At 47.3% G+C, this 57,487-nt stretch carries 55 protein-coding genes (2 of these 55 cut by a window edge); 34 read left to right on the forward strand and 21 right to left on the reverse strand.

Annotated elements, in window-relative coordinates:
- Both dtd and ONE56_RS00530 read left to right on the forward strand, forming a co-directional pair.
- Positions 1-197, forward strand: partial view of a D-aminoacyl-tRNA deacylase gene (gene dtd / locus ONE56_RS00525; protein ID WP_041155761.1) — the end only. 238 nt of this gene lie to the left of the window's left edge; the window shows 197 of its 435 coding nt (coding positions 239-435); the start codon falls outside the window, past its left edge; it ends in the stop codon at positions 195-197.
- A gap of 144 nt (positions 198-341) precedes the next feature.
- Positions 342-1,259 carry a bifunctional GNAT family N-acetyltransferase/hotdog fold thioesterase gene (locus tag ONE56_RS00530; protein WP_041155762.1) on the forward strand — a complete coding sequence of 306 codons (918 nt, stop codon included), beginning with the start codon at positions 342-344 and terminating at the stop codon, positions 1,257-1,259.
- Here the strand turns inward: ONE56_RS00530 and ONE56_RS00535 are convergent.
- The 4 genes from ONE56_RS00535 to hslR all read right to left on the reverse strand — a co-directional run bounded on the left by ONE56_RS00535 (position 1,245) and on the right by hslR (position 6,758).
- Entirely contained in the window at positions 1,245-3,359 is a 2,115-nt protein-coding gene (locus tag ONE56_RS00535) for an AsmA family protein (RefSeq protein WP_423840053.1), read from the reverse strand. The two genes, ONE56_RS00530 and ONE56_RS00535, sit on opposite strands and share 15 nt — an antisense overlap.
- Before the next feature lie 139 nt (positions 3,360-3,498).
- Positions 3,499-5,127, reverse strand: coding sequence for a phosphoenolpyruvate carboxykinase (ATP) (gene pckA, locus ONE56_RS00540; RefSeq protein WP_331437273.1), 1,629 nt, complete (start codon positions 5,125-5,127; stop codon positions 3,499-3,501).
- 336 nt (positions 5,128-5,463) lie between these two features.
- A complete protein-coding gene (hslO, locus tag ONE56_RS00545) occupies positions 5,464-6,339 on the reverse strand; it encodes an Hsp33 family molecular chaperone HslO (protein WP_331437272.1) in 876 nt (291 codons plus the stop codon).
- Between the two features lie 32 nt (positions 6,340-6,371).
- Complete coding sequence (gene hslR, locus ONE56_RS00550; RefSeq protein ID WP_331437271.1) at positions 6,372-6,758, reverse strand: ribosome-associated heat shock protein Hsp15; 387 nt, start codon at positions 6,756-6,758, stop codon at positions 6,372-6,374.
- 259 nt (positions 6,759-7,017) lie between these two features.
- On the opposite strand from hslR, the gene gspC reads away from it, so the two are divergent.
- Genes gspC through ONE56_RS00610 form a run of 12 tightly spaced genes read left to right on the forward strand, consistent with a single transcriptional unit; the run spans position 7,018 to position 18,321 of the window.
- The gene (gspC, locus tag ONE56_RS00555; RefSeq protein WP_331437270.1) at positions 7,018-7,935 is read left to right on the forward strand and encodes a type II secretion system protein GspC; all 918 of its coding nucleotides are present in this window, start codon (positions 7,018-7,020) and stop codon (positions 7,933-7,935) included.
- 40 nt (positions 7,936-7,975) lie between these two features.
- Complete coding sequence (gspD, locus tag ONE56_RS00560; RefSeq protein ID WP_331437269.1) at positions 7,976-9,997, forward strand: type II secretion system secretin GspD; 2,022 nt, start codon at positions 7,976-7,978, stop codon at positions 9,995-9,997.
- Positions 9,997-11,499 (forward strand): type II secretion system ATPase GspE, encoded by a 1,503-nt coding sequence (gene gspE / locus ONE56_RS00565; RefSeq protein ID WP_423840054.1) that lies wholly within the window; start codon positions 9,997-9,999, stop codon positions 11,497-11,499. The genes gspD and gspE overlap by 1 nt, the downstream gene beginning before the upstream one ends.
- Complete coding sequence (gene gspF / locus ONE56_RS00570; protein WP_423840055.1) at positions 11,499-12,719, forward strand: type II secretion system inner membrane protein GspF; 1,221 nt, start codon at positions 11,499-11,501, stop codon at positions 12,717-12,719. The genes gspE and gspF overlap by 1 nt, the downstream gene beginning before the upstream one ends.
- A gap of 57 nt (positions 12,720-12,776) precedes the next feature.
- Positions 12,777-13,220 carry a type II secretion system major pseudopilin GspG gene (gspG, locus tag ONE56_RS00575; RefSeq protein WP_041156266.1) on the forward strand — a complete coding sequence of 148 codons (444 nt, stop codon included), beginning with the start codon at positions 12,777-12,779 and terminating at the stop codon, positions 13,218-13,220.
- 30 nt (positions 13,221-13,250) lie between these two features.
- The gene (locus ONE56_RS00580) at positions 13,251-13,847 is read left to right on the forward strand and encodes a GspH/FimT family pseudopilin (protein ID WP_423840056.1); all 597 of its coding nucleotides are present in this window, start codon (positions 13,251-13,253) and stop codon (positions 13,845-13,847) included.
- Positions 13,834-14,223: a type II secretion system minor pseudopilin GspI gene (gene gspI, locus ONE56_RS00585; RefSeq protein WP_423840057.1), complete on the forward strand. Its 390-nt coding sequence runs from the start codon at positions 13,834-13,836 to the stop codon at positions 14,221-14,223. Before ONE56_RS00580 ends, gspI begins: the two co-directional genes overlap by 14 nt.
- Positions 14,210-14,875 carry a type II secretion system minor pseudopilin GspJ gene (gspJ, locus tag ONE56_RS00590; RefSeq protein WP_331437265.1) on the forward strand — a complete coding sequence of 222 codons (666 nt, stop codon included), beginning with the start codon at positions 14,210-14,212 and terminating at the stop codon, positions 14,873-14,875. The genes gspI and gspJ overlap by 14 nt, the downstream gene beginning before the upstream one ends.
- Positions 14,875-15,885, forward strand: a complete 1,011-nt coding sequence (gene gspK / locus ONE56_RS00595; protein WP_041156262.1) for a type II secretion system minor pseudopilin GspK — start codon at positions 14,875-14,877, stop codon at positions 15,883-15,885. Before gspJ ends, gspK begins: the two co-directional genes overlap by 1 nt.
- Positions 15,854-17,053: a type II secretion system protein GspL gene (gene gspL, locus ONE56_RS00600; protein ID WP_041156261.1), complete on the forward strand. Its 1,200-nt coding sequence runs from the start codon at positions 15,854-15,856 to the stop codon at positions 17,051-17,053. Before gspK ends, gspL begins: the two co-directional genes overlap by 32 nt.
- Before the next feature lie 13 nt (positions 17,054-17,066).
- Positions 17,067-17,558 (forward strand): type II secretion system protein M, encoded by a 492-nt coding sequence (locus tag ONE56_RS00605; RefSeq protein ID WP_331437263.1) that lies wholly within the window; start codon positions 17,067-17,069, stop codon positions 17,556-17,558.
- 1 nt (position 17,559) lies between these two features.
- Positions 17,560-18,321 (forward strand): type II secretion system protein N, encoded by a 762-nt coding sequence (locus ONE56_RS00610; protein WP_331437262.1) that lies wholly within the window; start codon positions 17,560-17,562, stop codon positions 18,319-18,321.
- Positions 18,322-18,464: 143 nt separating this feature from the next.
- Here the strand turns inward: ONE56_RS00610 and cysQ are convergent, their stop codons facing one another.
- The 4 genes from cysQ to ONE56_RS00630 all read right to left on the reverse strand — a co-directional run bounded on the left by cysQ (position 18,465) and on the right by ONE56_RS00630 (position 21,481).
- On the reverse strand, positions 18,465-19,298 hold the full coding sequence (gene cysQ / locus ONE56_RS00615; protein ID WP_041156260.1) for a 3'(2'),5'-bisphosphate nucleotidase CysQ: 834 nt from the start codon (positions 19,296-19,298) through the stop codon (positions 18,465-18,467).
- A 43-nt stretch (positions 19,299-19,341) separates the two neighbouring features.
- Positions 19,342-19,905: an ADP compounds hydrolase NudE gene (nudE, locus tag ONE56_RS00620; RefSeq protein ID WP_041156259.1), complete on the reverse strand. Its 564-nt coding sequence runs from the start codon at positions 19,903-19,905 to the stop codon at positions 19,342-19,344.
- Positions 19,906-20,067: 162 nt separating this feature from the next.
- Positions 20,068-20,652 (reverse strand): Fe-S biogenesis protein NfuA, encoded by a 585-nt coding sequence (nfuA, locus tag ONE56_RS00625; RefSeq protein ID WP_041156258.1) that lies wholly within the window; start codon positions 20,650-20,652, stop codon positions 20,068-20,070.
- A 97-nt stretch (positions 20,653-20,749) separates the two neighbouring features.
- Positions 20,750-21,481 (reverse strand): ComF family protein, encoded by a 732-nt coding sequence (locus ONE56_RS00630; RefSeq protein ID WP_423840058.1) that lies wholly within the window; start codon positions 21,479-21,481, stop codon positions 20,750-20,752.
- An 84-nt stretch (positions 21,482-21,565) separates the two neighbouring features.
- Here ONE56_RS00630 and bioH point away from each other — a divergent pair, with 84 nt between their 5' ends.
- Together bioH and ONE56_RS00640 are read left to right on the forward strand one after the other, a co-directional pair.
- Positions 21,566-22,366 carry a pimeloyl-ACP methyl ester esterase BioH gene (gene bioH / locus ONE56_RS00635; RefSeq protein WP_331437260.1) on the forward strand — a complete coding sequence of 267 codons (801 nt, stop codon included), beginning with the start codon at positions 21,566-21,568 and terminating at the stop codon, positions 22,364-22,366.
- A 93-nt stretch (positions 22,367-22,459) separates the two neighbouring features.
- A complete protein-coding gene (locus ONE56_RS00640) occupies positions 22,460-22,924 on the forward strand; it encodes an ATP-dependent Lon protease (RefSeq protein ID WP_331437259.1) in 465 nt (154 codons plus the stop codon).
- A 91-nt stretch (positions 22,925-23,015) separates the two neighbouring features.
- Here the strand turns inward: ONE56_RS00640 and ONE56_RS00645 are convergent, their stop codons facing one another.
- Positions 23,016-25,331 (reverse strand): Tex family protein, encoded by a 2,316-nt coding sequence (locus ONE56_RS00645; RefSeq protein WP_423840059.1) that lies wholly within the window; start codon positions 25,329-25,331, stop codon positions 23,016-23,018.
- 199 nt (positions 25,332-25,530) lie between these two features.
- Here ONE56_RS00645 and ONE56_RS00650 point away from each other — a divergent pair, with 199 nt between their 5' ends.
- The 6 genes from ONE56_RS00650 (at position 25,531) to ONE56_RS00675 (ending at position 31,768) form a co-directional block, all read left to right on the forward strand.
- Entirely contained in the window at positions 25,531-27,441 is a 1,911-nt protein-coding gene (locus ONE56_RS00650) for a RimK/LysX family protein (RefSeq protein WP_423840481.1), read from the forward strand.
- A gap of 9 nt (positions 27,442-27,450) precedes the next feature.
- Positions 27,451-27,933: a transcription elongation factor GreB gene (gene greB, locus ONE56_RS00655; RefSeq protein ID WP_423840060.1), complete on the forward strand. Its 483-nt coding sequence runs from the start codon at positions 27,451-27,453 to the stop codon at positions 27,931-27,933.
- Positions 27,934-28,041: 108 nt separating this feature from the next.
- Positions 28,042-28,761, forward strand: coding sequence for a two-component system response regulator OmpR (gene ompR / locus ONE56_RS00660; protein ID WP_041156253.1), 720 nt, complete (start codon positions 28,042-28,044; stop codon positions 28,759-28,761).
- A gap of 141 nt (positions 28,762-28,902) precedes the next feature.
- Positions 28,903-30,195, forward strand: a complete 1,293-nt coding sequence (envZ, locus tag ONE56_RS00665; RefSeq protein WP_423840061.1) for a two-component system sensor histidine kinase EnvZ — start codon at positions 28,903-28,905, stop codon at positions 30,193-30,195.
- 315 nt (positions 30,196-30,510) lie between these two features.
- Positions 30,511-30,843: a hypothetical protein gene (locus ONE56_RS00670; RefSeq protein WP_423840062.1), complete on the forward strand. Its 333-nt coding sequence runs from the start codon at positions 30,511-30,513 to the stop codon at positions 30,841-30,843.
- Between the two features lie 10 nt (positions 30,844-30,853).
- On the forward strand, positions 30,854-31,768 hold the full coding sequence (locus ONE56_RS00675; protein WP_423840063.1) for a hypothetical protein: 915 nt from the start codon (positions 30,854-30,856) through the stop codon (positions 31,766-31,768).
- Positions 31,769-31,836: 68 nt separating this feature from the next.
- On the opposite strand, the gene ONE56_RS00680 is transcribed toward ONE56_RS00675, so the two are convergent.
- The 7 genes from ONE56_RS00680 to gmk all read right to left on the reverse strand — a co-directional run bounded on the left by ONE56_RS00680 (position 31,837) and on the right by gmk (position 39,976).
- Positions 31,837-33,225 carry a nucleobase:cation symporter-2 family protein gene (locus ONE56_RS00680; RefSeq protein ID WP_331437254.1) on the reverse strand — a complete coding sequence of 463 codons (1,389 nt, stop codon included), beginning with the start codon at positions 33,223-33,225 and terminating at the stop codon, positions 31,837-31,839.
- 274 nt (positions 33,226-33,499) lie between these two features.
- Positions 33,500-35,581, reverse strand: a complete 2,082-nt coding sequence (gene recG, locus ONE56_RS00685) for an ATP-dependent DNA helicase RecG (RefSeq protein WP_423840064.1) — start codon at positions 35,579-35,581, stop codon at positions 33,500-33,502.
- 170 nt (positions 35,582-35,751) lie between these two features.
- The gene (locus tag ONE56_RS00690) at positions 35,752-35,907 is read right to left on the reverse strand and encodes a hypothetical protein (protein ID WP_423840065.1); all 156 of its coding nucleotides are present in this window, start codon (positions 35,905-35,907) and stop codon (positions 35,752-35,754) included.
- Between the two features lie 56 nt (positions 35,908-35,963).
- Positions 35,964-36,647, reverse strand: coding sequence for a tRNA (guanosine(18)-2'-O)-methyltransferase TrmH (gene trmH, locus ONE56_RS00695; protein WP_331437252.1), 684 nt, complete (start codon positions 36,645-36,647; stop codon positions 35,964-35,966).
- Between the two features lie 62 nt (positions 36,648-36,709).
- Positions 36,710-38,830, reverse strand: coding sequence for a bifunctional GTP diphosphokinase/guanosine-3',5'-bis pyrophosphate 3'-pyrophosphohydrolase (gene spoT, locus ONE56_RS00700; RefSeq protein ID WP_041156247.1), 2,121 nt, complete (start codon positions 38,828-38,830; stop codon positions 36,710-36,712).
- A gap of 39 nt (positions 38,831-38,869) precedes the next feature.
- Positions 38,870-39,142, reverse strand: a complete 273-nt coding sequence (gene rpoZ, locus ONE56_RS00705) for a DNA-directed RNA polymerase subunit omega (protein WP_005379346.1) — start codon at positions 39,140-39,142, stop codon at positions 38,870-38,872.
- A gap of 210 nt (positions 39,143-39,352) precedes the next feature.
- On the reverse strand, positions 39,353-39,976 hold the full coding sequence (gmk, locus tag ONE56_RS00710) for a guanylate kinase (protein WP_041156246.1): 624 nt from the start codon (positions 39,974-39,976) through the stop codon (positions 39,353-39,355).
- 667 nt (positions 39,977-40,643) lie between these two features.
- Here gmk and ONE56_RS00715 point away from each other — a divergent pair.
- The 6 genes from ONE56_RS00715 to ONE56_RS00740 all read left to right on the forward strand — a co-directional run bounded on the left by ONE56_RS00715 (position 40,644) and on the right by ONE56_RS00740 (position 46,913).
- Positions 40,644-41,669: an ABC transporter permease subunit gene (locus ONE56_RS00715; RefSeq protein WP_041156240.1), complete on the forward strand. Its 1,026-nt coding sequence runs from the start codon at positions 40,644-40,646 to the stop codon at positions 41,667-41,669.
- A 1-nt stretch (position 41,670) separates the two neighbouring features.
- Positions 41,671-42,714, forward strand: coding sequence for an ABC transporter permease (locus ONE56_RS00720; RefSeq protein WP_331437245.1), 1,044 nt, complete (start codon positions 41,671-41,673; stop codon positions 42,712-42,714).
- A gap of 37 nt (positions 42,715-42,751) precedes the next feature.
- A complete protein-coding gene (locus tag ONE56_RS00725) occupies positions 42,752-44,578 on the forward strand; it encodes an extracellular solute-binding protein (RefSeq protein ID WP_423840066.1) in 1,827 nt (608 codons plus the stop codon).
- 37 nt (positions 44,579-44,615) lie between these two features.
- The gene (locus ONE56_RS00730) at positions 44,616-45,473 is read left to right on the forward strand and encodes an ABC transporter ATP-binding protein (protein WP_423840067.1); all 858 of its coding nucleotides are present in this window, start codon (positions 44,616-44,618) and stop codon (positions 45,471-45,473) included.
- A gap of 46 nt (positions 45,474-45,519) precedes the next feature.
- The gene (locus ONE56_RS00735; protein WP_084735882.1) at positions 45,520-46,359 is read left to right on the forward strand and encodes an ABC transporter ATP-binding protein; all 840 of its coding nucleotides are present in this window, start codon (positions 45,520-45,522) and stop codon (positions 46,357-46,359) included.
- Positions 46,360-46,487: 128 nt separating this feature from the next.
- Positions 46,488-46,913, forward strand: coding sequence for a phosphate-starvation-inducible protein PsiE (locus tag ONE56_RS00740; RefSeq protein ID WP_331437242.1), 426 nt, complete (start codon positions 46,488-46,490; stop codon positions 46,911-46,913).
- 120 nt (positions 46,914-47,033) lie between these two features.
- Here the strand turns inward: ONE56_RS00740 and ONE56_RS00745 are convergent, their stop codons facing one another.
- Positions 47,034-47,816 (reverse strand): AraC family transcriptional regulator, encoded by a 783-nt coding sequence (locus ONE56_RS00745; protein ID WP_423840068.1) that lies wholly within the window; start codon positions 47,814-47,816, stop codon positions 47,034-47,036.
- A gap of 168 nt (positions 47,817-47,984) precedes the next feature.
- On the opposite strand from ONE56_RS00745, the gene ONE56_RS00750 reads away from it, so the two are divergent.
- From ONE56_RS00750 to ONE56_RS00760, 3 genes are all read left to right on the forward strand, one after another.
- Positions 47,985-48,944, forward strand: coding sequence for an ornithine cyclodeaminase family protein (locus tag ONE56_RS00750; RefSeq protein WP_423840069.1), 960 nt, complete (start codon positions 47,985-47,987; stop codon positions 48,942-48,944).
- A gap of 134 nt (positions 48,945-49,078) precedes the next feature.
- Complete coding sequence (gene nhaC, locus ONE56_RS00755; protein ID WP_331437239.1) at positions 49,079-50,563, forward strand: Na+/H+ antiporter NhaC; 1,485 nt, start codon at positions 49,079-49,081, stop codon at positions 50,561-50,563.
- A 42-nt stretch (positions 50,564-50,605) separates the two neighbouring features.
- The gene (locus ONE56_RS00760; protein WP_423840070.1) at positions 50,606-51,886 is read left to right on the forward strand and encodes an NAD(P)/FAD-dependent oxidoreductase; all 1,281 of its coding nucleotides are present in this window, start codon (positions 50,606-50,608) and stop codon (positions 51,884-51,886) included.
- Between the two features lie 237 nt (positions 51,887-52,123).
- On the opposite strand, the gene ONE56_RS00765 is transcribed toward ONE56_RS00760, so the two are convergent.
- Positions 52,124-52,990 carry a YicC/YloC family endoribonuclease gene (locus ONE56_RS00765; RefSeq protein WP_423840071.1) on the reverse strand — a complete coding sequence of 289 codons (867 nt, stop codon included), beginning with the start codon at positions 52,988-52,990 and terminating at the stop codon, positions 52,124-52,126.
- Between the two features lie 188 nt (positions 52,991-53,178).
- Between ONE56_RS00765 and rph the strand changes: the two genes are divergently transcribed.
- From rph to ONE56_RS00780, 3 genes are all read left to right on the forward strand, one after another.
- Positions 53,179-53,895 carry a ribonuclease PH gene (gene rph / locus ONE56_RS00770; protein ID WP_331437231.1) on the forward strand — a complete coding sequence of 239 codons (717 nt, stop codon included), beginning with the start codon at positions 53,179-53,181 and terminating at the stop codon, positions 53,893-53,895.
- Positions 53,896-54,019: 124 nt separating this feature from the next.
- Positions 54,020-54,661, forward strand: coding sequence for an orotate phosphoribosyltransferase (gene pyrE, locus ONE56_RS00775; protein WP_423840072.1), 642 nt, complete (start codon positions 54,020-54,022; stop codon positions 54,659-54,661).
- Between the two features lie 96 nt (positions 54,662-54,757).
- Positions 54,758-54,934, forward strand: coding sequence for a hypothetical protein (locus ONE56_RS00780; protein WP_164833049.1), 177 nt, complete (start codon positions 54,758-54,760; stop codon positions 54,932-54,934).
- A gap of 97 nt (positions 54,935-55,031) precedes the next feature.
- On the opposite strand, the gene ONE56_RS00785 is transcribed toward ONE56_RS00780, so the two are convergent.
- The 3 genes from ONE56_RS00785 to coaBC all read right to left on the reverse strand — a co-directional run.
- On the reverse strand, positions 55,032-55,982 hold the full coding sequence (locus ONE56_RS00785; protein WP_423840073.1) for a Kdo(2)-lipid IV(A) acyltransferase: 951 nt from the start codon (positions 55,980-55,982) through the stop codon (positions 55,032-55,034).
- Between the two features lie 5 nt (positions 55,983-55,987).
- Positions 55,988-56,578: a nucleoid occlusion factor SlmA gene (slmA, locus tag ONE56_RS00790; protein WP_041156232.1), complete on the reverse strand. Its 591-nt coding sequence runs from the start codon at positions 56,576-56,578 to the stop codon at positions 55,988-55,990.
- A 160-nt stretch (positions 56,579-56,738) separates the two neighbouring features.
- A protein-coding gene (gene coaBC, locus ONE56_RS00795; protein ID WP_423840074.1) for a bifunctional phosphopantothenoylcysteine decarboxylase/phosphopantothenate--cysteine ligase CoaBC crosses the window boundary here: on the reverse strand, positions 56,739-57,487 show its 3' portion. 451 nt of this gene lie beyond the right edge of the window; the window shows 749 of its 1,200 coding nt (coding positions 452-1,200); its start codon lies off the right edge, out of view; the stop codon is at positions 56,739-56,741.

A 57,487-nucleotide genomic window follows, 5' to 3' on the forward strand; every position in this document is an offset into this window, starting at 1 on the left:
CGTTACCTGCGGATACCAAAAAAGGTACTCGAGCTGGTTTTTCTCGCGGTGCGCACCCAGTGGATGCTGAGCGGTTATACGACCACTTTTCTGACTTGTGTGAGCAAGTGCTTCCGACAGAGCGAGGTCGCTTCGCCAAGGATATGAAAGTGTCTCTTGTCAACGATGGTCCTGTGACTTTTTGGCTACAGGTCTAATCTAGACTGTAAAGCTCTACGTGTCTTTATTTAATAGGCTAAGCTAAATATCCCACCAGGATATAACGCCTTATCGTTGGCGCAAGTAATCTGTGTCTGTGTGGTGTTTAGCTTCAGTTTGTTTTGTACTTTCAAAGGATTGATATGTTCAAACTCATTACCCCGAAAACCGATAACCAGTTAAAAAAATACTATCAATTCCGATGGCAAATGTTGCGTGAACCCTGGCAAATGCCGCTTGGTTCGGAGCGTGACGAGTACGATGAAATGAGTCATCACCGAATGATCGTTGATGGTCGAGGTCGACCGATGGCGATTGGGCGCTTGTACATTACGCCAGACAATGATGGTCAGATTCGCTACATGGCGGTAAAGAACAATCGTCGCAGCAAAGGTATGGGATCGCTTGTGCTGGTTGCATTGGAATCTTTAGCACGTCAGGAAGGCGCAAAACGTTTGGTGTGTAATTCTCGAGAAGATGCCATTGCGTTTTATGAAAAAAGTGGCTTTGAACGTCGCGGTGAAATCACCGATGAAAGAGGACCGGTTCGTCACCAGCAAATGGTCAAGCCGTTGGATCCCATGGCGAATGTTTTACGCCGTCCGGATTGGTGCACAGAGCTCCAACAGCGTTGGGAGGCGCAGATTCCAATCAGTGATAAAATGGGAATTAAGATCAACGAGTACACTGGTTACCAATTCGAGTGCAGTGCTCAGCTTAATCCTAATTTAAATCCTCACAACACCATGTTTGCCGGTTCCGCTTTTACCTTAGCGACACTAACAGGGTGGGGGATGACTTGGTTGCTGTTAAAAGAGCGTGGGTTGCATGGCGATATTGTATTGGCAGACAGTTCGATTCGTTATCGTCGGCCAGTGGAGCAAAATCCAGTCGCTAGCACCTCGTTAGATGGCATCAGTGGCGATTTGGACCGTTTGGCATCCGGACGTAAAGCGCGCATCGTCATTCATGTTGTCATATATAGTGGTGACACGCCCGCGGTGGATTTTGTCGGGACATACATGTTGTTGCCGAATTACTCTGAGCTACTCAGTTGCTAAAGGTTGTTCCGTTGCGAAAGGTTGCTCGGGCGTCTCTTCGTTTATCGTTGGTTCTGCTTCTTCAATAATCTCTTCTTCCCGTTCTTCTTCCTGCTGCTCGATTTTGATAGTGTTCATCGGAGTGGGAGGAAGAATATTTTCTTGCCCTTGCTTTTGAGAGTCGGGGGCAGGTTGCAAGTCCGTTGGGGCTACGTTTGGTTCTTCCAATGAGCCGGATGTTTGATTGGTTTTTTCTGCTATGCAGTCATTACGGGTCGGCGCGTTTGTGAAGAGATCTCCCTTAATTTGCCCGCAGTGTTGTATCAGTTGATACGTTAGCCCACTCAGTGGATTGTTGGCCATATCAAATGCGCCGGTGATTTTGCCACGGATGGTCTTGCCCGAAATGGTGACTGGCTGACTCGATACCGCGCCACGCTGAGCCTGAAGGCGGATCGGAGAAAACGTCACCGCGTTGAGAGTACTATCTGGTTGTGAAGGCAATGAGGTGTCGCGTAAATTAGCTTCAACGTCACCGGTTAAACTGTAAGCCAGCATGTTGTAGTCTCCCGCTAAACCTTGCAAATTCACACTGAGATCGGACAAACCCTCGACTTTTAGAGTATCGGGCAAGTATGGATGAACAAGCTTCAATGGCACACCGTCGGCATTTAAGTTTAAAGACCAAGGTTTGCTGGGGAGACTCAGGTCGATTTGGCCAAAGCCTTCAATGTAACCTTGGTCTAACGGAGCGAATAGACGCGTTAACTCCCAAAGCCCGTTATCACTTTGGCTGGTAAATGCGGCATGTGATGAGAGCACTTGATCGTAACTGGCGTTCACGACACTGGCTTCTAGATTGCCGTCCCAGATGCTCCAGTATTGACCAGGGCGTTTGAGATTCAATTGGCTACCTTCTAGGTTCAAACCAGAAAGTTGCCAGTATGGCTCTGTTGAAAGTTGTATGATTTGGCTGCGCTCGATATCGAGATCATTCACCGTAATCTGATTTAACGTATGAGTGATGGCATGCCACCAACCTGCCCCGTCTTCTGGTTTCATCGCCCACTTTAATCCTTGGACGGAGACAGTATCTAACTGCCATTGCCTTGGTTGAAACAAGCCTGACAGTTGAACGCGGCCTTGATGCCAATCTAAGCTGAGTTCTTTGAGTTGTACTTGCCCTGGTGACAATACTGCGCTTAAACGTGGTTCTATTGCGGTTTGTTGCTGAAAACGCACGCTGTCCGCTTGCAACGATACCTGGGCACGAGTCTGCCATAGTGAGACGGGTAAATCCGCATCTTCTATCGATAACGCGAGATTTTGCCAATGCCAGTCCCCCCAAGCGATATCGGCATTGAGTAAATCCAAACTGTTAAGATGATTGATCTTTATCGGCAGTGTTTGCCAAGATTTTGCCAGTAAGGATTGCAGCTGTTCATTGCTTAACTTGAGCTTATCTAGCGTAACATTGACCAAAGACCAACCTTGTGGGTATTGCTCAGCTTGACCCGAAACTTGGCTGTTGCGCCATCTAAATGAGGCTCCATAAAGCGTACTGTCTTGTGGCTGATAGTTAAGATCGATGAGTGCTTGGTTGAAGGTTTCACCATTCCAGTAGATTTGCTTTGCAGACAACTGGATTTCACCATAAGGCAGAATGGATGGGGTAGTTGACCAGTTAGGAGACTGGATCTGGAGGTTAAGCCCATGAACAGAAAAATCTCGACTAGCAACATCGATGTTTTTCAACGCGATTTGATGGAATTGAATGCCATCGACGTTCATTTGAGCAAGAGTCTCGTACTGAATATTGACGCCATCGATCAGCAAGCTATCCACTATCCACTTTCCATCATGGCGTATATCAGGGTTGAGCCATACGTCGACTTTTTCCACATAAGGTATCTGTTGTTGCTTGATGCTAACGCCTTCTAATGTGACGTGATATGGGAAGTCATAGCTCACTTGTTCTGCCTGGAATGGCAAATTGATGTGCTCAGATAGGATCTTCCAAGTCGGATTCGCATACGAAGTGGTGAGTAGCGTAATGAATGTTGCTGGAATGACAACCAATAACACCAGTAACAGAATTAGAATGCGCAGCGCTGTTTTCATCCTTGCGAGAGCCTACTTAGAGTATCTAGGCTTTAGCTTGTATCAATCTGGCTTGGGATTCAATAAAAAGCCCCTCAAAAGAGGGGCTTGTCAGATATTTTGGTAACCAAGTCACCTTCGACGTGGTCTTTATTAGGCTTTAGTCCAGTTGAGGACCTGCAGCCACGAGTGATTGACCTTCGGCATTGTCAGTATATTTATCAAAGTTTTTGATAAAGCGTTCTGCCAAATCCTTCGCTTTGCTTTCCCATTGTAATGGATCAACGTAAGTGTCACGAGGGTCAAGAATGCTTGTCTCTACACCAGGTAGTGATGTCGGGACTTCAAGGTTGAAGATCGGAATATGTTTGGTCGGTGCATCTTCGATTGATCCGTCTAGGATCGCGTCAATGATGCCGCGGGTGTCTTGAATTGAGATACGCTTACCGCTGCCGTTCCAGCCAGTGTTGACTAGATACGCTTCCGCGCCAGACGCTTCCATACGTTTTACTAACACTTCCGCATACTTAGTTGGGTGAAGTGTTAGGAACGCAGCACCAAAACAGGCCGAGAAGGTCGGCGTTGGCTCAGTAATACCACGCTCGGTTCCGGCCAATTTCGCGGTAAAGCCCGACAGGAAGTGGTACTTGGTTTGCTCAGGAGTCAATTTCGATACCGGTGGCAGTACCCCAAACGCGTCAGCAGAAAGGAAAATGACTTTGTTGGCATGACCGCCTTTCGAAACTGGCTTCACAATGTTTTCGATATGATGGATCGGGTAAGAAACACGCGTGTTTTCTGTTTTTGAACCATCATCGAAGTCGATAGAACCATCATTGCGCACCGTCACATTCTCGAGTAATGCATCGCGACGGATAGCGTTATAGATGTCAGGCTCTGCTTCTTTAGATAGCTTAATGGTTTTCGCGTAACAGCCGCCTTCGAAGTTGAAGACACCATCATCGTCCCAGCCGTGTTCATCATCGCCGATTAAAGCGCGTTTTGGATCGGTAGACAGTGTGGTTTTACCCGTACCAGACAGGCCAAAGAAGACCGCGACGTCACCGTCTTTGCCCATATTCGCGCTGCAGTGCATAGATGCAATGTCTTTGAGAGGAAGGAAGTAGTTCATCATGGCGAACATGCCTTTCTTCATTTCACCGCCGTACCAAGTGCCGCCAATCAGCTGCATGCGCTCCGTTAAGTTAAAGACAGTAAAGTTTTCAGAGTTTAGACCTTGTTTTTCCCAGTTTGGATTGGTGCATTTCGCACCGTTCATGACCACAAAGTCGGGTTCAAATGTGGCGAGTTCTTCTTCTGTTGGGCGAATGAACATGTTTTTCACAAAGTGAGCTTGCCAAGCCACTTCAGTAATCACACGAATGTTCAGGCGTGTGTCTGGGTTAGCACCACAGTAACCATCAATAACAAATAAACGCTTACCTGATAGCTGATTGGTCACGAGATCTTTCAGCTCTGACCATACTTTTTGATCAATGGGTTTGTTGTCGTTTTTTACTTGCTCAGAGGTCCACCACATGTTTTCTTCGGTCGTGGCGTCTTTAACGATGTATTTATCTTTCGGTGAGCGGCCAGTGAAGATACCTGTATCGACGGCAACGGCACCTAATTCAGTAACCACACCGCGCTCATAACCCGTTAAGTCGTCGCGCGTTTCTTCCTCAAACAACACTTCGTAGCTTGGGTTACGAACAACCTCTGTTACGTCGTGCAGTCCATGTTTGGTTAGATCAAGTGTTGCAGCCTTAGTATGTTCCATAACGGTCATAGGTGCTCCTTATAAGGATTTTTGTAGGGATTTTGTAAGAATTTTTTAATTTTTGTCTGCTCACCATGCTAGCAACGGGTCCGGGATAAAACAGGGATATAGCTCAAAAAATACCCACTATTTCTTTGTGGTTGTAGGTGTCCCGTCACATATTGGCGTAAGTAGTGTATCGTGTGCGGAATCTTTTCCGCTAGGGGAAAAGGATTATTAATTGATTAAAATTAAGCCGTTGTTTTATTACGTGTGAGGCTAGGTTTTACGCGGGATTGATCACAAAAAAGCCAGCGGTTTGCTGGCTTTTTTTGGGGAAATTACGTGCTTGATGGTCTATGAAAATTAATGCAGTGTTTTATTCTCGTTAGAGGCTTGCGTATAGAGTGCGGTAACTTCAGATTCATCAAATGAATAGGTTGTGCCACAGTAATCACAGTGTAAAGAAACGGATCCGACTTCGGCTAAAATGTCATAAATTTCTGTTTTATCGACGGTAATGATTGCTGCACCGCTACGCTCACGAGAACAGCCACAATGGAATGTTACTGGCTGAGGTTCGTACAAGCGCACTTTGTCTTGGTTGTAGAGACGGTAAAGCAGTTCATTCGCTTCTAAGCTAAACAGCTCTTCGTCCTTTACGGTGTCGGTCAGTTGCTCAAGGTGTTCAAAGTCATCGGCAGATCCAGTACCATCAGGAATGACCTGAATCAACATGCCCGCTGCGTGCGGCTTACCTTGATATTCACCAGTACGTATCCATAGGCGGGTTTTCAATTGTTCTGAGTTAGCGAAGTACCCTTCGATAACCTCGGTCAAATTGTCTCCGTCTAAGCCGACGACGCCCTGATAACGCTCCCCAACCTTTGGCTCAATGGTGATCACTAAATGACCTTTACCCATCATGTCGTGCAGAGTGGCATCATCTGCGATATCGCCTTCCCAGCGAGCAACACCACGGATTTGTTGTTTGTTGTCACCGTTGATCACCGCGAGTGACACTGGACCATCACCTTGCAGCTGAATAGTGATAGAGCCTTCAAACTTAAGAGTTGCGGTTAACAGTGTGGTTGAAACAAGTAATTCACCTAGCAGCTTCTGTACTGCTACCGGATAGTCTTTGCTGGAGATAACACGTTGGTACGCTTCATCCAATTGTACCAATTCGCCACGAACTGAAAGGTCTTCGAATAGGTAACGGTTTAAAACATTGTTTGCCATGGAGTGTTTTCCTCGTTGGTAATTCCGGCTTTTTATTGGTGCTTGAATTTAATGATATCTCGACGTTGCTTCTTATCTGGGCGACGATCTGGACTCGGGTTATGGGCATTGAGTTTGCGTTGTGTCGCATGTTCTTCACGTTTCGCTATACTTTCATTAGTTTCGCGATACAAGGTCTGTGCGATAGGGGCACCACGACGTTGATCTGAAATGATTTCGATGATCACGGTTTTTTCTTCATTACCTTGACGAAGTTTTATTTCTGCGCCCACTTCAACGATTTTACTCGGCTTACTTCGTTGGCCATTATAGTGGACTTTGCCACCGTCGACCATGTTGCGTGCAATTGAGCGGGTTTTGTAGAATCTTGCGGCCCAAAGCCACTTGTCTAGCCTTACGGCCTCATTTAAGGAACTCATAGAACATTACGCTATCTAAGCACTGCCTTCGCAAAGTGGTAGGCAATGAATGATGGATTATTTTCTTACAAATGGAGTCATGACGTATTTTTTTCAAGGGAGTTGGCAAAAACTGCATAAGTCAAAGGTATGAGAAAACAGTTGTGATATAGTGGGCGGATTTGCATATATTTATAATATCATTGTCATTTTAGCTATTTAAAGTCGATGTTTTTTGTCAGTAAATTCGGCTTTTATTTGGAGTAAAGGAATCAATTTCGTGAAGCGATTAGAGCTAAGTGCTGGATTATCAAACAGCCCGCTACTGGCTCAGTTCAAATCTAATCATCTTGCTATTCAAGCGAAACTCAGCGTGTTGCTCACGTGCTTATTTGTGGCGATGACAGGGTGGATACTCGGTAAGGTGGTGTGGTTGGCTGTGCCTCAATCTTCGGATGTGCAGCAGTGGCAACCAACGTCAAGTCGAACGATGGTTGGGGACAAAACTAATACGATTGATTTCAATGCTTTGCAAAGTGCCAACCTATTTGGCAGGTACAGTGAGCAAAAGCCAGCGGTCATCGAACAACCTGTCGTGAAGGACGCCCCTAAAACTCGCCTAAACTTAACCTTAGTTGGTGCGGTGGCCAGTACTCAAGTACAAACTAGCCTCGCAGTGATTGCGAATCGTGGTAAGCAAGCCACCTATGGTGTCGGAGAGGAAATAGACGGAACGCGGGCAAAGCTTAAAGCCGTACTGGTCGATCGAGTCATCATCGAAAACCAAGGTCGGGACGAAACGTTAATGATGCAGGGGATAGAGTATAGCAAGCTGTCTGAATCCTCCCCTCGCTCAGAGCCGTCAGAGGCGGAGCCAGCATCGGATATGAGCGAAAGGTTATCTCAAATTCGAGAGGAGATAGCGCAAAACCCGCAAAGCGTCTTTAAATACATTAGTATCTCGCCGGTAAAAGATGGTGAGAACATTGTTGGTTACCGTGTTTCACCGGGACGTGAGGCTGCATTGTTTAATGATGTCGGTCTAGAGCCGGGCGATATTGCGGTACAACTAAACGGGATCGATTTAAGTGATCCTTCGTCCTCAGCTGAATTGATGCGTGTAATGAGTAACCCGCAAGAGCTGAGTTTAACTGTTGAGCGAGACGGCCAGCAGTATGACATCTACATCCAATTGTAATACTTAGGCTGGTTAGCAGCGTGAGTTCAGGGAGACATACGTGAAACATTGGTTAAGCAAAAGTGCCTGGTTACTGGCGGGGAGCTTGCTTTGCGCTCCGGGTGCAATAGCGAATGATTTTAGCGCCAGCTTTAAAGGCACTGACATTCAGGAATTCATCAACATCGTTGGTCGTAACTTAGAAAAGACCATCATTGTGGATCCGGCGGTACGCGGAAAGATTGATGTGCGTAGCTACGATGTGTTGAATGAAGAGCAATACTACAGCTTTTTCCTCAACGTACTTGAAGTGTACGGCTATGCTGTAGTTGAAATGGACAACGGTGTACTCAAAGTCATCCGAGCGAAAGACTCAAAAACCTCTGCGATTCCCGTTTTAGGTGACGGTAGTGCCCATGGCGATAGTGTCATTACTCGCGTTGTGGCGGTGCGCAACGTGTCGGTTCGTGAGTTATCGCCATTGCTGCGTCAACTGATCGACAATGCTGGCGCGGGTAACGTGGTTCACTACGATCCTGCGAACATTATTTTGATCACGGGCCGTGCAGCCGTTGTGAACCGCTTAGCGGAAATCATCAAACGTGTCGACCAAGCGGGTGATAAAGATATTGAACTGGTTGAGCTACGCAATGCCTCCGCGGCTGAAATGGTGCGCATTGTGGAAGCGTTGAATAAGAGCAACAACCAAAAGAGCACTCCGGAATTTTTAGAGCCTAAGATCGTCGCAGATGAACGCACCAACGCAATTTTAATTTCAGGCGATCCAAAAGTACGTGCTCGCCTTAAGCGTTTGATTCGTCAGTTAGATGTAGAAATGGCGACTAAAGGCAACAACCGAGTGGTGTACTTAAAGAATGCCAAAGCCGAAGACTTGGTTGATGTGCTGAAAGGCGTGTCGGATAACTTGCAAGCAGAAAAGCAAGCAGGTCAAGGCGCAGCGAGTGCTAAACGTGGTGACGTGGTGATAGCCGCTCACCCGGCAACGAATGCATTGGTGCTCACTGCACCGCCCGATATTATGTTAGCACTGCAAGACGTGATCGCTCAGTTAGATATTCGCCGAGCTCAAGTTCTGATTGAGGCTCTGATCGTTGAGATGTCTGAAGGTGATGGTATTAACCTTGGTGTTCAATGGGGCTCGCTAGAAAGTGGCGCAATGATCCAGTACGGCAACACAGGTGCGCCGATTGGCCAAGTGATGGTCGGTTTGGAAGAAGCAAAAGATGTAACAAAGACTGAAAGTTACTGGGACAGTGATTCCAGCAGTTGGCAAACACGTGAGTACAGTGAAGACGGGGATTACTCGACGCTAGCTGCCGCACTCGGCGGAGTAAACGGTGCGGCGATGAGTATTATGATGGGCGATTGGACAGCGCTAGTGAGTGCAGTATCAACCGATTCCAACTCAAATATTCTGTCTTCGCCAAGTATTACCGTGATGGACAATGGCGAAGCATCATTTATTGTCGGTGAAGAAGTGCCGGTGATTACTGGTTCCACTGCGGGTTCTAATAACGACAATCCTTTCCAAACCGTTGATCGTAAAGAAGTCGGTATCAAACTGAAAGTGGTGCCACAAATCAACGAAGGCGATTCCGTTCAGCTCAATATCGAGCAAGAAGTTTCCAATGTATTGGGTGCTAATGGTGCGGTTGACGTTCGTTTTGCTAAGCGTCAGCTTAATACGTCAGTTATGGTTCAAGATGGACAAATGTTGGTGCTCGGTGGTCTGGTTGATGAACGAGCGCTAGAGAGTGAGTCAAAAGTACCGCTATTAGGTGATATCCCCGTGTTGGGACACTTATTCAAATCAACCAGCACTGAAACACAGAAACGCAACTTGATGGTGTTTATTAAACCGACCATCATTCGTGATGGTATGACGGCCGATGGTATCACTCAGCGCAAGTACAACTTTATTCGTGCAGAGCAGCTGTATAAAGCGGACCAAGGCTTGAAGCTGATGTCGGATGACAAAATTCCAGTGATGCCTGAGTTTGGTCATGACATGAAGCACCCTGCTGAAATCCAAGCATTCATTGATCAGATGGAAACGAACTAATGGTGGATATGTTAGACACAGCACCAAGTATGCGTCGTCTGCCATTCAGTTTTGCCAATCGCTTTAAACTGGTTTTGGAGACAGAGCATCCTGAGCGCCCTCCAATTCTGTATTATGTCGAGCCGCTTAATCCTGCGGCTTTGGTTGAAGTGCGTCGAGTACTTAAGCAGAGCTTCGTACCGCAGCCGATTGATCAGGACGCGTTCGATAAGAAGCTGACCGAGGCGTACCAACGTGACTCTTCTGAAGCGCGTCAATTGATGGAAGACATCGGTGCCGACAGTGATGACTTCTTTTCTTTAGCCGAAGAGTTACCTCATGATGAAGACTTGCTCGAGTCTGAAGATGATGCGCCGATCATCAAATTGATTAACGCGATGTTGGGCGAAGCGATTAAAGAAGGCGCTTCGGATATTCACATTGAAACGTTTGAGAAAAAACTCTCGATTCGTTTCCGTGTTGATGGTGTACTTCGCGAAGTGCTTACTCCGAGTCGCAAATTGGCGCCGCTTTTGGTCTCTCGTGTGAAAGTGATGGCGAAGTTGGACATAGCGGAAAAACGTGTCCCTCAAGATGGTCGAATTTCTCTGCGTATTGGTGGTCGTGCGGTAGATGTGCGTGTTTCTACCATGCCGTCTTCCCACGGTGAACGTGTGGTGATGCGTTTGTTAGACAAAAACGCAACGCGTCTTGATTTGCATAGCCTCGGTATGACCCCGTCGGTTCACGACAACTTCCGTCATCTTATTCAACGACCGCATGGCATTATTCTCGTTACCGGTCCGACTGGTTCTGGTAAATCGACGACCTTGTATGCAGGCTTACAAGAGATCAACAGTAATGAGCGCAATATCCTTACGGTAGAAGATCCGATTGAATTTGATATTGACGGTATTGGCCAAACGCAGGTGAACACTAAGGTTGATATGACCTTTGCGCGTGGTTTGCGTGCGATTTTACGTCAAGACCCGGATGTGGTGATGGTCGGTGAGATTCGTGACTTGGAAACTGCCCAAATTGCGGTACAAGCCTCCTTAACCGGTCACCTCGTGATGTCCACATTACACACCAATACTGCGGTGGGTGCGATAACGCGTCTGCGCGATATGGGTATAGAACCGTTTTTAATTTCATCGTCCTTGCTTGGTGTGCTTGCACAACGATTGGTGCGAACGCTTTGTTCTGACTGTAAAGAACCGTATGAAGCAGACAGTGAACAGAAGAAGTTGTTTGGCCTTGCGGAAGAAGACTCGTTGATTTTGCATCGTGCAAAAGGCTGTGAGAATTGTAACCAGAAGGGTTATCGTGGCCGTACCGGCATCCATGAGTTGGTGATGGTCGATGAGAAAGTCCAAGAGCTGATCCACAGAGAAGCGGGCGAACAAGAAATCGATCGAGCTGTGCGTGCACATACACCAAATATTCGCAGTGATGGCCTAAGCAAAGTACGTCGTGGTATTACGTCACTTGAAGAAGTGATGCGAGTGACGAAGGAAGCGTAATGGCAGCATTCGAGTACAAAGCGCTAGATGCCAAAGGCAAACAGAAAAAAGGCACCATCGAAGGCGATAATGCCCGCCAAGTTCGTCAGCGTCTCAAAGAGCAGGGAATGATCCCGGTTGAAGTGATTGAAACCAAAGCAAAGTCTTCCAACTCTTCTTCTGGATCACAAGGGTTTAAGCGTGGGATAAAAACGTCCGAGTTGGCGTTAATCACTCGCCAAATCTCCACTTTGGTTCAGTCAGGCATGCCACTGGAAGAGTGTTTGCGTGCTGTGTCTGAGCAAGCGGAAAAGCCGCGTATTCGTTCTATGATGGCTGCTGTACGTGCAAAGGTCACGGAAGGGTATCCACTGGCCGATAGTCTGGGTGACTACCCACATGTTTTCGACGAGCTGTATCGCTCCATGGTGTCAGCGGGTGAGAAATCTGGTCATTTAGATGCGGTTTTGGCGCGATTAGCAGATTACGTCGAGAATCGACAAAAGATGCGTTCTAAGTTACTGCAAGCGATGATTTACCCAGTGGTCTTAGTCGTATTTGCTGTGGTTATTGTCTCTTTCTTATTGGCGACCGTCGTACCTAAAATCATCGACCCGATTATTCAGATGGGCCAAGAGCTACCACAATCGACGCAATTCCTACTGGCCGCCAGTGAGTTTGTACAAAATTGGGGACTGATCATTTTTGTGGTGATGGTGGTGTGTTTCTATGGGCTGAAAGTCGCACTGAAAAAACCTGACTTTCGGCTTGCTTGGGACAGAAAGATACTCAGTTTGCCCTTTTTAGGTAAGATATCGAAAGGTCTAAATACCGCTCGTTTTGCTCGAACATTGTCAATTTGTACCTCCAGTGCGATTCCCATTTTGGAGGGGATGCGAGTGGCGGTGGACGTGATGTCGAATCGGTTTGTTAAGCAACAAGTGCTTATCGCAGCGGAAAACGTTCGTGAAGGGGCAAGTTTACGTAAAGCACTAGACCAAACCCGTCTGTTCCCACCAATGATGCTGCATATGATTGCCAGTGGCGAACAAAGTGGCGAGTTAGAAAGCATGCTGACGCGTGCCGCGGACAACCAAGAACAGAATTTTGAGTCGACCGTTAACATTGCACTTGGTATTTTTACACCCGTATTGATTGCTTTGATGGCAGGTCTGGTATTGTTCATTGTCATGGCAACCTTGATGCCAATGCTAGAAATGAACAACTTGATGAGTGGATAATATTTCAGTTTGGGCATGTCTTAACACATGCCTAAGGCTAACTTTTGGAGAGAAAAAATGAACTTTAAGCGCAGTAAGCAACGCGGCTTCACCTTATTAGAAGTGATGGTCGTAGTCGTTATTTTGGGTATTTTGGCCAGCTTTGTTGTGCCAAACTTGCTTGGTAACAAAGAAAAAGCAGACCAACAAAAAGCTGTGACTGATATTGTTGCATTAGAAAACGCGTTGGATATGTACAAATTAGACAACAGTGTCTACCCAACGACGGACCAAGGTTTGGAAGCGTTGGTGACTAAACCGTCTAATCCAGAACCACGCAACTACCGTGACGGTGGCTATATTCGTCGTTTGCCAACAGACCCTTGGGGTTACGAATATCAATACCTAAGCCCTGGCGATAATGGCACGATTGATGTCTTCACACTAGGTGCAGATGGTCAAGAAGGCGGAGAAGGTCCAGCAGCGGATATTGGTAACTGGAATATTCAAGACTTCCAATAAGTCACACAAAAGCCAGCACTAATGAAACACATGCAAAAACATAACGGTTTTACATTGATAGAGGTTCTATTGGTGCTGGTGTTAATATCACTCACAGCGGTCGCTGTCATTACCACTTTGCCTGCCAATCAAAACGATCTCTCTAAACAGTACGCCCAGAGTTTCTATCAACGCCTACAGTTACTTAATGAAGAAGCTGTCTTGAGCGGTAAAGACTTTGGTGTGCGTGTGGATGATGCGAAATCCACCTATGTGCTATTGAGTTTAACCGAAGAAGGTTGGCAGCCTTTGGCATTGAAGCAAATCCCAAGCAAGACCGAGTTGGATGAGATTGCACTACAGCTTGATCTTGGCGGTGGCGTTTGGGACAAGGACGATCGCTTGTTTGAGCCTGGCTCTTTGTTTGATGAGGACATGTTCGCCGAAGAAGAAAACCAAGAGACAGTAAAACCGCCACAGGTGTTTCTTTTTTCTAGTGCGGAATTGACGCCATTTACCCTGTCTTTCTATCCCAAAAATGGTGATGCTTTTAATGATGGCTGGCGTGTCATAGGTAAAGAAAGCGGGCAAATATTGCTACTCGCACCGGGTGAAGAAGTCGAAGAGGATGAGAATGCGCAATACTAAGCAGGCTCAATCAGCCTTTAAGCATCGCCGTGTGAGAGGGATGACACTATTAGAAGTGCTGGTGGCTCTAGCCATTTTTGCTACGGCCGCCATCAGTGTGATTCGTTCTGTGAGTCAGCATATTAATACCGTCAGTTACTTAGAAGAAAAAATGTTTGCAGCCATGGTTGTGGATAACCAAATGACCAGTGTGATGTTGAGTTCCACAAAACTCGCAGCCAGAAATGGCACGGAAGTGCTGGCTGGACGCACTTGGTATTGGAAAGTCACACCAGTGGAAACCACGCAGCCATTGCTGAAAGCATTTGATGTAAGCGTATCCGTCGAAAAAGACGCGAGCCCAATCGTAACGGTGCGAAGTTATGTGGCGCAATAACAGATTAAGCGTGACAAAGCGCAGACCGGAAAAAGGTTTTACACTGATAGAAGTGTTAGTGGCGATTGCTATCTTTGCGAGCTTGAGCGTCGCTGCGTATCAAGTGGTCGCGCAAGTGCAGCGCAGTAATGCTTTGTCACAGGAAAAAACGCAGCGCTTGAATGAAATTCAGCGCGCGATCGTCATGATGGATAATGACTTTCGTCAAATCGCGTTGCGCCGGACCAGAACCAATGGCGAAGGGCCAGCGAGTAAACTGATTTTCTGGTCGGACTATTTATTGGACTCCGATGCGAAGGGCATGATGTTTGCGCGCTTAGGTTGGCACAATCCGCAGCAACAATTCCCTCGCGGTGAAGTGACCAAGGTTGGCTACCGTATAAAAGACGAAACATTACAGCGAGTTTGGTGGCGCTATCCCGACACACCCGTTGGTCAGGAAGGGATGATTACCCCGTTGTTAGCGCAAGTGACGTCTTTCAACGTACGTTTTTATAATGGCTCTGAATGGACAAATGAGTGGGAAAGTACGACGGAACTCCCTAAAGCCCTGTCTGTGGTGATCCGCTTGCAAGATTACGGTGACATTACTCGCACTTATCTTACCTCCGGTGGCAAAATCGGCGCGGTTAATACGCAGGAGCAGCAATAATGGTGAAGCGTCAACGGGGTGTCGCTCTGATCATCGTTCTTATGTTGCTAGCGATCATGGCAACGGTTGCTGCGAGTATGTCAGAGCGTCTGTTTTTACAGTTTCAGCGCGGTGCCAATCAAATCCATTTCCAACAAGCTTATTGGTACAGTGTTGGGGTAGAAGCGTTAGCTAAAGCGGGTATCGAGCAAAGTTATAGTGATAGCGACACGATCAACTTGAGTCAGGTTTGGGCGCTTAAAGAACAAGTGTACCCTCTCGATTATGGTCAAGCATCAGGCAATATTGTCGATAAACAGGCGTGCTATAACCTCAACGTTCTCAGTCGCGTTCAGCCCACAGGGCAACAAACAACTCGGCCGTACTTGGTGCAAGTATTACAGCGATTACTGGAAGAGTCTGAGGTTGACCCTTATCAGGCGGAAGTCATCGCCGACTCTGTGTGGGAATACATTGATAGCGATTCCATTGTACGGTCGACTACAGGCGTAGAAGATAGTACGTATGAAGCAATGAATCCATCGTATTTACCACCGAATGGCTGGATGGCCGATGCCACGGAGTTGCGTTCGGTTTACCAAGTCAGTGGTGACATATACCAAAAACTTGCGCCGTTAGTGTGTGCGATTCCAAGCGATGATTGGCGTTTGAATGTGAATACTATAGCGATAGAGCAGGCGCCAATTTTAGTTGCGATGTTTTCACCAGGTTTAAGTGTTGATGTCGCAGCGCAGTTGATTGAAAAGCGGCCATTTGATGGCTGGAACAGCATTGATGACTTTTTAGCGGAGTCGGAGCTGGCAGGTTTGAGCAATGACGTAAAAGATGAAGCCAAAGGCTATTTAAGCGTCGATAGCTCCTTCTTTGAATTGGATGCACAAGTGTTAGTGGATGAATCACGCGTGCGTATCCGTAGCCTTTTGCAAAGTACAAATAGAGAGACGGTCACGGTCGTGCGCCGTCGTTTTGGAGGGATCAGTGAGCGAGTTTCTAACCGTTCGGCTGAGTAGCGAACAACAAAGCACCATTCCTTGGTTGGTATGGTCGACAGAACAGCAGGAAGTGATTGCCAGTGGCGAACTCGCCGGTTGGGAACATTTGGATGAGTTGGTTTCGTATGCCCACCAGCGTCAAGTGTTTGCCCTGCTGGCGAGTAATGACGTGGTGCTCACTCAGGTGGACATTCCACCGGGTGCTGAGCGCCAATTTGATACGATGTTGCCTTATTTGGTTGAAGACGAAGTGGCGCAGGATGTCGATGGCTTGCACTTTACGGTATTAAAAAAGCAGTCCGGGACCGCGCAAGTGTGTGCGGTTGAGCGAGCTTGGATTCAGACCGTATTACAGCGTTTTTCTAGCCAAGGCATGACCATAAATCGCCTCTTACCTGACGTACTGGCATTACCTGTTGGTGACAACAGCAGTGCGGCAGCGATGGGGGCACAATGGCTCATCCGTCACTCGCAAACCGAAGGGGCGGTGGTGGACATATCCTGGTTGGATTTGTATCTCTCGTCTTATCTGCAAAATCATCCCGGTTGGAAGTTGGACTGCTACAGCTCCGTACCTGACTCTGAGTTGACGGAGGTTTGGGTACAACAACCAGAAGAAATGACCATGGCACTGCTGGCTAAGGGAGCGTTGGCAAGCAAAGTTAACCTGTTGACCGGAGCGTTTAAACCTAAGTCTTCTTGGGGCAAGTACATAAAAATTTGGCAAAAAACAGCAATAGCGGCAGGAGTGTTACTGGTGGTTTTGGTCGCCCAACAGTTGTTTGTGGTGCACAAATATGAAGCCCAAGCACAGGCGTACCGTGAGGAAAGTGAACGCATTTTCCGTCAGGTCTTCCCTGATAAACGTCGTATTCCGACGGTGAGCTACCTCAAACGTCAAATGGAAGACGAAGCGCGTCGCTTGTCAGGCGGTACGAGTAATGAAGCAATGTTGGAATGGTTGGCGGCCCTACCGTCAACGCTTGGCCAAGTAAAAGATTTGCAGGTCATGAGTTTCAAATACGATAGTCAGCGCGGAGAAGTGCGCATTAACGTAAGTAGCTCTGATTTCCAGCCTTTTGAACAAGCTCGAGTCAAATTAGCCGAAAAGTTTACCGTTGAGCAGGGACAACTGAACCGCAGCGGCGAGGTTGTGACAGGCAGTTTTGTTTTGAAGCGTTTGTGAGGTTGAGGTCGGTATGAAAGATTTAATTGCTCAAGTACAAACTTGGTGGAGCAGTATCTCACAGCGTGAGCAGCGTTTGATGTTGGGGTGCTGTGTCATTGTCGTGATCGGCATACTGTATTGGGGGCTTATTCAGCCTGTGACTCAGCGCGCTGAATTGGCACAGTCACGAATTAAGAGCGAAAAACAACTACTGGTGTGGGTTCAAGACAAAGCCAATGACATTACCGCGCTGAGAAAAAGTGGTGGAGTGACTTATTCGAATCAGCCACTAAACCAGCTTATTTCTTCGTCTGCTCGCCGGTTTAAGGTTGAGTTAATTCGCGTTCAACCGCGCAATGAAAGCGTACAAGTATGGATAAAACCAGTGGCGTTCAATCAGTTGGTGGATTGGCTCCGCTACCTGAAAGAGCAACAAGGGATTGAAGTGGAATTTTTAGATATCGATCGAACAGAGCAAGCGGGGATGGTTGACGTCAACCGCCTTCAGTTTAAGCGAGGTTAAGGTGAAGCGAGCGGTACTTTATACAGGTATTTTTGTTGTTTTCTTTTCGTTGAGTCTTGTCATGGGATTGCCTGTATCTTGGGCACTTCAGCAACTGCCAACGGTAAGAGGACTCGATATTCAAGGCGCCCACGGCTCTGTTTGGCAAGGTGATGCCACCAATGTACGCTGGCAGCGTCAAAACTTAGGTGAATTAAACTGGGACTTCCAATGGTCCTCATTGTTTACAGGTAAAGCTGAGTTTGCGGTGCGCTTTGGTCGCGGCAGTGCCATGGAGGTGCGAGGTCGTGGACTGGTTGGTTATAGTCTGAGTGATGGCCCGTATGCTAAAAACTTAGTGGCATCAATACCCGCTGCTAAAGTCTTTGAACAGGTACAGCTTCCGGTCCCAATAGATGCGGAAGGTCAGCTAGAATTAAATATTCGTCATGCCACTTATGTCGCTCCTTGGTGTGGTACCGGCGAAGGCACCTTGGTTTGGAATGCCAGTCGATTACAGAGCCCGATGGGGGAGCTCGATCTAGGCCCAGTCATTGCGGACTTGAATTGTAAAGACAGTGTACTGACCACGTCTGGGGAGCAAAAAAGTAAACAGGTTTCTGCAGCGTTTTCCGCGGAGTTAATGCCAAATCAACGTTATTCTGCAAAAGCATGGTTTAAGCCAGAGGCGGAATTCCCAGCCAATATGCGTGACCAACTGAACTGGTTGGGTAACCCAAATGTAAAAGGGCAGTATGAGTTTGATTACAAGGGGCGTTTTTAGCGCGATCTCTTACCAGTAACGGATCCTCCTCATCACCATAAAAAGAGCTGCACATTGGCAGCTCTTTTTCTCTCTCTCTTTCTTACTCATGCATCTGCCTTGCTCATCATGCTGTGCGTGATCAAACAACATGTCTGAGTTACTTAACCTTTCTCTTTGTATTGTAGGATGGTATCCCAAGGCAGGCTTTCATCGCCCAACACGATAAAGTTTGGATTTTCTAACGTCTCACGTTCGTTATACGACAAAGGCTCTAATAGCGTACTGAGAATTCGTCCCCCCGCTTCCTCCACAATACATTGTGTCGCTGCCGTATCCCATTCGCCAGTCGGCCCCAAGCGTAAGTAACAGTCTACCGCTCCCTCGGCAACCAAACACGCCTTTAGTGCGGCTGAGCCGAGTGGGATAAGGTCGTAGTTCCAGGCGCTACTCATGTGGTTAGTGATTCGGTTGATATCTTGGCGACGACTGATGGCAATCGCAATGTTTTGTCCAGGGTGTTCATGGCTGTGGGTATGAATTTTCACACTTTCAGACATATCAGGGATTTTCCAGGCACCTTTACCGCTGTAGGCGTAATACGTCACACCAGAAACTGGGCCATATACGACGCCCATGGTGGGTTTGTTGTTGTCAACCAGTGCAATAATCGTGGCAAAGTCGCCACTACGAGCAATAAATTCTTGTGTGCCATCGAGTGGATCAACCAGCCAGTAGCGCTGCCATTGAGCTCGTTTTTCTAAACTGATGTCTGCGTCTTCCTCTGATAGCACTGGGATGTCGGGGGTCAACTCGCGTAATCGCTCAGTAATCAGTTTGTGGGCGGCAATATCAGCGCTGGTGACAGGAGTCTCATCACTTTTGATAAAGGCCTGATATTCCTTTTTCTGGTAAATATCGAGAATAAGTTGACCTGCACTGCGAGCGATTTCTATCACTTGAGGCAGTAGGTGGGATAGATCTTTTGTCATTGGCATAAGTGATTGTCCTTACTCACATCGATGTCATCGTTTTTGGTTGTTATTGATTGTGAGTGGTCTGAGGTAAGTGTTTCAACGCTAGCATGAGTGCCGTGATACTGCGGGCTTCACAGAAGTCTAAATGCGTTAACAGCTCTTCTGCTTGTGCAAGCGGCCAGCGTACTATTTCTAATGGTTCGGGTTCGTCCCCTTCTTGCTTTTCCGGATACAAAGATTGGCCAAGAAATAAGGTCATTTTGCTCGAAAAATAAGAAGGAGCCAGAATGACTTGTTTCAGCGGGGTTAACTGATGACAGCCAAAACCGATCTCTTCTTTTAATTCACGATCGGCGGCTTGGTGTGGTGTCTCGCCGGGGTCAATCAACCCTTTAGGGAATCCAAGTTCATAGCGTTCCGTCCCAGCCGCGTATTCACGCACGAGGAGTAAGTCACCTTGATCTGTAATGGGGACGACCATCACAGCATCTCGACCACTTGGCTTCATACGCTCATAAGTACGATGCTCACCATTAGAAAAGCGCAGATCAAGGGACTCCACTGCAAACAGTTTGGATCGAGCGACCGTCTGACAGGAGAGAATCTCTGGTGGGGTCCTTTTAGGCATAGCGCTGACTCCTTGGTGTCGTTGACTCATGGGTTAAGTGAGTAAGATTCTTAATATATGAAAAGTCTGAGTGAGTTTCTAGCTGGAATTTATCGCGCCAGACATAAAACAGATATAAAAATGGGAGACATACGCCTCCCAATTTAGCTCATTGCCCTTACTTTAGTAGTAAGAGTGATCACCGCGATCATGCTCTGTTGCATCACGAACTGCAGTTAGCTCTCCAATGAATTGATTAAGCAGTTCTTTTTCGATGCCTTCTTTGAGTGTGACGTCGACCATAGAACAACCGTTACAACCACCACCAAAGGCAACAATCGCAACGCCATCGTCCGTAATCTCAACCAGGTTGACGTGACCACCGTGCCCCGCAAGTTGTGGGTTGACCTGAGTTTGGATAACGTACTCAACACGTTCTACCAAGGGAGCATCATCCGACACTTTACGCATTTTTGCGTTTGGTGCCTTCAATGTAAGTTGCGAGCCCATTTTATCGGTCACGAAGTCAATTTCTGCATCCTCTAGGAATGGCAAGCTGAGTTCGTCCACGTAAGCTGTAAAACCGCTGTATGGGATTTCTGTGTCGGTAGACTCCACCGCTTCTGGTGGGCAGTAAGACACACCACACTCAGCGTTTTGTGTACCAGGGTTCACAACGAAAATACGAATGTTAGTGCCTTCAGGTTGTTGACCTAGAAGGTTTGCGAAATGCGTTTGAGCAGTTTCTGTAATAGTAATATTTGACACGACGAATACCCGAGTAATTTTGTAGGTTACTGCTGCTATTCTACTCTTGTTGACGTATGGATCTAGTCTTTTTGATGATAAGACATGGCACTGCGTTCTAGAGTGAATCAGGAGCGGCGGTTCTGCAGATGCAGTAAATATCAATCCTTTCGACCCCAACTTCAAGCAGTAAATAACATAATTGTCGAATCGTACTCCCAGTCGTTACGACGTCGTCAACGATCGCGACATGCGAAGACGTTGGCCTTTTATTCAGCACAAATACACCTTTTAAGCTCTGCTCTCGGCTCGATTTCTTCCTGCCTCGTTGTGAAGCGGAGTGTTTAACACGTCGAAAAATGCTCGAATCAAACTCACCGTTCAGATGCTTAGCCAAGTGCCGGGCAAGGACGTCGCTTTGATTGAATCCTCGTTGTAAGTAGCGTCGCCAGTGTAGGGGAACACTAGTAATGAGAGGGGCGGGGCCCGGAATGCGCTCGGCAAGCAATTGTGTCATGGCGTTCACGTGCCAAGACTCGCCATGATCTTTAAAACGTTGTACTTCTTGACTTAGCGGGTAACCATAATTGCCGAGGGTAAACAAATACTGCCAAGGTGGAGGATCCGATAAGCAGTCACCGCAGATGGTTGGGTTTGGCGATGTTTGTTCATCATCGGGGAGAGCCAAACCACATTGTATACAGCGATATTCAGGAGCCAAGTGCGCCAAGCATGATGGACACCAGCGTAAAGGGTTCGATGTGGATTCGTGTGTTAACGGCAACCGACATAAGCCACACTGGCTGCCCATTACACGATGCATGATGTTTTGCCACTGATGAGATATCATACGATTTATTCAAGGTTGGATGACCTATAGGCTAACGCTTGGCGCACGTTTATAGGCATAGGATAAGTAGGAGACATTGAGAGCATGAGCACGAATTTACACTGGCAGTCGTTTGGTTGTGGACCAGACTTGGTGCTTTTGCATGGTTGGGGGATGAATGGTGCGGTTTGGCAACAAACGGTTGAGTCTCTTCGGGCTGACTTTCGTGTCCATGTGGTTGACCTTCCCGGTTATGGGCACAGCGGCGAACATCATGGTCAAAGCTTAGCTGACATTGCCGATATGGTGCTATCAGATGCCCCTTCGCAAGCGGTGTGGTTAGGATGGTCACTGGGTGGGCTGGTGGCGACGCACATTGCACTCAATGCACCGCAGCGCGTGACGAAATTGATTACGGTGGCCAGTTCACCTAAGTTTGCTGCAGAAAAACCATGGCGTGGTATTCAACCCAATGTTCTCAGTGCGTTTACTGACCAGCTTCTGGAAGACTTTGCGCTTACGATTGAGCGCTTTATGGCGTTGCAAGCGATGGGCAGTCCGTCGGCACGAAAAGACGTGAAGCAGTTGAAGCAGGCGATATTGTCTCGCCCGCAGCCCAACCCAGATTCCTTATTAGTGGGACTCAATATGCTCGCTGAGGTGGACTTGCGTGATTCCCTAGCGACGCTTTCCATGCCGATGTTGCGACTGTATGGGCGCTTAGATGGGCTGGTACCAATCAAAGTCGCCAATGACTTAAACCAGCAGCTACCACATACCAAACAGTTTATTTTTAACCAATCTTCCCACGCCCCTTTCATAACTGAGCATGAAGCATTTTGTATGCAAGTACGTGACTTTGCTTACGAACAGCCGCAAACCGAGCAATATAAAATGCCGAAATAAGCGTAAAGTTGCTTAAACATTGGCCGATACAAAGTGTGGTAGGTTTACTCACCTACCGCCTTGACGAGTTGGGCGACCTGAGGAGGGTTCGCAATGATTGTGTCACCGACCAATGTAAGTGTGCCACTGATCGCCCCATCCGTTAATGTGCAAACAGAGCAAGTGGCGCGTGACAACCGAGTCCGAGAACCGGTGACACCGACGATGGCATTGGCGAAAACCAATGCGGAGCGCAAAGTAAAAGGTGATGACAAACGGCGGCGTCAATCCGCTTGGGATCCGGCAGAACATCCGGATTACGAAGTAGATGTTGACGTCGAAACGGAATATCACGAAGAGGCAAACGATACGTTAGATAGGCTCTTCAATTTACTGGCGCTCTCTTCGTACAGTGACACACAAGGTAAAGGCTATGCGATACGTTTTCGCTTACCCAAGCGCATTTTGGATGCTGCGATCAATCAAGGGTTAATGGAAAAGCGCCGAAAAGTGATCAGGTTTCATTATGGTCACTCAGTGGTGCCTCATACTCCGTCAGAAGTCATAGCGGTATTGTGATAGGTATGACAACTCAAACCAAAACCAAAACGCTCCAACCAGAAGCCCTGGTTGGAGCGTTTTCTTGTCTAAGTCAATTTAGTTGAGACGGCTATTTTTTGGCTTTTGCAAAGGCGGCTGCAAACGCACCACCCATTGCATTATTCGATGACGGCTCATCACGGCGTGGCTGACGACGTTGCGAATCGTTGCGGCGTGGTGCGGATGCACGTTGGCTACGGTTATCTTGTCCCGGCTCGTCGTTGAGACGCATAGAAAGAGCGATCCGCTTGCGTTGCACATCCACTTCCATCACTTTCACTTTAACGATATCGCCGGCTTTGACGACTTCGCGCGGGTCAGATACAAAACGATCAGTGAGGGCAGAGATATGTACTAAGCCATCTTGATGCACGCCGATATCGACGAAGGCACCAAAGTTGGCGACGTTCGATACCACGCCTTCTAAGATCATACCCGGCTCTAAGTCGGATACCGCGTTGACCCCTTCGGCGAAAGTCGCGGTTTTAAACTCAGGACGCGGGTCTCGCCCAGGTTTGTCGAGCTCTTTGATGATGTCTGTTACGGTCGGGACACCAAAGTTGTCATCGGTGTAGTCCACGGCGTGCAAGCCTTTTAAGAATGTCGAGTCACCGATCAGTGCTTTGATGTCCTTGCTATTTTTCTCTGCGATGGCTTTTACGACAGGGTACGCCTCCGGGTGAACTGAAGAGGCATCAAGCGGGTTTTTACCATCCATAATACGCAAAAATCCAGCACATTGCTCAAACGCTTTTGGCCCTAAACGCGGCACTTTTTTGAGCGTAGTACGTGCATCAAAGCGGCCATTTTCATCACGGAAGCCAACGATATTTTGTGCGATGGTGGTGGACAGGCCCGCCACGCGAGTTAACAGTGCCGCAGATGCTGTGTTAACGTCAACACCGACCGCGTTTACACAGTCCTCTACCACGGCATCCAAACGTTTAGCCAGCATCGATTGGCTCACATCGTGCTGATATTGACCTACACCAATAGATTTCGGATCGATTTTCACCAACTCTGCCAGTGGATCTTGCAGACGTCGAGCAATAGAGACTGCACCACGCAGTGACACATCCATATTCGGGAATTCATTCGCTGCCAGTTCCGACGCTGAGTAAACCGAGGCTCCGGCTTCGCTGACCATGATCTTTTGTACTTTCAGATTGCCACGTTTAATGACATCGGCCACGAAGCTGTCGGTTTCGCGTGATGCCGTGCCATTACCGATGGCAATCAGATCGATGTTGTACTTACGGACTAACTGGTCAACGATTTGCGCGGATTTATCGTATTGATTTTGCGGTGGGTGAGGGTAGATAGTCTCGGTCGTCAACACTTTGCCAGTAGAATCGACCACCGCGATTTTAGAGCCGGTACGCAGACCCGGATCCAGACCAAGCGTGGCTCGTGGGCCAGCAGGTGCGGCCATCAAGAGGTCTTTTAAGTTAGTTGCAAAGACTTCAATCGCTTCGATTTCCGCGCGTTCTTTCATCGCACCCATCAGTTCGGTTTCCATGTGCATCGACACTTTGATGCGCCATGCCCAGCTGATCACTTGTTTGCGCCATGCATCCGCAGGCGCACTGCTTAAGGTTACGCCATAGTGATCGGCAATGATGGTTTCACAGTACGATTGGCGCACGCCTTCTTCTTGCTCCGGATCGGCATTCATGGCGAGCGTCAGGAAGCCTTCATTACGACCACGCAGCATAGCCAGAGCACGGTGTGACGGTACTTTGTTCAACGGTTCATTGTGGCTAAAGTAATCTTTAAACTTCTCGCCTTGCTGCTCTTTGCCTTCAACCACACGAGAAACAAGCTCTGCATGTCGGTTTAAGTGGTTACGAATCTTTTCCAGTAAATTTGCATCTTCTGCAATGCGTTCCATGATGATGGCACGAGCGCCATCCAAAGCGGCTTTGGTATCAGCGATGCCTTTTTCAGCATCAATGTACTTACTGGCTTCACTTTCTGGTTCGGTTTGTGGTTGGTGCCAAAGGGTATCGGCCAAAGGCTCTAAGCCAGCTTCAATGGCGATTTGACCCTTGGTTCGACGCTTGGGCTTATAAGGGAGGTAAAGGTCTTCAAGGCGAGTTTTGCTGTCTGCCTGAGTGATTTCTTGCTCTAGCTCGGGGGTTAACTTACCTTGCTCTTGGATGGACTTGAGTATGGTTTGACGACGATCGTCCAGCTCTCTAAGGTAAGACAGACGGCTGTCCAGAGTTCGTAATTGAGTATCATCCAGTCCGCCGGTCACTTCTTTACGGTAACGTGCGATAAAAGGGACTGTGTTACCATCATCAATTAGGGTGACGGCAGCATTAACTTGCTCTGGGCGAACATTGAGTTCTTGAGCAATCATACGACAGATAGCTTGGCTCATCCGTGGGTTCTCTTTTGATTCATTGGCTGTTAATACGAGTAAACATTGGGGTCATTCATCGAATTTGCAATGTTTTAAACGAATTTACTCAGCGCTGGTGGACATCAGTCATGTTTGTGTCAAAACTTTAGGTAAATTGAGAACTTATAACTTCATTTATCAACTAATGAGTATCACTCAGATCATACGGATAATAATGATGATGAAAAAAATGTCTTTGGCTCTGGTACTTACGAGTGCCTTACTTGCTTCCCCGTTGAGCTGGGCTCAAGCGCTTTCGGCGACCACGCAAGATCCAATTTACCAGCTCGATGGAAAAGTGATCTTAGGTCGGGTTGAAAGTGTTTACTACAGTGATATCCCAAAATTAAAGGATGTGCCATTCATCGGTAAAATCGATACGGGTGCGGATACCACCTCAATGCATGCAGAAAACATTCATCTTTACAGTAATAATCCTGAATTCAAAACATTAAAAGACAATGAGTTGATGTGGGCTATCTTTGGCGACTTGATCGGAACCGACGGTTCGTGGGACGCAGAAAAGTTTCATTCGTCGAGTATTGATCCGGAAGATTTTGATGCTTACCAAGTGCACGTTACGTTCACCATTCCCCATCCATTGACAGGAGAGGCGGTTAAAGTTGACGACGAACTAGAAAGACTCAGTGTCATTCGTAACCGAACCAGCAAAACGCCGATTCTGCGTCCAACGATTGATTTGCCGCTGACGATTGCGGGCAAAACCGTAAATACCGAGGTTAACCTGACCAAGCGTACCCAATTTTCTGCACCGATACTAATTGGTAAAACGTTTTTAAAAGATAATGCTTGGGTGTTCGCTGGCTACGATTATCTGCAAGAGCAACCGAATGCCACCATGATGGGTAAAAAAGAAATCGTTGAAGTGGAAGGCATACCTTATAAAGTCAGTATATCTACCACCAGTCGTTACACCAACGTGCATGCGTTAGATATTCACGTTGATGAAAAGAACAAGCAAGTCTCGTTCACGTTAGAAGGTGAAAATGGTAAGCGCCATCCGATGACCTTACCTTTGGTCCGGATGTTAAAAACGACCAAAAGTGAACGACCGCTGGTGTACTTACCGGTCAAAGTGAGTGACAACCAAACCCAATATTGGCTGGTTTACTTGCGCGACCGTAGCAAGTTCAGCTCGCAAATTCGTCTTGGCCGAGACGTGGCCAGCCAGCACTTTGTTATCGATACTGACAGAGAAAATATGCTGGGTGGAGTAGAAAAAACCTTTAGCCATGCATTGAAATCGAAACCGTTGGTGATTTCTCCTGAAGAAGAAGTCAGTATTGACGGTTACACCGTTCCTGCCTACCCAACCTTTACCGTTAAAACGCCATTACTAAGGGTTCACAGCTTCGAGATCAGTGGTAAAGGCAAAGACGAAGTGGTGACCTTTTATTTGACCAATAAAAAGGGCAAAGAAGAGAAAGTAACCAAACCAGTGGTGAAGAAACTCAAAGTTGGTGACATGGTACGTCCAGTTGTAGAAGGGAACTTTTTATTTGGTCGCAAAGAAACCTCAATGGAATTTGCCATCGATGTCCTGGATAAAGATGAGAAGCAGCCATTTTTTGTATTCGGTCATGACATCACGCAAGGGGGAGTGCTGCTCAACACTCGCGCCGATCACTTGCTTGATGCGCGTCCCTTATTCCGAGCGGGTCACATTGAAGTCGCAGAAGTTGAGGGGATGTTCTTTCCGGTTAAGCTCGACACCGGCGCAGATATCAGCTCGATTAATGCGAAAGACATCAAGTCATTTCAAAAAGACGGTAAAGACATGGTGACGTTCACTTATCAGAACGACTTGGGCATGGAAAAAACGTTTACCCGTGAAGTCGTCGACGTGATGCGCATTAAGGCGAAGAAAGGGGAAAAGGTTAACGTTCGTCCTGTGGTTGAAATGCACGTTAAGTTAGGTCAGCTAGAGAAGAAAATCCGGGTGAACCTACAAGACCGTGCGCGTTTTCATTACAGCATGATCTTAGGTAAAAATTTCTTAAAACACGGTGCACTGGTATCCAGTGACCAGAACTACATCGTGACGGAAAAACCAGAGTATGAAAAATAAGGAATTAAGTTGAAAACCAAGCTCATTACGCGTGAAGGTTATAACAAACTCAAACAAGAGCATGATTATCTGTGGCACGAGCAGCGCCCAGAGATCACCAAAATCGTCACTTGGGCTGCCAGTCTGGGTGACCGCTCGGAGAACGCGGACTACACCTTCAACAAACGATTACTGCGTCAGATTGATCGCCGTGTGCGCTTTCTTCGCAAGTTTTTACCGGAAGTCACCGTGGTCGATTACTCCACACAACAAGAAGGTAAAGTCTTTTTTGGTGCTTGGGTTGAAATCGAGAATGAGGCCGGGGATGTCAAAAAGTTCCGTATTGTTGGACCGGAAGAGATCTATGGTGATGCAAAAGACTATATCTCGATCGACTCGCCAATGGCGAGGGCCATGCTGAAAAAGCAAGTCGATGATGAATTTACCGTCAGAACACCAGAAGGTGAGAAAGAGTGGTTCATCAATGCGATTGAGTACCAGAAAAATGGCTAAAACCTTTTAAAAGCGTGGCTAAGATAAAAAGAGTAACAATTTGCACAAGCACGGTCGAAAAAACAGTGATACATTTTTGGCAATAAACGCGGTTGAAAGGATGTTTCAATGCAAGAAAATCATAAAATTTTAGTGGTTGATGACGATGCTCGTTTGCGTGCGCTGTTAGAGCGTTACCTATCTGAGCAAGGTTTTCAGGTGCGCAGTGTTGCCAATAGTGAACAGATGGATCGCTTACTCACGCGAGAAAACTTCCATCTGATGGTGTTGGATTTGATGTTGCCGGGTGAAGATGGTTTATCCATTTGTCGCCGTTTAAGAAACGCCAACAACATGCTGCCAATTCTCATGTTGACAGCCAAAGGTGACGAAGTCGATCGTATTGTGGGTTTAGAGGTAGGGGCGGATGACTATCTGCCAAAACCATTTAACCCTCGCGAGTTACTTGCACGTATCAAAGCCGTATTGCGCCGCCAAAGCGTCGAGTTACCAGGTGCGCCAAGCAGCGAAGAAAAAATCGTAGAGTTTGGCGAGTTTCGTCTAAACCTAGGGACACGAGAAATGTTCCATGGTGATGAGGCCATGCCGTTAACCTCTGGTGAGTTTGCGGTACTTAAAGCGTTAGTGACGAATGCGCGTGAACCGATGTCACGTGACAAGTTGATGAACATGGCTCGTGGTCGTGAATATTCTGCGATGGAACGCTCTATTGATGTACAGATCTCGCGCCTTCGCCGCATGCTCGAAGACGACCCAAGCAAACCGCGTTACATTCAGACTGTATGGGGCTTAGGCTACGTCTTCGTTCCGGATGGTAAAGAAGCGTAACTCATCGCTCTTTAACGCCAGTAATTCCGTCTTCATTCTCATCTGGAATGAGGACGGTCAGTGCTCGCTGGGCCTGTGTTAACATTCTCAATGACCTGTTAACGCTCTCAGAAACGGTCTCAACCCCTTCAGGAACTTTCCATGCGAATCCGAAGTTCACTTACTCAGTCTATTCTTTTGTTTATCTCTTTGCTTCTCGCTAGCCAAGTTTTCTCTTATTACGCCGTATTTAACTATGCCTTGATGCCGAGCTTGCAGCAGTTCAATAAGATTCTCGCTCACGAGCTAAACTTAGTTCTCGATACCGAGGGGGCACTGAGATCGGACGCACCATTAAGACGCCAATTACTCGAAAGATTAGGAGTGACCGTCCACGGTGTCGATAGCGAAAAAGCCTCCGAGTATGCCCACGCGATGTCGATCGATTTGATGTCGGAAGAAATGACCCAAGAGCTAGGCTCACCGACAGAGGTACGCCTGTTTTTGGGAGATGAGAGCTACGTATTATGGATGCAGATTGAGAAATTACCCAATTCTCTGATTCGTATTCCCTTGTCAGAACTGCAAGAAGAAGACTTTGCCCCTCTGTTCCGCAACAGCTTGATCATGGCATTGCTGATCATTATCGGCGGGTGGTTGTTCATTCGTTTGCAAAATCGGCCGCTTGTCGCATTAGAGAAAGCGGCGAAAGAGGTTGGTCAGGGAGATATTCCTCCACCATTGCCTGAAAAAGGCGCCACCGAGATTCGCTCAGTGACACGAGCGTTCAATCAAATGTCGAAGGGGATCCAGCAATTAGAAGAAGACCGTGCGTTATTGATGGCGGGAATCAGCCATGACTTACGAACCCCTCTAACGCGCATTCGTTTAGCCACGGAAATGATGTCACCGGAAGACAGCTATTTAGCGGAAGGTATCATCAGCGATACCGAAGAGTGTAATGAAATCATCAGCCAGTTTATGGACTACCTGAAACCCGTAAATAAGGAATCGTTTGAACTGGTTGATATCAGTGCGATTGCGGGTGACGTTGCTAACTCCCAAAGTGGCTATGAAGCGGAAATCGAAACCGACTTGACGATAAATCTACCGCAAGCCAAAGGCAGCCCAATTGCGATAAAACGTGCGGTCAGTAATCTTGTGGTGAATGCGTTACGCTACGGCGATAGCTGGGTAAAAGTGAGCACTGGCGTGACAGCCGATAAACAACTGGTGTGGATATGCGTTGAAGACAATGGTCCTGGTATTGAGCAAAGCCAAATCGCTAAATTATTTGAACCTTTTACCCGGGGCGATACCGCGCGCGGCAGCGAAGGGACGGGACTCGGACTGGCAATTGTCAAACGTATTGTCAGCCAACATTCCGGTGCGGTGGTGATGCGTAATCGTAGCGAGGGCGGATTGATGGCACAGATCAGTTTTCCGACAAAATGATGCTTTTTTAACAGACTGATGAATCATCAGCCGAGGTTTAAGGCCCCCAGTTGTAACACGACGACTGGGGGCTTTTTTATTGTCTTTGCAACGGACTTTTGAAGGCAGAGCACCTTGCTGTAACCAGTGTGAAAATGACGTCTCATGTTGCGAACTTACAGGACACCGAAACAATTTGTTTTACTTTTCTCTGACAAAATGGGTCAAAAAACGCACTTTATCACGATTTATTTTGACAATACGGTGTAATTTATATTTTTGTTAAAACTAACTATGTATAATCCGCAAGATATGGCTCTCGAAATGATAACTAATATGAATATACCCAAAATTGTATTGTCATTGTTGGGATTGAGCTTACTCACAGGATGTGCTGAGCCAAAACCCATCGTGATGAAAGAAGCGACGCTAAAGATCCATAACTTGACTAGCGATAAAATCAGCAAAGTGACCTATAAAAGGTGCGACTCAGCGGATGAAAATGTTGTATTTGAAAACATTCGAGTTGGGCAAGTCGTAGAAAAACCAATGTCGGTCAATTGCGCGGATTTTTACGCCTACGATAGGAAAGGTAAAGTCGTCGGTAAGCAGGTCAGTGTTGAAATGCCACCTAGTTTACAGTGGAAAATAACCAATTTAGCCCATTAAGGATTGATGAATGAAAAAAACAACTTTACTCGCTCCTGCCGCATTATTGTTTTTGGCGGGTTGCAGTACCACGGATTTTTACCAGGTTAAATCTCAGTTTCGAGTGAACGATGCCGGTGAAGCGCCCGCAAGTGTGACACGTGCGCGTGGTTTTGATACCGCCTTTGATAGCATCCAAGTCATCGCGGTTAAAGCACCAGACCGTTGTATCAGTGAAACGGAGACGCAAAGTACTGGTCGAGCTACGTCTGGCAGCACGGTAATGAAAACCGAATGTGGTGTTGAGATGGCGCAAATTGAGCGCGAACTGGCGAAAGCAGGATACTCTGTCATCAGTTGGAAAATCCTTGAAAACCAAATGGCGGCGTCTAAAACGCACTTAGAAGCAGCAAAATCACTTGATGCCGATGCCTTGTTCCAAATTAACTCATTGGAGCGTACTACGTCTGCCAAAGGACAAGACGCTCGTTGGGATCGACGTTACTACAAATCTGATGCCAAAGGGGTACTGGGTGCGCCAGCTTCAGTGAAAGAAGGCACAGCAAATCAGTTAAACTACATTGCGGACCTAGAAGAGAAAGAGATTCTCCCATCATCGGACGCATTAAGTGCAACCATCAATGCGAATGTGACTTTGGTGGCAAATGCGCGAAACATTTGGTTCTACGATTGGAACCACCAAGAAGCCATTGCTAAAGATGGCGTGATTGAACACTACTCGTTGGTGCGTTGTTCTGACGAATCTGATTACTATCGTTGTCTTCCTTACATGGCGAAAAAAGAACAATCCAACGACGATGGCCTTGTTCAAGGTTCAAGCCAAGGTTTTTCTAGAAATGTAAATCTTGAAGATAAAAAGCGTTTCAAGCAAGACCAGTTGATGAAAGAAGTCATTTCAGACATGGTGAGAAACTTCTCTCGTTAATCCATCCTTAGTAAGACGCCTTTACGTTGTTCCTTAAAGGCGTCTCTTTCCCCAGTTGAGTTGATGTATTAAGACTCTTTCGCTTCTTGAGCGTTGATCTCTTCCTCTTCCAATTTTTCAGGCAGAAGCAGGTTTAACACGATCGCTGTGATACCACCAGCAGCCACACCAGTCGAAAAAATGCTCTTAATGAATTCTGGCATAAACTGTAGAATCTCGGGCTTTTGCGCAATACCCAGTCCCATTGAGAATGAGAGCGCCATGATTAAAATAGCGCGGCGGTCGAGATCGACACGAGAAATGATACGCACACCTGCAGCGGCAATTGTACCGAACATCACGATGGTTGCGCCGCCGAGCACTGGCTCAGGGATAAGCTGGACGAAGCTTGCCACACCTGGGAACAAGCCGAGTACAACCAGCATCGCCGAAATAAAATACCCTACGTAGCGGCTTGCGACGCCGGTTAGCATGATGATGCCGTTATTCTGGCTGAAGGTCGAATTTGGGAAGCTGTTTAACAGCGCCGCAATCGCGGAGTTCAGACCATCTGCCAATACGCCACCTTTGATTCGCTTCATGTATATCGGCCCTTTTACTGGCTCGCCCGACACTTCTGAAGTCGCGGTAATATCGCCAATCGCTTCCAATGCGGTGATAAAGAAAATCAGTACCAATGGAATAAACAGTGACCAGTCAAATGACAGGCCGTATTGCATCGGTACTGGCAAAGCAACTAGATCGGTTTGTCCTAATTGTGAAGTATCCACCATGCCCATCAAATAGGCCATGACATAACCGACTAACATCGCAATGACGATGGATGCAACGCGTATGTAAGGATTCTTAGAGCGGTTTAAAATCACTATCAAACCAAGAACGGTGCCTGCCAGAGCGAGCTTATCTAAGCTGCCAAACGTACCGTCACCTAGTGCTGCATAACCGCCGCCCATGGAGACCAAACCGACTTGAATCAGCGTAAGGCCAATCAACGTTACCACAATACCCGACACCAATGGCGTAATGATTCGGCGCGCATGTTCTAGCACTCGTGACAGGAGAATTTCAGCAAAAGAAGCCACCAAAATGGTGCCGAAAATCGCCGCCATCATCGTACTGATATCCGCGCCGCCTGCTTTTAACGACAAGCCCGCACCAATAATTGGACCCAAAAAGTTAAAACTGGTGCCTTGCACCGAAAGCAGCCCCGATCCCACTGGACCAAAGGTACGAATTTGAATAAAGGAGGATACACCAGACGCAAATAACGACATACTGATGATGGTGTTGGTTTGATCGGCCGGAACACCTAACGATTGACAAATGATCAACGAAGGCGTGATAACCGCAACGAACATCGCCAATAGGTGTTGAATGGCGGCAAAAATCGTTTGAGGCAATGGTGGACGATCATTGAGTTGATAGATCAGTTCCGAGGAACGGTTTGGAGTAGTCATGGTTTTTCTCGCTTGTCGCAATGTTTCTGGCCCAGAATTCGCTGAATGGGAACTTTGGGGTGAGCTGATGTTTTGATCTGTGATTGCTGTTAATCAGCATCAGCTCTGGTCGCCAGGCAATTTGCTCCACCCAAAAATGGTGTAAATGCCCTAAAATTTGTGCGCGATTATAGAGAGATTGAGACAAAAAGCAAACGATTGCTTTGTGGGGAGTTAGGTGCCGAATGAAAAAGGTAATGCTAAAGATATGCACATAAGGCAGCGTAAATCGCAGTTATGCCTTGGAATAAATATCTCGTTCGCCTAGCCAACGGTCAATAATAGCGGATGCATTCGTTGGGTAATTGTCGTGAATATGACGAGCAATACGCTGAACTTCTGGGATTAGGCGTTGATCTCGAATTAAATCCGCAATCTTAAAGTCTGCCAATCCAGTTTGCTTAGTGCCTAACAACTCACCTGGACCACGGATTTCCAAGTCCTTTTGTGCAATCACAAAGCCGTCATTACTTTCACGCAATACGCCCAAGCGCTTTTGCGCTGTTTTTGACAACGGTGAATGATAGAGCAATACACAGTGACTCGCGACGGACCCCCGTCCTACCCGACCTCGCAACTGGTGCAATTGAGCCAGACCGAGTCGCTCTGGGTTTTCGATGATCATCAAGCTGGAGTTGGGCACGTCCACTCCCACTTCGATCACGGTTGTGGCAACCAGTAGATGCAGTTTATTGTCTTTAAAATCCTGCATCACCGCTTGTTTTTCAGTGGGTTTCATTCGGCCGTGGACTAAGCCAATTTTCACATCTGGAAGTTTACGCTGCAGTTCTTCTGCGGTGTCAGCGGCGGCTTGTGCTTCTAATACTTCTGATTCATCAATCAGAGTACACACCCAATACGCTTGTTTGCCCTCATTGAGACAAGCATGACGAACTCGTTCAACAATATCATCGCGCTTGGTGTCCGGAATCGCCACGGTTTGGATCGGGGTTCTACCCGGCGGTAATTCGTCTATCACCGATGTTTCTAAGTCGGCATAAGCGGTCATGGCGAGGGTACGAGGTATCGGAGTCGCGGTCATGATCAGTTGATGCGGATAAGCGCCTTGTTTCGCGCCTTTTTCACGCAACTCCAAGCGTTGATGAACACCAAAACGGTGTTGTTCATCAATAATCACTAACGCCAGGTGGTGGAATTCGACGTGCTCTTGAAACAGCGCGTGAGTGCCCACGACCATTTGCGCCTCACCACTGGCGATGCGCGTGAGCTCAGCTTCCTTGGCTTTGCCTTTTAATTTACCTGCCAACCAGCCGACCTGAATGCCCATCGCTTCAAACCAATTGGCGAAGTTCACCGCATGCTGCTCGGCGAGTAATTCGGTGGGCGCCATCAATGCCACTTGATATCCGTGTTCAATGGCTCTTACTGCCGCCAGTGCGGCCACTAACGTTTTACCCGAACCCACATCACCTTGTACTAAACGCATCATTGGATGCGACTTCTCAAGGTCTGTTTCAATCTCTTTGACTACGCGAGTCTGAGCATTGGTGGGCGAGAACGGCAGTTGATGCAGAAGCTGGTTTTTCAGTTTGTCACAAGGCGCAAGTGGTAACGCGATGTCTTTTTGCCCTTTGCTGCGCACCGCGAGCATAGAGAGGTTTTGCGCCAGCAACTCTTCCATAATCAGGCGAATTTGCGCCGGGTGTTTTCCTTCGTCAAACTCATCCAAGTTAATGGTTGGCGGTGGTCGATGAATGGTGTGCAGCGCCTGAGACATGGTGATTTGGTGGTTGTACAGGCCGGGAGGGAGTAGTTCTTGAACTGCGGCTTTATCGAGTAGAGCTAACGCTTGTTCTGTCAGGTTGCGCAGGGTAATTTGTCTTAACCCATCGGTGGTAGGATAAACTGGGGTTAAGCTCTGTTCTACATCGGGCTTTTGCTCACTGATATAGAATTTGTAATCTGGGTGGACGATCTCTAGCCCCATCCCACCACGCTTTATTTCCCCGTAAGCATGCACTAACTTACCTTGTGCAAAGTTGTTTTTCATTGCTGCGGTGAAGTTAAAGAAACGCAAGGTAATGGTGCCGTTGCCATCGCTGATCTTAACCGTCAACATTTTGCGCTTACCGAATAGGGTATCGACTGCCATCACTTTGCCTTGCACTGCAGCCCAGAGACCGGCATGAAGTTTAGCGATGGGGTAAATGCGGGTGCGATCTTCGTAACGAAGCGGTAAATGAAACAGCAAATCCTGAACTGAATGCAGACCGACCTTAGCCAATTTTTCTGCGACTTTGGCGCCAACCCCAGAAAGTGAGTTCAATGGAACAGCAGATAACAGTTGGGCAGACATAGCAGGCTCAGAAAATGGTTAACATAGCAGTATGTTAACCATGGAGCTGTGTTTTTGTACAGGAATAAATGAATAAAAGGTCCTAGGTTATAGGATCCTAGTTCCTAGGGGGGACCCGAGGCTTCAGTATAACGGAGTCAGCATTTGTGCTTGCCGTTTTGGAATACTGATTACAGAGTACAGGAGCGTTTGATATTGAATTGGTTTGGTCGAAAAATAATCCGTAATCCGTAATCCGTAATCCGTAATCCGTAATCCGTAATCCGTAATCCGTAATCCGTAATCCGTAATCCGTAATCTGTAAGCGAAGCGTCCCGTATTCCCAAGTCTTTTCCCTAGGACCTAAAACCTAGGACCCTAGGCCCTTTCTCTTACCTAGAACCTATTTTTTTTGCATCTCTTTCCACCATGCTTCATCGGCGACGATTTGACCTTCGTCATCAAGAGGCGGGTAAGCTAAGCCTTTGCGTTTGGCCACTTTTGCCAAAACCGGATGACCGCGCTCAAACAGAATACGGTGGATGGTTTCTTGTGGTAGGGCGCTTTCTTCACGGTCGTACATGCCTGCGGCTTCACGCTGACGTTGTGCTTCATACAAAATGACTGCACTGGCCACTGAAACATTGAGGGATTGAACCATGCCTACCATAGGGACGATGATGTCTTGATCCGCAAGCTGTTTCGCTTGCTCAGAAGCACCGACTTTCTCACTGCCGAGAATGATCGCTGTTGGTTTGGTGTAGTCGATATCACGAAAATCAACTGCAGTGTCAGAAAGGTTGGTAACCAATACCTGCATACCCTGTGCTTTTAATGCCGCAATAGCAGAGTTGATGGAATCGTGTGTGTCCACCTCGACCCAGTTACGTGCCCCCGCTGAAGTATGGCTCAACGTACGCATTTTATCCGGCCAAATGGCATGAACTTTATGCAGGCCAGTGGCATCGGCGGTGCGGATCACGGCGGAGACATTGTTCGGCTTGTGGACTTCTTCGAGGCACAGAGTTAAGTCGGTTTGGCGCGCTTTCAGGACTTGGTGAATACGTTTATAGCGTTCTAAATTCATAATGTGTTTATAGGCAGGTAAAAAAATCGCCACCGAACTGACTAAGTCGGTGGCGATGGAGGTTATCTTCTTCTACGTCTGACGGTCGTTGTTTGTGGCATCGCTTTGATTTTTCGCATAATGCTAGCCAAATGAACACGATCTTTCGTGGTTAATAACACGGTGACGGTGTACAGGCGACCATCACGTTCCTCTGTGGAGAGGCCGTGGATGTTAGAACCTGTTTTAGATATCACATTGGTTAACTCAGCTAAAGCGCCCTGGCTGTTAAGCATGTCGACTTTGAGTTCAGCAATAAACTCTTTGTCGTAATCCTCAGACCAAGCTACGGCCATGTAGCGATCTGGCTCTTTTTGGTAGCCGCGAACGTTCGGACAGGTTTCACGGTGAACCACGAGACCACGCCCCGGTGACACGTGAGCAATAATGGAGTCATCTGGAATTGGATGACAACAATTGGCAAATGTCAGCAATAACCCTTCTGCGCCACGAATTGGCAGCTTGTTCTTGGCGTCGGTAGGAATCGAACTGGTGGTGGTCAACTCTTCCGTATCGCCCAATAAACGACGGGCAATAACGATGCTCATCAATTCGCCCAAACCAATTGCTGCTAATAGATCATCAATACTTTTTAAACGTAGGTCGTTTAGGACTTCTTGGACGTTTTCTGGGTAAATCGAATCAATCGAGTGGCGACCCAGTGCATGATTTAACAATCGGCGACCCAGTGTGACTGACTCTTCACGGCGCATGGTTTTTAGTACTTGGCGAATCTTAGTACGTGCGCGAGAGGTCACCACGTAGTTCAGCCAGGCGGCATTTGGCCGCGCGCCTGGCGCACTAATGATCTCAACGGTTTGACCGTTTTTCAGTGCCTTACTTAGCGGGTAAGGGTTACGGTCTACTCGCGCGCCAACGCAGGAGTTACCCACGTCAGTATGCACGGCATACGCGAAGTCAACCGCTGTAGCGCCAAGTGGTAATTCGACAATACGACCTTTAGGCGTGAAGACGTAGATTTCATCTGGGAAGAGATCCGATTTAACGTTCTCAATGAACTCAAATGAGTTCCCCGCACTTTGCTGTAGCTCCAGCAAGCTTTGCATCCAACGTTGCGCTTTCACCTGTGCGGTGGTGCCGGACTTGTCGCCCTTGTCTTTATAAGACCAGTGCGCTGCGACCCCTTTGTCTGCCATTTGGTCCATATCTTCAGTACGGATCTGAACTTCGACAGGCACGCCGTGAGGACCGACCATCGAAGTGTGCAGAGATTGGTAACCGTTGGCTTTGGGTACGGCGATATAGTCCTTCATGCGACCTGGACGAGGTTTGTACAAGCTGTGTACTTGGCCTAGAGCGCGATAACAGGTGTCGGCACTATCAACGACGACACGAAACGCATAGATATCCATAATGGTGTGGAAGCGCTGTTCTTTGGTTTTCATCTTGTTGTAGATGGAGAACAGGTTTTTCTCACGACCTAATACACGCGCTTTTAAGCCAACATCTTGCAGTCGACCTTCAATCTCGCTGTGTATACGCTGAATCATCTCTTTACGATTACCGCGTGCAGTTTTTACCACTTCTTTAAGAACGCGATACCGATTTGGATAAAGGGCTTCAAAACCCAGCTCTTCAAGCTCGGTTTTAATATTGTGAATACCAAGGCGGTGTGCGAGCGGTGAGTAAATCTCTAATGTCTCACGAGCAATACGACGTTTTTTATCTGGTCGAAGTGCGCCAAGTGTCCGCATGTTATGCGTGCGGTCAGCCAGCTTGATAAGAATGACGCGAATATCTTGCACCATTGCCAGAACCATTTTACGGAAGTTCTCTGCTTGGGCTTCTTTTCTGTCACGGAATTTGAGTTTGTCTAACTTAGAGACACCATCAACCAGCTCTGCAACGGTATTGCCGAATTGCGCTTCGAGATCCTCTTTGGTGACATCACAATCTTCGATGACATCGTGCAATAGGGCCGCTTGGAGGGTTTCGATATCAAGGCGCATTTCGGCCAAAATACGAGACACAGCAACAGGATGGATGATGTATGGTTCACCACTAGAACGGGTTTGCCCTTCATGGGCATCTCGCGCTACCACATAAGATTGACGCAGAGCCTCAATTTGAGGCTCTGTTAGGTATTCTTGGGCAACGTCTTTGAGACTATCGAATAGATACAAATTATAGGCCCGGGAGGTTGTTGAATTCTAGAGACAGAATTAACGGTTATGAGCGATGCTGCTGACTGCCGCTAGCTCTGCCGCTTCTTGCTCTTGTTGTTCTTGACGTTCACGAGCGTCGAGAACTTCTTTCGTAATTAAACCTTCTTCGATTTCGCGTAGAGCGATAACCGTCGGCTTATCGTTCTCTTCTGGCACTAGTGCATCTTTACCGCCAGTTTGCATTTGACGAGCGCGGCGAGCCGCAATCAGTACTAGGTCGAAACGGTTGCCAACTTTTTCAACAGCGTCTTGAACAGTTACGCGTGCCATGAGGACTCCAAATAGTTAACTAAAATATTAGAATGACGAGAAAGTATACAACCTAACAATGTTATTTACTAGCAATTAGGTTGCTCACGCACAGTGGGCTTTCTCGGGGATATTATTATAAGTTCTTTGCGCTGTGCAAAGTACCAAAAAATTCTTTATCTCTTACAGAGAGGCGCTTATCAATAGCGATTACTAAGATAACAACAGCGGTTACTCTGCTAACAACGCGTCAAGCATACCTTTATATTTAGCAGCTTGTTTTTCTTCCTTCAATCTTTCTGCACGCAGGATGGCTTTAAAATCCATCAATGCAGAGTCGAAGTCGTCATTAATGATGACGTAGTCGTATTCGTTGTAGTGTGATATCTCTGACTTGGCTTCTGCCATGCGCTTTGCAATGACTTCTTCACTGTCTTGACCACGTGTGTTCAAGCGACGTTCTAGCTCGCCATTTGATGGTGGCAAAATGAAGATGCTTTTTGCTTCTGGCATCTTTTCACGAATTTGACGCGCGCCTTGCCAGTCGATATCAAGGAATACGTCGATACCTTTGTTGAGTGTTTCTTCAATCCAAGCGCGTGATGTGCCGTAGTAATTCCCGAACACTTCTGCGTATTCTAAGAAGTCGCCTTTCTCGATCAAAGCTTCAAATTCGTCTTTTGCGACAAAGTGGTAGTGGATACCGTTTTCTTCACCAGGGCGCATACTGCGCGTAGTGTGAGACACAGACACTTTCATGGCGTATGTTGGGTTGCGCTCCAACATCGCTGAGATCAAGCTAGATTTACCTGCGCCGCTTGGTGCAGATACGATATAGAGAGTACCTTTGCCCATTGTACTTTTCCACTTTTGATTGGATTGATGAATGCCGAAGGAAAGGTTCGACAAAACGATAACGATAGCACTGGCTTTGTTGAATGTCGCACCAATAGGATGGAGATTGGTGGTGAATCCGCCAGAAAAATGGAGGCGAAGAGTATCATGATCTTTCCGTTGTTGCCAGTTGATCTTTTGGCACAATCACGAGAAAAACAACCACGAGAAAACCAATGGAAAAAAGGGGAAGCTTTCACTTCCCCAGGCGTGCGACTGACTCACACTTAACGCTTATTGTTTGAGTTTAACCTTGAGTCTCTAAGAAGTTGATCCAAGGGTTGGCTATGGCACGGGTCTAGGCTCATTTGCTTAGATTGAAATTCTGCGTGGGTTGTTTTTGTGGTTTTTTATCATTTTTTTCAAATATATTTCGCTTTTTTGACGCTACAAGAAGTTCGTCATGTTTTGTTTTTAAACACTTGAAGACAATGTGGATTCAAGATACATATGACGTCGAAATGATTAACCATAAGTTGTTGGAATGCAGGGAGTGTAAGCCAACATCATTGGGCGGAGTATTACTACTTCCCCTCAACTACTATGCTAAAAATACTTACCATTTTTAGGTCGGAACACGGCTCGCTATCCGGCTTGAATTGGACAGTGGACAAGGAGCAAGTTGTATATGCTGTCGTACTTTTTACGTCGTTTAGCGTTGGTTATCCCAACGTTTCTCGGTATCACTATTCTCATTTTTGCTATTACTCGCTTTGTGCCTGGTGGTCCTGTTGAACGCATGCTGTCTCAGATGCAAGCGCAGGGAGATGGTGCGGCATCCATGACCGCAGCAGGAGGTAATACCGCACTTTCTGACGACCAGATTGCTGAGCTTAACGCCTTCTATGGGCTCGATAAGCCAGTCATGGAAGCTTACGTTGAGTGGCTGGGTCGTCTCGTGACATTAGATCTTGGCGAGTCTACCCGTTATTACGAACCAGTTTCCGATATGATTGCTGAACGCCTTCCGGTATCGCTGTTTTATGGGGGGATGACGTTCTTTATCAGTTACTTTATTTCCATCCCACTCGGTTATTACAAAGCGCTCAAACACGGCTCCGTCTTCGACTCCAGCTCTTCAATACTGATCTTCGTTGGTTATGCCTTGCCGGGTTATGTGGTGGGTGTCCTTCTTATCACCTTGTTCAGTTATCACCTCGAATGGTTCCCCATGGGAGGCTTTGTTGGTGATGATTTCGATGACTATGAGACCTTCTTTGAACGCGCCAAAGACATTATGTGGCATGCGGTGTTACCGCTGATTTGTTATTTGATTGGTGACTTTGCCACGCTGACCATGACGATGAAAAACAACCTAATGGAAAACTTATCGTCGGATTACATACGTACTGCGATTGCCAAAGGCCTGCCGTTTAAAAAGGCAGTACGTAAGCACGCATTGCGTAATAGTCTGATCCCAATTGCAAGCCATTTCGGAAACTCCTTATTGTTCTTCATGACAGGTGCTTTCTTGATTGAAGTAATTTTTAACATCGACGGTATTGGCCTGTTGGGATACGAATCCATCATGGAGCGTGATTATCCTGTGGTAATGGGTATTGTTGCCATCAACGCGATATTGCTGCTGATCGGTAACATTGTTTCCGATATCTGTGTTGCTTTAGTCGACCCACGTGTGAAGTTTGGAGCGTAATATGATTAAAGTCAGTCCATTAACTCAAAAGAAAATTCGCCACTTTAAAGAAATCAAACGAGGTTACTGGTCGTTTGTGATCCTAGCGATCATGTTGATCTTATCGCTGTTCGCTGAGCTATTGATCAACAGTAAAGCCTTGGTGGTGAAGTACGATGGTCACTTCTATTTCCCGGTGGTGAGCGATGTGCGTCTTGGTAGTGAATTTGGCCAAGCCTCCTCCAGTGAAGCTGATTATCGTGTACTACAAAAGACCTTTGCCGACGAAGGGGGAGATAACTTCGTTATTCTGCCAATCGTGCCTTGGAACCCGTATGAGCAAGACTTTAGCGGAGATTTTCCGCCGACCGCTCCTAATGCTGATAACAAACACTACTTGGGTACGGATGTTATCGGCCGTGATATTTTAGCTCGATTGGTTTATGGCTTTCGTACTGCGATGGGGTTTGCTCTGTTAACCATGGTGATCTCATACGCGATTGGTACCGCAGTGGGCTGCGCGATGGGTTATTGGGGCGGTAAGTTTGACCTCTTTGTTCAGCGATTGATTGAAGTGTGGTCTATGGTGCCATTCTTGTATGTCATCATGATCTTAGTTTCTATCGTCCAGCCGACCTTTACGCTTTTTGTTGCGATAAACGTCCTGTTTACTTGGATGGGAATGACGTGGTACATGCGAACCATGACCTATAAAGAAGCGGCGCGGGAATACGTGATGGCGGCGCGGGCATTGGGTGCATCAACCGCGCGGATCCTGTTTAACCACATTTTACCCAACACCATGGTGATGATTGTGACCCTTGCTCCGTTTACGATTGCAGCCAACATTACCGCACTGACGGCACTTGATTATTTAGGTTTAGGCTTGATGCCCCCGACACCAAGTTGGGGTGAATTATTGCAACAAGGTAAGTCTAACCTAGACTCTCCATGGATCGTTGCTTCGGTTGTTACCTCCATTGTTTTGGTACTGGTGATGGTCACGTTCATTGGTGAAGCGATTCGAGCTGCATTCGACCCGAAAAAATTCACACGCTATGTTTAAACAAGTGGTGTGACGAGAACATAAAAAGGGAAGTTTTATGATACGCATATTTTTAGCCTCAACGTTAGGCGCTGTGAGTTTCGGTGCAATGTCCGCGACGCTCCCTGCGGACCTTAACTGGCAAACAAACTGGGATGAGCCGCAATATGGATCGCCTGAAGCGAAACGCGGTGGTACGTACCGTACCTACATGTCCAGTTTTCCCCAAACCTTACGTAGTGTCGGTCCCGATGCCAACGCAGGACTGCGTTCATATTTTTTAGATGAAACGCCAGGCTTGGTCGTTCGTCACCCGGATACTCTAGAATTTATTCCAGAAATGGCCAATGAATGGGCACTCGCGGGTGATAATAAAACGGTTTACTTTAAGCTTAATCCAGCGGCTAAATGGTCGGATGGCGAGCCAGTCACGGCCGACGACTTCGTGTTTATGTTGAAGTTTTACCGCTCAAAAGACATTCTCGAACCTTGGTATAACGACTACTACAGTAAAACCATTGCTGATGTGGTGAAGTACGATACGCATACCTTTTCGGTTTCAGCGGCCAAAGAGTTCAATCCAGAAGAGTTGTTGCTGCGTATGGGCTCGTTGCGACCTCGTCCAGCACACTTCTACGCCAATCCGAAGAAAGACGAAAATGGCGACGGTATTCAGGATAATTTCGTTCGCTACTACAACTTTAAGAGTGAACCGACAACCGGGGCGTATCACCTTGCGGATGTCAAGAAAGGCAGAAGTGTGACGTTTGAGCACGTGGGTGAAGATTGGTGGGGCTATACCAACAAGTATTACAAAAACCGTTATAACGTCGACAAAATTCGTATTACGGTGATCCGTGATAACGATATTGCGATGAAGCACTTTGAAAAGGGCGATCTCGATGCCTTTGGGCTTGTGCTGCCAAGTTTGTGGCATGACAAGTCTAATTCAGGGCCTTATCAGAAAGGCTATATCGAGAAGTTTTGGGGTTATAACCAATACCCTGTAGGGGCTGGTGGAATTTGGATCAATACCGCGCAGCCGTTGCTAAACGATCTGAATATCCGCAAAGGCATCACTTACGCGACAGATTTTGATGGCATGATAGAAAATCTTATGCGTGGTGACTATACACGCAAGCCGAACCCGACGGGGTTTGGACACGGTAAATACACCTTGCCAGATGCAAAAGCGCCGGCCTTTGATGTTGATAAAGCAGTGGTCGCTTTTGAAGCGGCCGGGTTTGACCAAATTGGCCCTGATGGTATTCGTGTCAACGCAGACGGTCAGCGTCTGAGTTTTGAGCTGACGTATGCAACGCCTGTCCATACACCGCGTATCGCTTACCTCAAAGAGCAAGCGAAGCTCGCCGGTTTAGACATTGAGCTGAAACTGATCGACGGCTCATCAATGTTTAAGTACGTCAGTGAGAAAAAACATCAACTTGCGTTCCTGACCATGAGCACGTCCGAGATCCCAACCTATTGGGAGTACTTCCATTCAGCAAATGCGAATAAGCCACAAACCAATAACTTTACCAACTACAGTACGCCTGAGCTGGATAAAAAAATCATGGAGTATCGTTTCAGCTTAGATATGGATAAAAAGGTTCAGCTTGGTTACGAGATTCAGCGTGATATTACCAACGCTTACGTGATCGTTTCTGGATATATGGTGCCTTATGTCCGTTACGGTTACTGGCGTTGGCTCAAACTGCCTGAAAAGCCGATGACGCGAATGACCGAAGCATTATTCAGCGGCGGTATTATTGGCGACGGCACATACTGGATTGACAAGGATGTGAAAAAAGAAACCCAACAAGCGATGAAATCCGGCAAAACCTTTGAGCCAGTGGTGACCATCGACGATACCTACAAGCTGTAAGGTACAAGTTGCAAGGTATAAGTGGTAAGGCGGTGTTATGGAAAACGATGTAATTTTAAGTGTCAAAGACCTCGAAGTAGAGTTCATCACTGACGATGGGCCAGTCAAGGTGCTGCATGGGGTCAACTTTAATGTGCGTGCTGGTCGCACTCTAGGCTTAGTGGGCGAGTCCGGTAGTGGCAAGAGTGTCACCGCTATGTCGATCATGGGGTTATTGCCAAAGCCATACGGAAATATTATTAACGGCGAAGTGAATTACCGTGGCACAAACTTAGTTAATTTGCCGGCAGAGCAGATGTATGCGATGCGTGGAAACCGTATCTCAATTATCTTCCAGGATCCGATGACGGCGTTAAACCCAGTTCATAGTATTGGTCGTCAGATATGCGAAGTGTTGGAACTTCACCGTCCCGAGCTGGATAAGAAAGATCGCCAATCCTATGCAATTGAAATGCTCGATAAAGTAAAAATTCCTATGCCGGAGAAGCGGCTCAACGAGTATCCACATAATTTATCCGGCGGTATGCGACAGCGCGTGATGATCGCTATGGCACTGGCGTGTAAACCGGACATATTGATCTGTGACGAACCGACTACAGCATTGGATGTTACCGTGCAGGCGTCTATCCTTGAACTAATGAACGAGCTGCAAGAAGAAACCGGCATGGCGATGATCTTCATTACTCATGATCTTGGCGTTGTCGCCGAAGTCTGTGATGACGTTGCTGTCATGTACGGTGGTCGAATTGTCGAAAATGCAGAGATCTTTGAGTTGTTTGATAACCCTCAACACCCATACACCGAACGTTTAATGGGATTGATGCCAAGCTTAGATAATGAACCGAAGCAAATGATCGACATCAAACCGATCGATGCCAGTATGTTTGCCAGTTAATGGATACAAAGTGTTCAGTCATGAATCAGTCATAAAAGAGGATGTGATGACAAAAGAAGTATTAAGGATTGAAAATCTTAAGCAGCACTTTGTATCTGGTAAAGGGTTGTTTAAAAAAGGTTATACCATCAAAGCCGTTGATGGTGTCTCTTTGTCGGTGAGTGAAGGAGAAACTCTGGGGCTAGTTGGAGAGTCGGGTTGTGGCAAAAGCACCTTAGGCCGAACCATCCTCAAGCTTTACGAACCCACGGAAGGTAAGATTTTCTTTGAAGGTAAAGACATCACCAGGCTTTCGGTTAAAGAGATGCGCGCATTACGTAAAGAGATGCAGATTGTCTTTCAGGATCCGATGGAGTCACTCAACCAACGCCATACTATCGGTATGATTCTAGAAGAGCCGTTTGTGATTCATAAAGTTGGCACTCCAGCCGAGCGTAAGCAGTGGGTCAAAGAGTTATTAGTCAAAGTGGGCCTGCCAGAAACAGCAGTCAATCGCTATCCGCATGAGTTCTCTGGCGGTCAGCGTCAGCGTATCGGGATTGCTCGAGCGATCGCGCTTAAGCCAAAACTACTGATTTGTGATGAGTCGGTGTCCGCGTTGGATGTTTCCGTTCAGGCACAAATTCTGAACTTGCTATTGCAGCTGCAACAGGAAATGAACCTGGCGATTATTTTCATTTCGCATGACCTATCGGTGGTAAAACATGTCTCGGATAAAGTTGCGGTGATGTACTTTGGTAAAGTGGTAGAAGCGGGCAGCGCGAAAGACATCTACGCCAATCCGCAAAATGAATACACCAAAAAACTGCTCTCTGCTATTCCTATCACGCACCCTAAATACCGTAAGAAAAAGCGTCTGGCTGAAAAAAAGCAGCAAGTGGCGTAAGTCGTGCCACTACGACAGTCAACCAGCACCGCTCTGGCAAGTAGTCAGAGCGTTTTTCTTTAGTATGCTTTTTGTACTTACATGCTAAACTCAGGCTTATCTATTTGGTTTTGTTTGGATAATTGGCTATGGCGTCAGAATTACCTAAATCGTTCAGTCGACCGTTTTTAAAAATCTTCCACTTCTTCGAAGCGGTATTATTGGTCGCGATCACCTTGGCGACGCTCTACGCCATGGTGCAAGAGTTCATTCATGTGTTTGTCGAAAAGCGCGTCCTGCTTACCGACATCTTATTAATGTTCATTTATCTCGAAGTGTTGGCGATGGTGCGCCAGTTCGTCATGAACGGCAAGATCCCGGTACGTTATCCGATGTACATCGCAATGATGGCCATTGCGCGCTACATCACTTTAGGTATGAAAGAGTTAGATGCAGTCCCAGTCGTATGGCTCTCCTTGGCTGCGCTGATACTCGCCGCTGCCACGTTGTTAATTCGCGCTGGTCACCATTATTGGCCCTACGTTGATAACCGAACTTTGGAAAAAGACGAATAAAAGACGAATAAAAGAAGTCGACGATGAGTTTTGCGTCAAAATCGCCATAAGGTGACAAAGAGTGGTTTGTGAACGCCATTCGTTATTCGCATTGATATTACTTAAGCCCGTGGTATACGTTTAGCGCGATGTTCGACGTACGTCACTAGGTGAATGTTGAAAGCTGCGTTTGTACGCACGAGAAAAGCTCGACAGCTGTGAAAATCCCACTTCGGCGGCGAGTTCTGTCATAGGCATATGGCTGTTACGCAGCAAAAATTGTGCTTTTTGCATGCGTCGCTGCAAAACGTACTTTTGTGGCGTCACCCCAAACTGCCTTTGGAATAAGCAGTAAAAATGACTTTCGCTGAGGTGCATGGCCTGAGCAAGCTGAGCATTGGTTAACGGCGTCGAAATGTTTTTATCGATATACGTATTTAAATGGCTAGCTTCCAAGCGACGATGCGGGGCAGGTAGCGTTGCACTGGATGACATTTGACCAAGCTGCGTTAAAAATAATGACACGAGCTGGCAGTTTATCTGTGGTGACATTTGGCCTTGGCTGACTTTCTGCGCAGCAAAATCGAGCAATACCTGACTTTCTGTGCCTAGGTTTAGGAAGTAAGGCTGTTGAAATACCGACTCCTTTAATGACAAATTACACGCTTGTTCCAGCGCTTGTATGTAAGGATCTGCTGGCGCTAAGTCGATGACGAATAACTCACTGTCTTCACTTAAACCATTATAAAAATGAGGAGCATTATCCGGCACTATCGCCACAGTGCCATGCCCTATATTTCCACTTTCAAGTTCAAACTCGCACGCCATTGTACCTCGCCAGCCTAACAATATCTGAGCATAGTTGTGCAGATGTTGGCCTTGTCGTCTGGCAATAACATTTCTTCTTATCTGAGTTTGATTCACAGTGAGTTTCCTACTTTTCTCTGCGCGCTGAGTTTCCCCAAAGTAACTTTTCCTTCTCCAACGTTTTTCAGTTTCGGAGTCTGGGGTAAATACCACAGAGTTTCGGGCAAATGAATGGCGCTATTAATAGGTAAAATAACAATATATTAACAATAAAGGAAGAATGACATGCAACTCAACCAGAAACAGGTTTGCGACGCACTACCTTGGCTACCATTGGTCGACGCTTTAAAAGATATTTTTACACGTGATGTAACGGCGCCTATTCGTCACCATCACACAATGAACGTACCGCAAGACCCTAGCGCGACCTTGTTATTAATGCCGGCATGGATTGAAGGAGAGTACTTGGGCGTAAAACAGGTGAATGTCTTTCCGGGGAACTCTGCTCGTAATCAACCTGGACTCAGCAGTCATTATTTACTGAGTTGTGGTCAGACAGGACAAATGCTGGCCCAGATCGATGGTAATGAGCTCACTGCGCGCAGAACTGCGGCGGCTTCGGCACTGGCTTCTCGTTACCTCTCGCGTGAAGCGACCAGAAAAATGTTGATGGTTGGGGCAGGGCGCGTTGCACGACGTCTAATACCAGCCCATATGAGTGTACGTCCCATTGAAACGGTTCATGTATGGGATATTAATTCGGCCGCGGCTGAGCAATTGGCTACAGAATTGCGTGATGAAGGCGTTGATGCCATTGCATGCTCCGATGAGCAGTTAGAAACGGTCGCGCGCGAAGCCGATCTCATTAGCTGTGCCACGCTTTCAACCGAACCACTCATTAAAGGTGAGTGGCTTAAGCCGGGTGCGCACTTAGATTTAGTGGGGAGTTTTACGCCGACAATGCGTGAGACCGATAACGAAGCGTTGCAGCGAGCGAATGTATTCGTGGATGTGAAGGCGGCGGCACTGGTTGAAACGGGCGAGTTGATCATGCCTATCCGTGACGGAGCGATTACCGAAGATAAAATCTTAGCGGACTTTTCGGGGTTGTGTCGTGGCCAACATGCAGGGCGTGCAGCCCTCGACGAGCCAGAAACAGCGATCACCTTATTTAAATCGGTCGGTGACTCTCGTGAAGATCTGGCGGGCGCGATTCTGGCTTATCAGTCAGTTCAGATTGCGTAAATAGTAATCAAGCTGACGCATATCTTGGCTTTTCTTTTGCCCTGCTTGCGGTGTTGTTATCCGCTATCAGGCTTTCCATGCGTGCCGCATCTTTTTAGGTGCGGTCCTGCGCAACGTGATTCGGAAAAAGACCTATGACTAAAAAGAACTCAGATTATACGGCACCGCCACCATTAGGCCTGGCAGTCGTACCGATTATCCTCACTATTGGCTTGTTAGCGACACAGATTTTTTATTATGACGATTTTACTCCTCATATCGCGTTAGCTATTGGTTTTGCTATTACTGCGTTAGTCGGTTGGTATCAGGGGCTACGTTGGCAGGACATCGAGTCCGGCGCATTTCGTGTCTTACACGTGGCGATGCCCTCTATTGCGACCCTTATTGTGGTAGGGATGCTGGTAAGTACCTGGATAGCTAGTGGTACGGTGCCTACCCTAATTTATTACGGCTTAGTCTTGATTGAACCGGAGTGGTTTCTGGCAGCGACCATGCTGTTGTGCTCTGTAGTATCTCTTTCAATTGGTTCGAGTTGGACAACCGTGGGCACGGTCGGCCTAGCGTTAGTTGGAATCGGTTTTGCGTTTGGTATTCCTGCGTATTGGACGGCAGGTGCTGTTGTCTCTGGGGCTTTTTTTGGCGATAAGATTTCACCGCTGTCGGATACCACGAACCTTGCTGCTGCCGTAACCGAAACCAATGTATTCGCTCATATTCGCAATATGATGCCGACAACCATACCCGCAATGCTGATCGCTTTGACGCTGTACTCGATTCTGGGTGGTGCAGTAATGGGAGATGCGACCTCTGGCGCCCAGCAACAGCTACAACAAATTACCGCAATTCAATCGGGGCTGGAGAGTCACTTTTCGCTCGGTTTTCTGCCTTTGCTGCCGCTCTTTGTGGTGATGCTATTGGCGTTTTATAAGATAGCACCTATCCCAGCCCTGTTTATTGGCTTTGTTCTCGGGGCAGGTGTCGCGGTTCATAATTATGACTATAACCTGAATGATATTCTCACCTTTGCCCACAGTGGGTACAAGATAGAGACAGGTTCGGCTGCGCTGGATAACTTGCTCAATCGCGGTGGCGTCACCTCAATGACTTGGGTGATCACTTTGATGATGTTCGCCTTGGCATTTGGTGGTGCACTGGAGCGGACTGGGTGTTTGGAGTCGGTCGTGAATGCCGTGATGAAGTCGACACGAGGCTTTAAAGGGTTACAAACGAATGCCATTCTGACTTCTATTGCGACCAACGCCGTATCAGGTGATGTATACCTATCGATTGCCTTACCTGGGCGTATGTTTGGGCCGCAATATGACAAGTTGGGCTATAGCCGACTTAACCTCTCCAGAGCGATTGAAGAAGGGGGAACTTTAGTCTCGCCATTGATCCCTTGGAATGCGGGTGGCGCATTTGTGATGGGAACCTTGGGGCTGATTGTCGCACCGGGCGATTACAGTGCTTTGTTGTACGCTCCGTTAGCGTTTGCTTGTTGGTTATCACCAGCGATTGGCATTTTATATGCTCAAACGGGGTGGTTCTCAAAGCGAGTGGAGCAAGAGGCGACGGCAAGCTCGGAGTCCGGCTCACCAGTGAGCAGCAGCTCTCATTAAATCGTATCCAATACCTTTTTCATCTAAGTCAGTAGGTAGAACATGACACAACCCGCGATACATATCGCTTTTAACGACAAGTCCTCAGTTGCTGTAGTGGGAGCTGGAGTTGTAGGGCTTTGCACAGCGCTAGAAGCACAGCGCCATGGCTATCAAGTCACTTTGTTTGACAAAGGTTTGCCCGGTAAAGGCGCGTCGTTCGGTAATGCTGGTTATTTAGCAACAGAATTGATTGAACCTCTGGCAACGAAAAAAATATTGGCTGCCGCACCAAGGATGTGGATGGATCCTAAGGGGCCATTGGCCCTACCTTGGACGTATTTACCTAAAGCCCTGCCTTGGTTGGCGCGTTTTGTTCGCTCTGCCTCTTCTTCGCGAGTGGAGTTTGGTCGACAAGCGCTTTACCAGCTCAACCAAGCCGCCATTCCTGCTTGGCAACGCTGTTTGGCGGATATTGGGGCCGAAGAGTACCTCGTGCCGTCAGGCTACTTGCTGGTATGGGAGTCAAAAAATAAGTTAGATGAGGCTAAAGCGCATGCTGCTTACCTTGCTCAATGGAACATAGAAAGTGTCCTACTGCAAGGTGCACAACTGAGGGAAAAAGAGCCAGAGCTGGCTGATACTGTTAGTCACGCTCTGTTTTTCCCCAATGCGTGTCGAGTGAAAGATCCTTACTTACTGTCGAAACAACTGTTTGCGGTTTTTCAAGCGCGTGGTGGGTGTTTTGAACAAACCGAAGTCAGTGAAATTCTTCCGCAAGAGAACGCAGTAGAGGTAGTCACGACGAGTAAAAATAGGTTCGAACATGTGGTGCTTTGCACGGGCGCTTGGGGTAAGCCACTGTTAGAACAAACAGGGATATCTGTCCCACTTGAAGCAGAGCGCGGCTACCACCTAACGATAGAGACTGCCGATATGGAGACGCCGCTACTCCAACATCCTATTGGTTCCGCGGAACGTAAATTTGTGATGAGTCCTTTAGAATCTGGTTTAAGGGTGGTGGGCATCACTGAAATTGCTGGTTTGCGTTTACCTGAGTTTGCTCGCCGGTTTAATGTGCTGCGCCATCATAGTAAGCAACTATTACCAAGATTAAACAACTCTGCTCTTAACGTGAGTGAATGGATGGGACATCGGCCGACTCTGGTGGATTCGTTGCCTGTGATAGACCAGCACCCGAGTTATCCACGGTTATTGTTTGCCTTTGGGAATCAGCACTTAGGGCTGACTCAAGCAGCCATTAGTGCAGAGTTAGCTATTAGTCTATTGCGCGAAGCGGAGCCTGAGTGTGATTTGGAACCCTATCGGGTAGACCGGTTCTAAGGGCTAAAGACAGTCGTTAGTAGAACGATAAAAGATCGGCGCGAATGGCGGTGATTTTGCTCACCCTACCTATTGGCTCTCACTTGCACATCATTGACATATCACCGCTTGCCTACACTTGATTATTTCCCGCTTATTCGTGGCTGTTGATGAATTTCATGGATATTTATAGACGATTAAAACTACAAAGCCCTTTTAATCAAGGGCTTTGTAGAACGTTAAACAATAAGTTGAACGTTATTCAATATTCTGGATCTGCTCACGCATTTGCTCAATAAGCACTTTTAACTCAACGCCAGATGCGGTGATGTCGGTGCTGATGGATTTAGACGCGAGGGTGTTCGATTCACGGTTGAACTCTTGCATCATGAAATCGAGACGACGACCTACTGAGCCACCTTTTTTCAAAATATTGGTGGCTTCCTTAACGTGAGAGTCAAGGCGGTCCAGTTCTTCAGCTACGTCAGACTTTTGTGCCAATAGAATAAGCTCTTGTTCAACACGCGATGGATCTAATTCCACTTTGGCGTCTTCAAATTTGGAGAACAAACGTTCACGTTGCCACTCTAAAATCTCAGGCATGCGCGCACGCACTTTCACCACTTCTGCAGTGATCGCCTCTAAACGTTGCTCGATCAGGGCTTTCATGTTGTCGCCTTCACGACCACGAGCTTCAATAAAGTCGCTGAGTGCCTCTTCAAAGCCTTCTAGCAATGCTTTATTGACGGTATCCATGTCTTGCTCTGGCGTTTCCATGACACCTGGCCATTGCATGACTTGGAATGGGTTGATGCGGCTCAGTTCGCCCGTCATATGCATCACTTGTTCTGCCGCTTTAATCACTTGGTTAGCCAGTGACTCATTGATGCTGAGTTCACCTTTTGCGGCTGGGTTAGCTTCAAAGCGAAGGTTACATTCCACTTTACCGCGGGCTAAACGCTTACGAAAACGCTCACGCAATACTGGCTCGAGTGCGCGAAACTGCTCTGGCATGCGAAAGTAGGTTTCTAGGTAACGTTGGTTAACGCTGCGGATTTCCCATACCGCAGAACCCCAATCGCCTTTTACTTCTTTGCGTGCATACGCCGTCATACTGTAAATCATCGAATTTTCCTGTCTTCAATTTTTGAAAATTACTTAAAGAGTGTATCACGGAGCAGAGGTGGGTGCGCGGGGGAGGAGGGGAAATGTTTACGGTGTGGCGAATGTGTAACCTATGAATTCGATATTGATTCCGTTATAATCCCCGCCCAACCAAATCGTCTTCTCCTCATTATTTAAGGTAGATGCCCATGCGTCCAAACGATCGCAAGGCGGACCAAGTTCGCCCAATCAAAATGACCCGAAACTACACAGCTTATGCTGAAGGCTCTGTGCTAGTTGAGTTCGGTAACACCAAAGTGTTGTGTAATGCGACCGTCGAAGAATCGGTTCCTCGCTGGCTAAAAGGCCAAGGCAAAGGCTGGGTCACAGCAGAATATGGCATGCTACCACGTGCTACGCACTCTCGTACCCGTCGCGAAGCGGCCAGTGGTAAGCAGGGCGGCCGCACGATGGAAATCCAACGTCTTATTGCTCGCAGCTTACGTGCCGTGGTGGACTTAAAAGCCATGGGTGAGTTCATGATCACGGTTGACTGTGACGTTATCCAAGCCGATGGTGGTACACGTACGGCATCAATCAGTGGTGCAAGCGTTGCTATGGCCGATGCGTTCCAACACCTGGTTGATAACGGCAAGCTAAAAGCTAACCCGATGAAAGGCCATGTAGCGGCTGTGTCTGTTGGATTGCTGGGTGATGATGTCTTATGTGACCTTGAATATGTCGAGGATTCTGCGGCTGATACTGACATGAATGTTGTCATGACAGAAGAAGGCAAGATGATCGAAATCCAAGGCACGGCAGAAGGTGAACCGTTCAGCCACGAACAGCTGATGGCATTGCTAGAATCGGCGAAAGGCGGGATTACCGAAATCGTCGCGGCGCAGAAGGCGGCGTTAGAAAATTAATTGTTTAAATAGCTTCCCGTTAAGGAAGCTATTTTTTTAAGTATTCCTAGGACCTAGGACCTAGGACCTAGGACCTAGGACCTAGATACTGATATCCATAAAAACTGAAAATCGAGAGAAAATAATGAAAGCATACCAGCGTGAATTTATTGAGTTTGCACTTGAGAAAGAAGTTCTTAAGTTTGGTGAGTTTACTTTGAAATCAGGCCGTAAAAGCCCTTACTTCTTTAACGCTGGTCTTTTCAATACAGGTCGTGACTTAGCGCGTCTTGGCCGCTTTTATGCCGCGGCTCTAGCAGATTCAGGCATCGAGTTTGATGTGTTATTTGGCCCAGCATACAAAGGCATCCCAATTGCGACAACGACGGCAGTTGCTCTGGCGGATCACCATGATATCGATACGCCTTACTGCTTTAACCGTAAAGAAGCCAAAGACCATGGCGAAGGTGGTAACTTGGTTGGGTCTGCACTTGAAGGCCGTATCATGCTGGTGGATGATGTGATCACGGCAGGTACAGCCATTCGTGAATCGATGGAAATCGTCAAAGCTAATGGCGCTGACTTAGCGGGTGTGTTGGTGGCGATTGACCGCCAGGAGAAAGGCAAAGGCGAACTGTCTGCGATTCAGGAAGTGGAACGTGATTTCGGCTGCGCGGTTGTTTCTATCGTCAGTTTAGGTGATTTGGTCACTTACCTTGAAGAAAAAGGCAACGCAACAGAACATCTCGATGCGGTGAAAGCGTACCGTGCGCAATATGGGATTTAAAACAAGGTCCTAGGGGAGTAAACATAGGTCCCAGGTTTTAGGGTCCTAGGTCCTAGGTTTAGCGCGCTGCAACTCAAGAGATAAACGGTGGGCTTTGTGTTTGCTGTTTTGGAATACAGAGCGCTTCGCTTACAGATTACGGAATACGGAGAAGGTCCTAGGGAAAAACAGATCCTAGGTCCTAGGTGTGGTACACGAGGCTTCGGTGTGCCTTTGTCGGTATTTGTTTTTGCTGTTTGGAATACAGATTACGGAGTACTGAAAACGGGATAATCTTTTCCTGTAATCCGTAATCCCAAATCCTTTCCCTAGGGCCTAGAACCTAGGATCCTAAGACCTTTTTAAACCTAGGACCTTTTTCCCCTAGCCCTTATTTATAACGAATCCCTTTCGGTACGTTTTCATCCGCCATGGTCTTGTAGCGCTTGTGCAGCCACATCCATTGCTCAGGCGCACGCAGGATCACTTCTTCAACGTACTTGTTCATGTAGGCGGCAGCGGCCACTTCGTCTTTTTGTGGGTAATCGGCTTCGATGCACTTATCAGCGATGATCTCGTATTTTCCTTGTGCATTGCGAAAGCCTGAGCCCGGAATGATGGCACATTTTGATGTGTACGCCAGAATGCTGGTTCCTGTGGTCGTACACGCATCCTCTACGGCGAAGAAAGGCACATAAACCGATTTATTGCGGCCGTAGTCATGATCCGGTAAATAAAACAGACGCTCGCCGCTGCGTAGTACGCGGATCATCTTCTTCACGTCTTTACGGTCAATTAACTTGTTGCCGTTATGCGTACGCCCCCAGTATTGAATAAAGTTGTAAGCATCATTGTCGTGCGGACGGAATGCGCCATAACCGGGAACGCCAAGTACGGCAAAGGCTCGCGCCGTTATCTCTAAGTTTAAAGCGTGAACGCAGCACAGTAGCACCCCTTTGCCTTCGGCATCTTTTTGCCTCAGAGCATCGAGATCTTTCTCTACGATAAGGGTTTTAAAACGCCAGGTAGGCCAAAACCACGTAATTCCCGTTTCAATCAACGCCATGCCGGTGTTTTTAAAATTCTCTTCCACGATGGCTTGAACGTCTTCTGGCGTTTTGTCTGGAAACGCGAGCTCCAGATTGCGCGTTGCTACATGGACACGACTTTTGCCGTAGCGCATGCCCAGCTTACCGACAGCGCGACCTAATGACAGCAATAGGCGATAAGGCAGAATATTGACGACGATGGCCAGCAGACCAAAACCAAGCCAGACTCCCCAGTTACGAGGATGAAGAAGGGAAAGAGAAAATTCAGGCTGTTTAAGGTTGTCTTTACTCATAATCTTTACTTAATTTGTGCGCTTAGCAGAGCCCAGTACTCGTCAAAGTTTGCAGTTGGCTGATATTTAAAGTCACTGCGTACAAAGCGGTTCAGGCTGCCTTCTACTTGCCCCAAAATTTGCGCGGCAAGAATTCGTTCTTCGACAGGGAAAGATTTACCTTCACGTAGCTTACGCTCGCGTAGGATCTGACGCAATTGGGTTTCAATGCGTTCAAACAACTGATTAATGCGTTCACGTAGACGTTCATTTTCGAACATCAAAGCATGGCCAGAAAGAATACGTGTTAGACCTGGATTACGTTCTGAAAAAGCAAGAATCAAATGCATCACCATGCGGATGCGCTCTAAGGTATCTTTCTCGTCGTCCAAAATGCGATTGATACGCGTCATTAACGCTTCTTCAATGAACTCAATCAACCCTTCAAACATACGGGCTTTACTTGGGAAGTGGCGGTATAGTGCGGCTTCAGATACACCGACTTGTTTTGCCAGCTTTGCCGTAGTAATGCGGGAAGCGCCGTCGGTCGACTCAAGCATTTCTGCTAATGCTTGTAAGATCTCTTCACGACGATTGGATTTTCTACTACCGGCCATTAGTTACTTCCTTTCAAAATACAAAGTTGAGCGGAGGGGATTATAAGACGCTATGCTGCATCAAACTAGACTACTGAGAGCGGAATGGGAGATTTAACGCTCTCAATTGTCATGTGCGTAGCAAATTTATGCCAGTTTTTGACAAAAATTGAAGCTTTAGTTACATAAGTTCGTGCATTTTTTCCAGAACTTTAAAGCTCAAGGCTTCTTTTGATTCCAAAGCGAGAGTCAGTTCACCTTCTGGCCAAAACAGCGTGAGCGCATTGTTACTGCTGTTAAAGCCTTGGCCTGCAACCGATACATCGTTTGCACAGATCATGTCGAGGTTCTTCTTGGCTAATTTACCACGTGCGTACGTTTCGACATCGTTGGTTTCAGCAGCAAAACCAACCGTAAATGGACGTTGCTCTGTCAATGCGGAAACCGAGGCCACAATATCAGGGTTTTTGACCATTTTGATGACCATATGATCGTTGTTTTCTGTCTTTTTCAATTTTTGAGACGCCACGTCTTGAGGGCGATAGTCCGCCACCGCAGCGCAACTGATAAAGGCATCGTGACTGACGGCATTTTCCATCACCGCGTCATACATTTCTTGCGCACTTGAAACGTCAATACGCGCAACACCACTTGGCGTGTTTAAGCTTACTGGACCACTGACTAAAGTCACTGTCGCGCCCATTTGAGCCGCTGCACTGGCCAATGCATAGCCCATTCTCCCAGAGCTGTGGTTAGTTAGGTAGCGCACCGGGTCGAGTGCTTCGCGCGTCGGTCCTGCACTAATCAGTATTGATTTTCCTGCCAAAAGTTTTGGCTGAAAGAATTGCTCACATAAATGCACCAACTGCATCGGTTCCAACATACGGCCCGGACCCACATCGCCACAGGCTTGTTCGCCAGCTGCCGGTC

It is taken from the genome of Vibrio mytili, assembly GCF_049563345.1.
GTDB classification, from domain to species: domain Bacteria; phylum Pseudomonadota; class Gammaproteobacteria; order Enterobacterales; family Vibrionaceae; genus Vibrio; species Vibrio mytili.

What these genes read in the sequence shown, in the direction of transcription:
- ONE56_RS00530 (WP_041155762.1), top strand. Translation starts at nt 342, where the DNA reads ATGTTCAAACTCATTACCCCGAAAACCGATAACCAGTTAAAAAAATAC.
- ONE56_RS00535 (WP_423840053.1), bottom strand. Translation starts at nt 3,359, where the DNA reads ATGAAAACAGCGCTGCGCATTCTAATTCTGTTACTGGTGTTATTGGTT.
- pckA (WP_331437273.1), bottom strand. Translation starts at nt 5,127, where the DNA reads ATGACCGTTATGGAACATACTAAGGCTGCAACACTTGATCTAACCAAA.
- hslO (WP_331437272.1), bottom strand. Translation starts at nt 6,339, where the DNA reads ATGGCAAACAATGTTTTAAACCGTTACCTATTCGAAGACCTTTCAGTT.
- hslR (WP_331437271.1), bottom strand. Translation starts at nt 6,758, where the DNA reads ATGAGTTCCTTAAATGAGGCCGTAAGGCTAGACAAGTGGCTTTGGGCC.
- gspE (WP_423840054.1), top strand. Translation starts at nt 9,997, where the DNA reads ATGGTGGATATGTTAGACACAGCACCAAGTATGCGTCGTCTGCCATTC.
- gspF (WP_423840055.1), top strand. Translation starts at nt 11,499, where the DNA reads ATGGCAGCATTCGAGTACAAAGCGCTAGATGCCAAAGGCAAACAGAAA.
- gspG (WP_041156266.1), top strand. Translation starts at nt 12,777, where the DNA reads ATGAACTTTAAGCGCAGTAAGCAACGCGGCTTCACCTTATTAGAAGTG.
- ONE56_RS00580 (WP_423840056.1), top strand. Translation starts at nt 13,251, where the DNA reads ATGCAAAAACATAACGGTTTTACATTGATAGAGGTTCTATTGGTGCTG.
- gspI (WP_423840057.1), top strand. Translation starts at nt 13,834, where the DNA reads ATGCGCAATACTAAGCAGGCTCAATCAGCCTTTAAGCATCGCCGTGTG.
- gspJ (WP_331437265.1), top strand. Translation starts at nt 14,210, where the DNA reads ATGTGGCGCAATAACAGATTAAGCGTGACAAAGCGCAGACCGGAAAAA.
- gspK (WP_041156262.1), top strand. Translation starts at nt 14,875, where the DNA reads ATGGTGAAGCGTCAACGGGGTGTCGCTCTGATCATCGTTCTTATGTTG.
- ONE56_RS00605 (WP_331437263.1), top strand. Translation starts at nt 17,067, where the DNA reads ATGAAAGATTTAATTGCTCAAGTACAAACTTGGTGGAGCAGTATCTCA.
- cysQ (WP_041156260.1), bottom strand. Translation starts at nt 19,298, where the DNA reads ATGCCAATGACAAAAGATCTATCCCACCTACTGCCTCAAGTGATAGAA.
- nudE (WP_041156259.1), bottom strand. Translation starts at nt 19,905, where the DNA reads ATGCCTAAAAGGACCCCACCAGAGATTCTCTCCTGTCAGACGGTCGCT.
- ONE56_RS00630 (WP_423840058.1), bottom strand. Translation starts at nt 21,481, where the DNA reads ATGATATCTCATCAGTGGCAAAACATCATGCATCGTGTAATGGGCAGC.
- bioH (WP_331437260.1), top strand. Translation starts at nt 21,566, where the DNA reads ATGAGCACGAATTTACACTGGCAGTCGTTTGGTTGTGGACCAGACTTG.
- ONE56_RS00640 (WP_331437259.1), top strand. Translation starts at nt 22,460, where the DNA reads ATGATTGTGTCACCGACCAATGTAAGTGTGCCACTGATCGCCCCATCC.
- ONE56_RS00645 (WP_423840059.1), bottom strand. Translation starts at nt 25,331, where the DNA reads ATGAGCCAAGCTATCTGTCGTATGATTGCTCAAGAACTCAATGTTCGC.
- ONE56_RS00650 (WP_423840481.1), top strand. Translation starts at nt 25,531, where the DNA reads ATGATGAAAAAAATGTCTTTGGCTCTGGTACTTACGAGTGCCTTACTT.
- ompR (WP_041156253.1), top strand. Translation starts at nt 28,042, where the DNA reads ATGCAAGAAAATCATAAAATTTTAGTGGTTGATGACGATGCTCGTTTG.
- envZ (WP_423840061.1), top strand. Translation starts at nt 28,903, where the DNA reads ATGCGAATCCGAAGTTCACTTACTCAGTCTATTCTTTTGTTTATCTCT.
- ONE56_RS00670 (WP_423840062.1), top strand. Translation starts at nt 30,511, where the DNA reads ATGAATATACCCAAAATTGTATTGTCATTGTTGGGATTGAGCTTACTC.
- ONE56_RS00675 (WP_423840063.1), top strand. Translation starts at nt 30,854, where the DNA reads ATGAAAAAAACAACTTTACTCGCTCCTGCCGCATTATTGTTTTTGGCG.
- ONE56_RS00680 (WP_331437254.1), bottom strand. Translation starts at nt 33,225, where the DNA reads ATGACTACTCCAAACCGTTCCTCGGAACTGATCTATCAACTCAATGAT.
- recG (WP_423840064.1), bottom strand. Translation starts at nt 35,581, where the DNA reads ATGTCTGCCCAACTGTTATCTGCTGTTCCATTGAACTCACTTTCTGGG.
- trmH (WP_331437252.1), bottom strand. Translation starts at nt 36,647, where the DNA reads ATGAATTTAGAACGCTATAAACGTATTCACCAAGTCCTGAAAGCGCGC.
- rpoZ (WP_005379346.1), bottom strand. Translation starts at nt 39,142, where the DNA reads ATGGCACGCGTAACTGTTCAAGACGCTGTTGAAAAAGTTGGCAACCGT.
- gmk (WP_041156246.1), bottom strand. Translation starts at nt 39,976, where the DNA reads ATGGGCAAAGGTACTCTCTATATCGTATCTGCACCAAGCGGCGCAGGT.
- ONE56_RS00715 (WP_041156240.1), top strand. Translation starts at nt 40,644, where the DNA reads ATGCTGTCGTACTTTTTACGTCGTTTAGCGTTGGTTATCCCAACGTTT.
- ONE56_RS00720 (WP_331437245.1), top strand. Translation starts at nt 41,671, where the DNA reads ATGATTAAAGTCAGTCCATTAACTCAAAAGAAAATTCGCCACTTTAAA.
- ONE56_RS00725 (WP_423840066.1), top strand. Translation starts at nt 42,752, where the DNA reads ATGATACGCATATTTTTAGCCTCAACGTTAGGCGCTGTGAGTTTCGGT.
- ONE56_RS00730 (WP_423840067.1), top strand. Translation starts at nt 44,616, where the DNA reads ATGGAAAACGATGTAATTTTAAGTGTCAAAGACCTCGAAGTAGAGTTC.
- ONE56_RS00735 (WP_084735882.1), top strand. Translation starts at nt 45,520, where the DNA reads ATGACAAAAGAAGTATTAAGGATTGAAAATCTTAAGCAGCACTTTGTA.
- ONE56_RS00740 (WP_331437242.1), top strand. Translation starts at nt 46,488, where the DNA reads ATGGCGTCAGAATTACCTAAATCGTTCAGTCGACCGTTTTTAAAAATC.
- ONE56_RS00750 (WP_423840069.1), top strand. Translation starts at nt 47,985, where the DNA reads ATGCAACTCAACCAGAAACAGGTTTGCGACGCACTACCTTGGCTACCA.
- nhaC (WP_331437239.1), top strand. Translation starts at nt 49,079, where the DNA reads ATGACTAAAAAGAACTCAGATTATACGGCACCGCCACCATTAGGCCTG.
- ONE56_RS00760 (WP_423840070.1), top strand. Translation starts at nt 50,606, where the DNA reads ATGACACAACCCGCGATACATATCGCTTTTAACGACAAGTCCTCAGTT.
- ONE56_RS00765 (WP_423840071.1), bottom strand. Translation starts at nt 52,990, where the DNA reads ATGATTTACAGTATGACGGCGTATGCACGCAAAGAAGTAAAAGGCGAT.
- rph (WP_331437231.1), top strand. Translation starts at nt 53,179, where the DNA reads ATGCGTCCAAACGATCGCAAGGCGGACCAAGTTCGCCCAATCAAAATG.
- pyrE (WP_423840072.1), top strand. Translation starts at nt 54,020, where the DNA reads ATGAAAGCATACCAGCGTGAATTTATTGAGTTTGCACTTGAGAAAGAA.
- ONE56_RS00785 (WP_423840073.1), bottom strand. Translation starts at nt 55,982, where the DNA reads ATGAGTAAAGACAACCTTAAACAGCCTGAATTTTCTCTTTCCCTTCTT.
- slmA (WP_041156232.1), bottom strand. Translation starts at nt 56,578, where the DNA reads ATGGCCGGTAGTAGAAAATCCAATCGTCGTGAAGAGATCTTACAAGCA.